The organism is Streptomyces sp. NPDC058145 (genome assembly GCF_042884245.1).
GTDB lineage: Bacteria > Actinomycetota > Actinomycetes > Streptomycetales > Streptomycetaceae > Streptomyces.
Genome location: NZ_JBHVUH010000008.1, coordinates 111,968 through 169,638, shown reverse-complemented (window position 1 = coordinate 169,638; position 57,671 = coordinate 111,968). Strand labels below are relative to the sequence as shown.

The 57,671-nt window shown below is 71.4% G+C and carries 50 protein-coding genes (2 of these 50 running past the window's edge); 13 read left to right on the top strand and 37 right to left on the bottom strand.

All coding sequences use genetic code 11. From position 1 onward, the window contains the following. Together ACFVVO_RS19705 and ACFVVO_RS19700 are read right to left on the bottom strand one after the other, a co-directional pair. Positions 1–340, bottom strand: the beginning of a protein-coding gene (locus ACFVVO_RS19705) for an aldehyde dehydrogenase family protein (protein WP_390056515.1). The gene continues 1,034 nt to the left of window position 1, outside the view; only the first 340 of its 1,374 coding nucleotides appear in the window; its start codon is at positions 338–340; its stop codon lies beyond the left edge, outside the window. Between the two features lie 11 nt (positions 341–351). Continuing rightward, on the bottom strand, positions 352–1,710 hold the full coding sequence (locus tag ACFVVO_RS19700; RefSeq protein ID WP_390056513.1) for a glutamine synthetase family protein: 1,359 nt from the start codon (positions 1,708–1,710) through the stop codon (positions 352–354). A 96-nt stretch (positions 1,711–1,806) separates the two neighbouring features. Between ACFVVO_RS19700 and ACFVVO_RS19695 the strand changes: the two genes are divergently transcribed. Both ACFVVO_RS19695 and ACFVVO_RS19690 read left to right on the top strand, forming a co-directional pair. Then, on the top strand, positions 1,807–2,559 hold the full coding sequence (locus ACFVVO_RS19695; RefSeq protein WP_390056512.1) for a FadR/GntR family transcriptional regulator: 753 nt from the start codon (positions 1,807–1,809) through the stop codon (positions 2,557–2,559). 67 nt (positions 2,560–2,626) lie between these two features. After that, complete coding sequence (locus ACFVVO_RS19690; protein WP_390056881.1) at positions 2,627–3,301, top strand: gamma-glutamyl-gamma-aminobutyrate hydrolase family protein; 675 nt, start codon at positions 2,627–2,629, stop codon at positions 3,299–3,301. Positions 3,302–3,331: 30 nt separating this feature from the next. On the opposite strand, the gene ACFVVO_RS19685 is transcribed toward ACFVVO_RS19690, so the two are convergent. Continuing rightward, on the bottom strand, positions 3,332–4,261 hold the full coding sequence (locus ACFVVO_RS19685; RefSeq protein WP_390056510.1) for a LysR family transcriptional regulator: 930 nt from the start codon (positions 4,259–4,261) through the stop codon (positions 3,332–3,334). A gap of 70 nt (positions 4,262–4,331) precedes the next feature. Between ACFVVO_RS19685 and ACFVVO_RS19680 the strand changes: the two genes are divergently transcribed. Continuing rightward, positions 4,332–5,489, top strand: a complete 1,158-nt coding sequence (locus ACFVVO_RS19680; RefSeq protein WP_390056508.1) for a TDT family transporter — start codon at positions 4,332–4,334, stop codon at positions 5,487–5,489. Here the strand turns inward: ACFVVO_RS19680 and ACFVVO_RS19675 are convergent. The 4 genes from ACFVVO_RS19675 to ACFVVO_RS19660 form a co-directional block, all read right to left on the bottom strand. Further along, positions 5,401–6,120, bottom strand: a complete 720-nt coding sequence (locus ACFVVO_RS19675) for a helical backbone metal receptor (protein WP_390056507.1) — start codon at positions 6,118–6,120, stop codon at positions 5,401–5,403. The genes ACFVVO_RS19680 and ACFVVO_RS19675 overlap by 89 nt on opposite strands. Before the next feature lie 8 nt (positions 6,121–6,128). Then, entirely contained in the window at positions 6,129–6,701 is a 573-nt protein-coding gene (locus ACFVVO_RS19670) for a helix-turn-helix domain-containing protein (protein WP_390056505.1), read from the bottom strand. A gap of 358 nt (positions 6,702–7,059) precedes the next feature. Then, the gene (locus ACFVVO_RS19665) at positions 7,060–8,871 is read right to left on the bottom strand and encodes an ABC transporter permease/substrate binding protein (protein ID WP_390056504.1); all 1,812 of its coding nucleotides are present in this window, start codon (positions 8,869–8,871) and stop codon (positions 7,060–7,062) included. Next, positions 8,864–9,943 carry a glycine betaine/L-proline ABC transporter ATP-binding protein gene (locus ACFVVO_RS19660; protein ID WP_390056502.1) on the bottom strand — a complete coding sequence of 360 codons (1,080 nt, stop codon included), beginning with the start codon at positions 9,941–9,943 and terminating at the stop codon, positions 8,864–8,866. Before ACFVVO_RS19660 ends, ACFVVO_RS19665 begins: the two co-directional genes overlap by 8 nt. 124 nt (positions 9,944–10,067) lie before the next feature. On the opposite strand from ACFVVO_RS19660, the gene ACFVVO_RS19655 reads away from it, so the two are divergent. The 3 genes from ACFVVO_RS19655 (at position 10,068) to ACFVVO_RS19645 (ending at position 12,928) form a co-directional block, all read left to right on the top strand. Beyond that, on the top strand, positions 10,068–10,988 hold the full coding sequence (locus ACFVVO_RS19655; protein WP_390056500.1) for a 5'-3' exonuclease H3TH domain-containing protein: 921 nt from the start codon (positions 10,068–10,070) through the stop codon (positions 10,986–10,988). A 42-nt stretch (positions 10,989–11,030) separates the two neighbouring features. Beyond that, a complete protein-coding gene (locus ACFVVO_RS19650; protein ID WP_390056498.1) occupies positions 11,031–11,879 on the top strand; it encodes a siderophore-interacting protein in 849 nt (282 codons plus the stop codon). Between the two features lie 95 nt (positions 11,880–11,974). Then, a complete protein-coding gene (locus ACFVVO_RS19645) occupies positions 11,975–12,928 on the top strand; it encodes an RluA family pseudouridine synthase (RefSeq protein ID WP_390056496.1) in 954 nt (317 codons plus the stop codon). Positions 12,929–12,960: 32 nt separating this feature from the next. On the opposite strand, the gene ACFVVO_RS19640 is transcribed toward ACFVVO_RS19645, so the two are convergent. The 16 genes from ACFVVO_RS19640 to ACFVVO_RS19565 all read right to left on the bottom strand — a co-directional run bounded on the left by ACFVVO_RS19640 (position 12,961) and on the right by ACFVVO_RS19565 (position 29,418). Beyond that, positions 12,961–14,457: a cytochrome P450 gene (locus tag ACFVVO_RS19640; RefSeq protein ID WP_390056494.1), complete on the bottom strand. Its 1,497-nt coding sequence runs from the start codon at positions 14,455–14,457 to the stop codon at positions 12,961–12,963. Positions 14,458–14,501: 44 nt separating this feature from the next. Next, a complete protein-coding gene (locus tag ACFVVO_RS19635) occupies positions 14,502–15,122 on the bottom strand; it encodes an ATP/GTP-binding protein (RefSeq protein WP_199209907.1) in 621 nt (206 codons plus the stop codon). Further along, positions 15,103–15,522 (bottom strand): DUF742 domain-containing protein, encoded by a 420-nt coding sequence (locus tag ACFVVO_RS19630; protein ID WP_390056492.1) that lies wholly within the window; start codon positions 15,520–15,522, stop codon positions 15,103–15,105. The genes ACFVVO_RS19635 and ACFVVO_RS19630 overlap by 20 nt, the downstream gene beginning before the upstream one ends. Continuing rightward, complete coding sequence (locus tag ACFVVO_RS19625) at positions 15,519–15,923, bottom strand: roadblock/LC7 domain-containing protein (protein WP_390056490.1); 405 nt, start codon at positions 15,921–15,923, stop codon at positions 15,519–15,521. The genes ACFVVO_RS19630 and ACFVVO_RS19625 overlap by 4 nt, the downstream gene beginning before the upstream one ends. Further along, entirely contained in the window at positions 15,920–17,578 is a 1,659-nt protein-coding gene (locus ACFVVO_RS19620) for an ATP-binding protein (protein ID WP_390056489.1), read from the bottom strand. The genes ACFVVO_RS19625 and ACFVVO_RS19620 overlap by 4 nt, the downstream gene beginning before the upstream one ends. A gap of 350 nt (positions 17,579–17,928) precedes the next feature. After that, positions 17,929–20,790 (bottom strand): DEAD/DEAH box helicase, encoded by a 2,862-nt coding sequence (locus tag ACFVVO_RS19615; RefSeq protein WP_390056487.1) that lies wholly within the window; start codon positions 20,788–20,790, stop codon positions 17,929–17,931. 104 nt (positions 20,791–20,894) lie between these two features. Next, positions 20,895–21,845 (bottom strand): twin-arginine translocase subunit TatC, encoded by a 951-nt coding sequence (gene tatC, locus ACFVVO_RS19610; RefSeq protein WP_390056485.1) that lies wholly within the window; start codon positions 21,843–21,845, stop codon positions 20,895–20,897. 47 nt (positions 21,846–21,892) lie between these two features. Next, a complete protein-coding gene (gene tatA, locus ACFVVO_RS19605) occupies positions 21,893–22,171 on the bottom strand; it encodes a Sec-independent protein translocase subunit TatA (protein ID WP_390056484.1) in 279 nt (92 codons plus the stop codon). 252 nt (positions 22,172–22,423) lie between these two features. Next, on the bottom strand, positions 22,424–22,618 hold the full coding sequence (locus tag ACFVVO_RS19600) for a hypothetical protein (RefSeq protein ID WP_390056483.1): 195 nt from the start codon (positions 22,616–22,618) through the stop codon (positions 22,424–22,426). A gap of 20 nt (positions 22,619–22,638) precedes the next feature. Next, positions 22,639–22,872 (bottom strand): hypothetical protein, encoded by a 234-nt coding sequence (locus ACFVVO_RS19595; RefSeq protein WP_390056879.1) that lies wholly within the window; start codon positions 22,870–22,872, stop codon positions 22,639–22,641. A gap of 80 nt (positions 22,873–22,952) precedes the next feature. Continuing rightward, positions 22,953–23,996, bottom strand: coding sequence for a helix-turn-helix transcriptional regulator (locus tag ACFVVO_RS19590; RefSeq protein WP_390056481.1), 1,044 nt, complete (start codon positions 23,994–23,996; stop codon positions 22,953–22,955). Between the two features lie 18 nt (positions 23,997–24,014). Beyond that, positions 24,015–24,992 carry a helix-turn-helix transcriptional regulator gene (locus ACFVVO_RS19585; RefSeq protein ID WP_390056479.1) on the bottom strand — a complete coding sequence of 326 codons (978 nt, stop codon included), beginning with the start codon at positions 24,990–24,992 and terminating at the stop codon, positions 24,015–24,017. Between the two features lie 161 nt (positions 24,993–25,153). Next, the gene (locus ACFVVO_RS19580; RefSeq protein ID WP_390056477.1) at positions 25,154–25,537 is read right to left on the bottom strand and encodes an FKBP-type peptidyl-prolyl cis-trans isomerase; all 384 of its coding nucleotides are present in this window, start codon (positions 25,535–25,537) and stop codon (positions 25,154–25,156) included. A 93-nt stretch (positions 25,538–25,630) separates the two neighbouring features. Next, positions 25,631–26,644 (bottom strand): FKBP-type peptidyl-prolyl cis-trans isomerase, encoded by a 1,014-nt coding sequence (locus tag ACFVVO_RS19575; protein ID WP_390056475.1) that lies wholly within the window; start codon positions 26,642–26,644, stop codon positions 25,631–25,633. Between the two features lie 143 nt (positions 26,645–26,787). After that, complete coding sequence (gene pafA / locus ACFVVO_RS19570; protein WP_020938995.1) at positions 26,788–28,149, bottom strand: Pup--protein ligase; 1,362 nt, start codon at positions 28,147–28,149, stop codon at positions 26,788–26,790. Between the two features lie 9 nt (positions 28,150–28,158). Further along, on the bottom strand, positions 28,159–29,418 hold the full coding sequence (locus ACFVVO_RS19565) for an MFS transporter (protein WP_390056474.1): 1,260 nt from the start codon (positions 29,416–29,418) through the stop codon (positions 28,159–28,161). A 140-nt stretch (positions 29,419–29,558) separates the two neighbouring features. On the opposite strand from ACFVVO_RS19565, the gene ACFVVO_RS19560 reads away from it, so the two are divergent. Beyond that, positions 29,559–30,581, top strand: a complete 1,023-nt coding sequence (locus ACFVVO_RS19560) for a LacI family DNA-binding transcriptional regulator (protein WP_390056472.1) — start codon at positions 29,559–29,561, stop codon at positions 30,579–30,581. Between the two features lie 396 nt (positions 30,582–30,977). On the opposite strand, the gene ACFVVO_RS19555 is transcribed toward ACFVVO_RS19560, so the two are convergent. From ACFVVO_RS19555 to arc, 8 genes are all read right to left on the bottom strand, one after another. Further along, a complete protein-coding gene (locus ACFVVO_RS19555; protein WP_390056470.1) occupies positions 30,978–35,285 on the bottom strand; it encodes an HAD-IC family P-type ATPase in 4,308 nt (1,435 codons plus the stop codon). 9 nt (positions 35,286–35,294) lie between these two features. After that, entirely contained in the window at positions 35,295–35,849 is a 555-nt protein-coding gene (locus ACFVVO_RS19550) for a hypothetical protein (RefSeq protein ID WP_390056468.1), read from the bottom strand. Positions 35,850–36,076: 227 nt separating this feature from the next. Beyond that, positions 36,077–36,820: a proteasome subunit alpha gene (gene prcA, locus ACFVVO_RS19545; protein WP_390056466.1), complete on the bottom strand. Its 744-nt coding sequence runs from the start codon at positions 36,818–36,820 to the stop codon at positions 36,077–36,079. A 60-nt stretch (positions 36,821–36,880) separates the two neighbouring features. Continuing rightward, positions 36,881–37,726 (bottom strand): proteasome subunit beta, encoded by an 846-nt coding sequence (gene prcB, locus ACFVVO_RS19540; RefSeq protein ID WP_390056464.1) that lies wholly within the window; start codon positions 37,724–37,726, stop codon positions 36,881–36,883. Beyond that, a complete protein-coding gene (locus tag ACFVVO_RS19535) occupies positions 37,678–38,271 on the bottom strand; it encodes an endonuclease VII domain-containing protein (protein ID WP_390056462.1) in 594 nt (197 codons plus the stop codon). The genes prcB and ACFVVO_RS19535 overlap by 49 nt, the downstream gene beginning before the upstream one ends. Positions 38,272–38,313: 42 nt before the next feature. Beyond that, entirely contained in the window at positions 38,314–38,532 is a 219-nt protein-coding gene (locus ACFVVO_RS19530; protein ID WP_058079921.1) for a ubiquitin-like protein Pup, read from the bottom strand. A gap of 199 nt (positions 38,533–38,731) precedes the next feature. Next, complete coding sequence (dop, locus tag ACFVVO_RS19525) at positions 38,732–40,243, bottom strand: depupylase/deamidase Dop (protein ID WP_390056460.1); 1,512 nt, start codon at positions 40,241–40,243, stop codon at positions 38,732–38,734. Positions 40,244–40,475: 232 nt separating this feature from the next. Next, on the bottom strand, positions 40,476–42,242 hold the full coding sequence (gene arc, locus ACFVVO_RS19520; protein ID WP_390056458.1) for a proteasome ATPase: 1,767 nt from the start codon (positions 42,240–42,242) through the stop codon (positions 40,476–40,478). 516 nt (positions 42,243–42,758) lie between these two features. On the opposite strand from arc, the gene ACFVVO_RS19515 reads away from it, so the two are divergent. Further along, positions 42,759–43,061 carry a ferredoxin gene (locus ACFVVO_RS19515; RefSeq protein WP_359547209.1) on the top strand — a complete coding sequence of 101 codons (303 nt, stop codon included), beginning with the start codon at positions 42,759–42,761 and terminating at the stop codon, positions 43,059–43,061. Between the two features lie 114 nt (positions 43,062–43,175). Here ACFVVO_RS19515 and ACFVVO_RS19510 read toward each other — a convergent pair whose 3' ends face one another. The 3 genes from ACFVVO_RS19510 to ACFVVO_RS19500 all read right to left on the bottom strand — a co-directional run bounded on the left by ACFVVO_RS19510 (position 43,176) and on the right by ACFVVO_RS19500 (position 46,528). Further along, positions 43,176–43,757, bottom strand: coding sequence for a hypothetical protein (locus ACFVVO_RS19510; protein WP_390056456.1), 582 nt, complete (start codon positions 43,755–43,757; stop codon positions 43,176–43,178). A 237-nt stretch (positions 43,758–43,994) separates the two neighbouring features. Further along, positions 43,995–44,897, bottom strand: a complete 903-nt coding sequence (locus ACFVVO_RS19505) for a tRNA (adenine-N1)-methyltransferase (RefSeq protein ID WP_189951268.1) — start codon at positions 44,895–44,897, stop codon at positions 43,995–43,997. A gap of 53 nt (positions 44,898–44,950) precedes the next feature. Continuing rightward, positions 44,951–46,528 carry a site-2 protease family protein gene (locus tag ACFVVO_RS19500; protein ID WP_390056454.1) on the bottom strand — a complete coding sequence of 526 codons (1,578 nt, stop codon included), beginning with the start codon at positions 46,526–46,528 and terminating at the stop codon, positions 44,951–44,953. A gap of 178 nt (positions 46,529–46,706) precedes the next feature. Here ACFVVO_RS19500 and ACFVVO_RS19495 point away from each other — a divergent pair, with 178 nt between their 5' ends. Both ACFVVO_RS19495 and ACFVVO_RS19490 read left to right on the top strand, forming a co-directional pair. Then, on the top strand, positions 46,707–47,702 hold the full coding sequence (locus tag ACFVVO_RS19495) for a RecB family exonuclease (protein ID WP_390056452.1): 996 nt from the start codon (positions 46,707–46,709) through the stop codon (positions 47,700–47,702). A gap of 83 nt (positions 47,703–47,785) precedes the next feature. Beyond that, complete coding sequence (locus ACFVVO_RS19490) at positions 47,786–48,457, top strand: response regulator (protein WP_390056450.1); 672 nt, start codon at positions 47,786–47,788, stop codon at positions 48,455–48,457. A gap of 79 nt (positions 48,458–48,536) precedes the next feature. Here the strand turns inward: ACFVVO_RS19490 and ACFVVO_RS19485 are convergent, their stop codons facing one another. The 3 genes from ACFVVO_RS19485 to metH form a co-directional block, all read right to left on the bottom strand. After that, positions 48,537–50,141, bottom strand: a complete 1,605-nt coding sequence (locus ACFVVO_RS19485; RefSeq protein WP_390056449.1) for an ABC transporter substrate-binding protein — start codon at positions 50,139–50,141, stop codon at positions 48,537–48,539. A gap of 460 nt (positions 50,142–50,601) precedes the next feature. Further along, positions 50,602–51,303, bottom strand: a complete 702-nt coding sequence (locus ACFVVO_RS19480; protein WP_390056448.1) for an HAD family hydrolase — start codon at positions 51,301–51,303, stop codon at positions 50,602–50,604. A gap of 193 nt (positions 51,304–51,496) precedes the next feature. After that, positions 51,497–55,012: a methionine synthase gene (gene metH, locus ACFVVO_RS19475; RefSeq protein WP_390056446.1), complete on the bottom strand. Its 3,516-nt coding sequence runs from the start codon at positions 55,010–55,012 to the stop codon at positions 51,497–51,499. Between the two features lie 294 nt (positions 55,013–55,306). Here metH and ACFVVO_RS19470 point away from each other — a divergent pair, with 294 nt between their 5' ends. From ACFVVO_RS19470 to glpK, 3 genes are all read left to right on the top strand, one after another. Then, positions 55,307–56,071 (top strand): IclR family transcriptional regulator, encoded by a 765-nt coding sequence (locus ACFVVO_RS19470; RefSeq protein WP_390056444.1) that lies wholly within the window; start codon positions 55,307–55,309, stop codon positions 56,069–56,071. Positions 56,072–56,456: 385 nt separating this feature from the next. Next, a complete protein-coding gene (locus ACFVVO_RS19465) occupies positions 56,457–57,251 on the top strand; it encodes an MIP/aquaporin family protein (protein ID WP_390056443.1) in 795 nt (264 codons plus the stop codon). 69 nt (positions 57,252–57,320) lie between these two features. Beyond that, positions 57,321–57,671: the 5' portion of a glycerol kinase GlpK gene (gene glpK, locus ACFVVO_RS19460; protein WP_390056441.1), read on the top strand. It continues 1,188 nt past the right edge of the window; only the first 351 of its 1,539 coding nucleotides appear in the window; the start codon lies at positions 57,321–57,323; the stop codon falls past the right edge of the window.

Here is a 57,671-nt window from a genome sequence, read left to right as displayed (position 1 = left end):
CGGGCGCCGGGATCTGGCTGCCGAGGAGGCGCTCGGTGCCGCCGGCCGCGTACAGCAGCAGGTCGCGGGCGTTGCCGGCCTCCCAGCGGGCATTTCCGATGGTGTGCCCGGCCTCGCGGACCTCCAGCCGGGCCAGTTCCTCGATGTGGCCGTCCACGGTGTCGGCGAAGCGGCGCAGCAGCCGGGCCCGGTCGGCGGGCGGGAGCGCGGCCCACTTCGGCTGGACGCGCGCGGCCCGTTCGACGGCGGCGTCCACGTCCGGCGCGCCGGCGGCGGGGACGGTGGCGACGACCTCTTCGGTGGCGGGGTTGAGGACCTTCAGCTCGTGCGGGTCGGACACGTGAGGACCTTTCACAGGCGTTCGAAGGAGCGGCGCAGTTCCCAGTCGGTGACCGCGGCGTCGAAGGCGGCCAGTTCGACGCGGGCCATGTTCAGGTAGTGAGCCACGACCTCGTCGCCGAAGGCGGCCTTGGCCACGGGGCTGTTCTCCCAGAGCTCGGCGGCCTCGCGCAGGGTGGTCGGCACGTGCTCGAAGTCCGCGGCGTAGGCGTTGCCGGGGCAGGGCTCGGGCAGTTCGAGACGCTGCTCGACGCCGTACAGGCCGGCCGCGACCAGTCCGGCGACGGCGAGGTAGGGGTTGACGTCGCCGCCGGGGAGGCGGTTCTCGAAGCGCAGGGAGCGGCCGTGGCCGACCACGCGCAGGGCGCAGGTGCGGTTGTCGTGACCCCAGGCGACGGCGGTCGGGGCGAAGGAGCCGGGCTGGAACCGCTTGTAGGAGTTGATGTTGGGGGCGTAGAGGAGGGAGAAGTCGCGCAGGGCGGCGAGTTGCCCGGCGAGGAAGTACCGCATCACGTCGGACATTCCGTCCGGGCCGGCCATGGCGTTGTTCCCGTCGGCGTCGGCGAGCGAGAGATGGATGTGGCAGGAGTTGCCCTCGCGCTCGTCGTACTTGGCCATGAAGGTGATCGAGACGCCTTCCTGGGCGGCGATCTCCTTGGCCCCGGTCTTGTACAGGGCGTGCTGGTCGCAGGTGACGAGGGCCTCGTCGTAGCGGAAGGCGATCTCGTGCTGGCCCGGGTTGCACTCGCCCTTGGCGGACTCCACGGTGAGGCCGGCGCCCGCCATGTCGTTGCGCAGGCGGCGCAGCAGGGGCTCGACGCGCCCGGTGCCGAGGATGGAGTAGTCGACGTTGTACTGGTTGGCCGGGGTGAGGCCCTGGTAGTTCGCGTCCCAGGCCTGTTCGTAGCTGTCCTTGAAGACGATGAACTCCAGCTCGGTGCCGACCTGGGCGGTGTGGCCGAGCTCGGCGAGCCGCTCGAGCTGGCGGCGCAGGACCTGGCGGGGCGCGGCGACGACCGGGGCGCCGTCGTTCCAGGCGAGGTCGGCGACGAGCAGGGCGGTGCCGGGGTGCCAGGGGACGCGGCGCAGGGTGGCGAGGTCCGGGTGCATGGCGAAGTCGCCGTAGCCGCGGTCCCAGGAGGACATCGCGTAGCCGTCGACCGTGTTCATCTCGGTGTCCACGGCGAGGAGGTAGTTGCAGCCCTCGGTGCCGTGGTGCAGGACCTCGTCGAGGAAGAAGCGGGCGGCGAACCGCTTGCCCTGCAGCCGCCCCTGCATGTCGGGGAAGGCCAGGACGACCGTGTCGATCTCACCGCCGGCGACGAGTGCGCGCAGCTCCTCGACGCTCAGTGGGGGTGTGCGGTCTGCCACGGGAGATCCTCCTTCGGCTGTTCGGCACTTTTTCGGCCGGACCGGGAGCCATAAGGTATTGCGCAGAACCATTGCCTGGGAAGGGGGCACGACCGGATGCCGCGGGAAACGGACGCACGGGGGGAACAGGCGCGGGCGGCGGACGACCTGCTCGCTCCGGTGCTGCGGCCGGTGCGGGCGGGCAACGGCTTCGAGGAGGCGCTGGAGCAGATCCTCCAGGTGGTACGGCTCGGCCTGGTGCCGGGCGGTGAGCGGCTGCCCGCCGAACGGGAGCTGGCGGAGCGGCTCGGCATCAGCCGGGTGACGCTGCGCGAGGTGCTGAAGGTGCTGCAGGACCAGGGACTCGTGGAGTCGCGGCGCGGACGGTACGGCGGGACGTTCGTGCTGCCGCGCGCGGACGCGGGCGGCGGGGACGAGCTGCGGCGGCGGATCGCCGAGGTGGACATCGAGGACGTGCTGCGCTTCCGCGAGGTGCTGGAGGTGGGCGCGGCGGGGCTGTGCGCGGCGCACGGACTGACCCCGGAGCAGGCCGGGCGGCTGCGCGAGGACCTGCACCGCACCCACGAGGCCCCGCTCGCCGACTACCGGCGGCGGGACACACTGCTGCACCTCACGCTGGCCGAGCTGTGCGGTTCCCCGTCGCTGGCCGCCCGGTACGCGGCGGTGCGGGCGAGCGTCAACGAACTGCTGGACTGCATCCCGCTGCTGGTGCGCAACCTGGAGCACTCGCAGCGGCAGCACACCGCGCTGGTCGAGGCGGTGCTGGACGGGGACGCGGACGGGGCGCGGGAGATGATGCGCGAGCACTGCGCGGGCACGGCGGCGCTGCTGCGGGGGTTTCTGGCATGACCGGGCTCTGCAAAGGTACGCGGGTGGACCTTTGCGCTTCGGGAAGGGCGGTGGGACGGTGCGGCCGCTGATCGGTGTGAGTACGTATCTGGAGCCGGGTGCGCGGTGGGGGGTGTGGGAACTGACGGCCGCGCTGCTGCCGGCCGCGTATCCGCGGCTGGTGCAGCGGGCCGGCGCTCTGGCCGCCATGCTGCCGCCGGACGAGCCCGCGCGGGCCGCCGGCCTGGTGGCCCGGCTGGACGGGCTGGTCGTCGCGGGCGGCCCGGACGTCGACCCGGCGTGCTACGGCGCCGAGCGGTCCCCCCGTACGGGGCCGCCCGCGCCGGAACGGGACGCCTGGGAACTGGCCCTGATCGAGGCGGCGTTGGCCGCCCGGGTGCCGCTGCTGGGGATCTGCCGGGGCATGCAGCTCCTGAACGTCGCCCGCGGCGGCACGCTCGTGCAGCACCTGGACGGGCACGCGGAGCTGGTCGGCGTCTTCGGGGGGCATCCGGTGAAGCCCGTGCCGGGGACCCTGTACGCCGGGATCGTCCCGGAGGAGGTGACCGTGCCGACGTACCACCATCAGGCGGTGGAGCGGCTCGGTGAGGGGTTGCTGCCCTCCGCGCACGCGGCGGACGGGACCGTGGAGGCGCTCGAGCTGCCGCCGCAGGAGGGGTGGGTGCTCGGGGTCCAGTGGCATCCGGAGATGGGGGACGACACCCGGGTCATGCGGGCGCTGGTACGGGCCGCCACGTCCTGAGCCCGCCCGGCCCGAGCCGAACGGAAGACCCTAGCCCCGCGTCAGCGACAGCAGTTCCCGTGCCGGTCCGGTGGGCCGGTGTCCCGTCGGCCATACCGCGCGCAGGTCGCGGCGCAGGGCGACGCCCTCGACCGGGATGCGCACCAGGCGCCGCATCGCCAGCTCCTCCCCCACCGCCAGTTCGCTCAGCACCGACGGGCCGGCGCCGCTCACCGCCGAGGCCTTCACCGCCGTGGTGGAGGAGAGCTCGATCAGCGGCCGGGCGAGGCCGCCGAGTGCCGTGTCCAGCACCTGACGGGTGCCGGAGCCGCGTTCGCGCAGGATCAGCGGGGTGGCCGCCAGTTCCGAGGGGGTGACCGGACGCCGGCGGCGGGCCCAGGGGTGGCCGGGTGCCGTGACGACGATCAGACGGTCCCGGGCGATCACCGCCGAGTCCAGGCCCGCGGGAATCGTCAGGCCCTCCACGAAGCCCAGGTCCGCCTCGCCGTCGAGGAGGAGTTCCGCGACCTTCGCCGAGTTGCCCGCGAGCAGGGACACCGCGGTGTCGGGCCGCTCGGCGTGCAGGGCGAGCAGCCAGCCCGGGAGCAGGTACTCGGCGATGGTCATGCTCGCCGCGACCCGCAGCCGGGAGTCCCGCCGGTCGCGCAGCGCCCGCGCGCCCGCGTCGAAGGCCGCCGCCGCCTCCACCACCCGCCGGGCCCAGTCCGTCACCAGGGCGCCCGCGTCCGTGAGCCGGGAACCGCGCGGTGAGCGGTCGACCAGGGCCACGCCGAGCTGCCGCTCCATGGAGCGCAGACGGCTGCTGGCGGCCGGCTGGGTGATGCCCACCTCCCGTGCCGCCGCGCCGAGGCTGCCCAGCCGCGCCACGGCCAGCAGCAGCTCCAGCGCGCCGAGGTCGGGCACCCGGTGCGCCAGCGAGCCGCCGGGCAGGCCGTCGTCCGTCGCGTTCCGCTCGCTCATAAGACCAGCTTATGCCCCCATACACCCGGACTCCCTGGTCGGCCGGGGCCGGCGGCGGGATCGTTCGGTCATGGTCATCGCAGCCCACCCCCTGCCCACCGCGCGTGCCGTCAGGGTCCGGCACCTCGGCCCCAACTGGTACTCCTCCGTCATGGGAACCTCGGTCGTCGGCACGGCCGGTGCCGCGCTCCCCGTGCACGTCCCCGGGCTGCGCGGCGTGTGCACCGCGTGGTGGGCGCTGTCCCTCGTCCTGCTGGTGGCCCTGCTGGCCGCCCGCGCCCGGCACTGGACGCACCACCGCGACCGGGCCCGCGCCCACCTCCTGGACCCGGCCGTGGCTCCGTTCTACGGGTGTCTGTCCATGGCCCTGCTGGCGGTGGGCGGCGGTGCGGCGACGGTCGGCCGGGACTGGATCGGCACCGGCCCCGCGCTCACGCTCGACGCGGTCCTGTTCACCACCGGTACGGCGGTGGGGCTCGCCGCCGCCGTCGCCGTGCCGTACCTGATGGCCGCGCACCACCGGGGCGATCCCCGCGAGGCCGGCCCGGTCTGGCTGCTGCCGCTCGTCGCGCCGATGGTCTCCGCCGCCGTCGGCCCGCGGCTCGTGCCGCTGCTGCCGCCGGGGCAGCCGCGGGAGACCCTGCTGCTGGGGTGCTTCGCGATGTTCGGGCTGAGCCTGCTGGCGACGCTGGCGACACTGCCGCTGGTCTTCGCCCGGCCGCTCGTCTCCGGCCCGCTGCCGCTCGCGCTCACCCCGGGCCTGTTCCTGGTCCTCGGCCCGCTCGGGCAGTCCACCACCGCCGTCGGCCTGATCGCGGACGCGGCCCCCGGGGTCGTACCGGCGCCCTACGACCGTGGCCTCGGTGTGTTCGCCGTGCTGTACGGGGTGCCGGTCATGGGGTTCGCGCTGCTGTGGCTGGCGCTCGCCTCGGCGCACGTGGTGCGGGCCCGGCGGCGGGGCATGGGCTTCTCGATGACCTGGTGGGCGTTCACCTTCCCGGTGGGCACCTGCGTCACCGGCGCCGCCTCCCTCGCGGGGCACACCGGGCTCGGGGTCTACGACGCGCTGGCCACCGGTCTTTACGGCCTGCTGGCCGTCGCGTGGCTGGCGGCCGCGTCGGGGACGGTACGGGGGCTGCTCAGCGGTGAGCTGCCCGAAGCGCCCCGCCCAGTACCCGCGGCGCCTCGGCCAGCGACGGCCCGTACCAGGTCAGATGGCGTCCGCTGACCAGTGCGCAGCGCAGGCCCGGAAAGGCCTCGGGGCCGTCCCCGGCGGTGAAGCGGTAGGGCTCGTCCGGCAGGACGACCAGGTCCGGGTCCGCCGCCAGCAGCTCCACCAGGGGAACCCGGGGGTAGCGGTCGGGGTGGCCGACGTACAGGTGGTGCACGCCGAGGCGGGCCAGCACGTCGCCCGCGAAGGTGTCCCGGCCCAGCACCATCCAGGGGCGGCGCCAGACGGGCACGACCGCCGTCGTCCGGGCCGGGGGTTCGGGCAGGTCCGCCCAGGCCGCCTCCGCCTCGTCCAGCCAGCCGGGCCGGGCCGGGGCGCCGCACGCCGTCAGCACCCGGTCCAGCTCGCGGAACGCCTGGGGCACCGTCCGCACCTCGGTGACCAGCACCTCGAGACCCGCCGTGCGCAGGGCGTCCAGGTCGGGGGCGCGGTTCTCCTCCTCGTTGGCGATCACCAGGTCGGGGGCGAGGGCGAGGATCCGCTCGACGGCCGGGTTCTTGGTGCCGCCGATCCGGACGGCGCCGAGATCCGGCGGGTGAGTGCACCAGTCGGTGACGCCGGCGAGCACCCCGGGCAGCGTCCCGGCCACCGCCTCGGTCAGCGAGGGCACCAGGGAGACCACGCGCACCACGGGTCCTAGCGCGCCCGGTCCTGCACGGCCTCGATGTGCTCGGCGACCGCCACCACGATCACCCGGGTGTCCGGGACCGTCGCGCGCCAGCGGTGGCGGACCCCACCGGTCAGGTACAGGGTGTCGCCGCGGCCCAGGCGGTAGGCGCGGCCCTCGGCCTCGATCTCGACGGCGCCGTCGGCGACGTACATCAACTCGTCGTTGCGGTGCTGGAACTCGCGCCCGGCTTCGTGGTCGCCGGTGAACTCCGAGGCGTGCAACTGGTGGTGGCCGCGCACCAGGGAGCGGGTACGGGGCAGGAGGTCCGACTCGGTGACGGGCTCGGCGCGTACGACGTCCACGCTGGCCGCCGGGTCGGCGGCGGCGAGGAGTTCCACCGCCGTGGTGCGCAGGGCGTCGGCCAGCTTCTCCAGGGAGCCGCGGCTCGGGCGGGCCTTGTCGTTCTCTACCTGGCTGAGGAAGGGCACCGAGAGGCCGGTGCGCTCGGCCACGACGGCGAGGGTGAGCTCCAGCGTGCGACGCCGCCGCCGTACGGCCGCGCCCACCCGCACGGGCTGCTGCTCTTTGTGGTCGCCCATCGCTCCGGCTCCCTCCTTCACTCGTCGTGCCGCCGGCCGGACGCCCGTCGCCGGGCGGTCCCCTGAGGAGTTGTCTGCACCCTACGCATGTTCGGCAAACCGTTTCACGCGCCTGTCACATCCCCGACACGCCGGTGGGCCCGCACCCCCACGGTTCACGCCAGTGCGACGGCTCGCGGTGCGGGAGGGGTCTCCCTTGTTGCAAGGCCCGGACGGCCCCCGATGTTCCGCCGGAGCGACCTTCGTGACTCTCCGTGGTTGGCCGGATCCTTACCGTGGATGATCCGGGGAGCGTCCGGGAAGCCACGAAGCCGCGCCGGACCCGGGAACGCCGCGAGGGGCGGTCGGGACGGTCAGGTCACCCGGCCGCCTGGCTCTCGTGGCCCTTGCGGTCGATCGGCGCCCACTTGTCGGCCTGGCCCGGGTGCTGCTTCAGCCAGGTGCGGACGGCGTCCTGCTCCTTGCCCTTGCCGGACTGCTGGATCTGCGCCTCCAGCCCGGTGAGCTGCTTCTCGGTCATCGAGAAGTTCTTGAGCCAGGCGCCGACCTCGGGGTTGTCGGCGGCGAAGCCCTTGCGGGCCAGAGTGTGCACCCCGTCGCCCTTGCCCCAGGCGCCCGCGGGGTCCTTGAGCTTCTTCAGGTCGTAGTCGCTGTACGCCCAGTGCGGCGACCACAGGGTGACGACGACCGGCTGCTTCTTGGCGTAGGCGCGCTTGAGCTCGGCGAGCATCGCGGGCGTGGAGCCGTCGATGACCTCGTACTCCCCCTGCAGGCCGTACTGCTTGAGGACCTTGTCCTTGAGCAGGCCCATCATGCCGGCGCTGGGCTCGATGCCGACGATCTTGCCGCCGAACTCGGAGGCGTGGTCCTTCAGGTCCGCCAGGGAGTTCACGCCCTTCACGTAGGACGGGACGGACAACTCGAGGGAGGTGGGGCCGTACCACTTGCCGAGGTCGTCCAGCTTGTCGCCGTACTTCTTCCAGTACTCGGCGTGCGTGGTGGGCAGCCAGGAGTCGGTCTCGAAGTCGAGCTGGCCGGTGGCGAGACCGGTGTAGAGGGGGCCGGCCGCGTACTGGGTGGTGTTCACCTTGAAGCCGCGCTGCTCCAGGAGCTCCTTCCACAGGAACGTGGAGGCGATGCCCTCGTCCCAGGGGATGTAGCCGATGGTGATCTCCTTGCCCCGGCCGATGTCGGTGCCGGAGGCCTCGGAGGTGCCGGAGGAGCCGAAGACGCCCAGACCGCCCGCGACGAGCGCGAGAGCGACCACACCGGCGACGGCGACCACCGGGCGCGGACGGTACGACCAGGTCGTCGTCCGGGTCTTGGCGGCGGCCCTGCGGCCGAGCGGGGAGAGCTGGGTGCCGAGGGCGCTGGTGACCCGGTCCAGGTAGATGGCGAGGACGACGATGCCGACGCCCGCCTCGAAGCCGTAGCCGATGTCGAGCTGGCCGATGGCCTCGTTGACCGCGCCGCCGAGGCCGCCGGTGCCGACCATGCCGGCGATGACGACCATGGACAGACCCAGCATGATCACCTGGTTGACGCCGGCCATGATGGTCGGCAGGGCCAGCGGCAGCTGCACGCGCCACAGGATGTCGCGCGGCGTGGTGCCGAACGCCTCCGCGGCCTCGACCAGTTCGGCGTCGACCTGCCGGATGCCCAGCTCGGTCATGCGGACGCCGGGGGCGAGCGCGAAGATCAGGGTGGCGACGACACCCGCGGCGGTGCCGAGGCCGAAGAAGAGCATCGCGGGGATCAGCAGGACCATCGACGGCATCGTCTGGAGCAGGTCCAGGACGGGCCGCACGGCCGCGCTGACCGCCTTGGAGCGGGCGGCCCAGATGCCCAGCGGGATGGAGATCACCAGGGCGATCACCGTCGCCACCAGGACGAGGGCCAGCGTGGACATGGCCCGGTCCCACAGGTCCAGCGAGTCGACCAGCGCGAACCCGGCGAAGGCGAGGACGCCGCCGAGCAGACCGCGCAGCCACCAGGCGATCACCCCGAGGATGCCGGCCATGAGCAGCGGCTCGGGGGCGGCGAGGACGGCGTCGATGCCGTCGTACATGCCCTCCATGACCGCGCGGATCGCGTCGAAGAGCCAGGACAGGTGGTCGACGAGCCAGTTGACACCGGAGTCGACCCAGTCGCCGAGAGGGATCCTAGGCACGGGCGATCACCTTTCCGCCGTTGTCGTTGTCGCAGGCGGTGGGGTCGCCCTGTTCGTCGCCGAGGAGGCCGACCAGGCGCTGCCGCGGCACGACGCCGACGAGCTCGCGGCCGGCGTCCAGGACGGCGACGGGGTGGCTGAGCCGGGCGCTGATCGCGCAGAGCTCGGTGAAGGGCGTGTCGGGGGCGGCCGTCTCGCAGCCGCAGTCGGCCTCGTCGCCGCGGACGTCGGTGTCCATCACCGCGGCGGCGGTCAGCACGCGGGAGCGGTCGACGTCCTTGATGAAGGAGGCGACGTAGTCGTCCGCCGGGCGCAGCAGGATGTCCTCGGCGGTGCCGGTCTGGACGATCCGGCCGTCGCGCATGACGGCGATGCGGTCGCCGAGGCGCATGGCCTCGTTGAGGTCGTGGGTGATGAAGACGATGGTCTTCTTCAGGGTCTTCTGCAGCTCCAGCAGCTGGTCCTGCATGTCGCGGCGGATCAGCGGGTCCAGGGCGCTGAAGGACTCGTCCATCAGCAGCAGGTCCGCGTCGGTGGCCAGGGCGCGGGCGAGGCCGACGCGCTGCTGCATGCCGCCGGACAGCTCGTCGGGCCAGGAGTCCTCCCAGCCGGCCAGACCGCACAGGGCGAGCGCCTCGTCGGCGCGACGCTCGCGCTCGGCGCGGGGCACGCCCTGCACGGACAGGCCGTAGGCGGCGTTGTCACGGACGCTGCGGTGCGGGAAGAGCGCGAAGTGCTGGAAGACCATGCTGATCTTCTTCGAGCGCAGTTCGCGCAGTTCACGGTCGCTGAGCCCGGTCAGGTCCTGGCCGTCGAAGCGGACGCGGCCGGCGGTCGGCTCGAGCAGGCCGTTGAGCATCCGCAGCAGGGTGGACTTGCCGGAGCCCGACAGACCCATGACGACGAATATCTCGCCCGCCTCGACCCGGAAGGAGGCGTCGATCACGGCGGCGGTGGTGCCGTCGGCGCGCAGTTCCTCCCGGTCGGTGCTCTTGCGCAGCTTCTCCACTGCCTGGTCCGGTCGTCTGCCGAACACCTTGAACAGGTGCTCGGCCTCAAGCCTTGGTTGCACGCGTGCCTCTCGTCTCGGCCGTACATGACAGAAGCCGCGCCTCCCCAGATCCTCATTGGTCAAACTTTTAAGTGTCTTACGTCACAACAAGGGCCGTGTCAGTGCCGTACGGCATGATGCGAGCGTGACCGGACGACTCATGCTTCTCGACACCGCCTCGCTCTACTTCCGTGCCTACTTCGGCGTGCCGGACTCCGTGAAGGCACCGGACGGCACCCCGGTGAACGCGGTGCGCGGGCTGCTGGACTTCATCGACCGGCTGGTGAAGGACCACCGGCCGGGGCGGCTGGTGGCCTGCATGGACGCCGACTGGCGGCCGCAGTGGCGGGTGGACCTGATCCCGACGTACAAGGCGCACCGGGTCGCCGCGGAGCACGAGGGCGCGCCGGACGAGGAGGAGGTGCCGGACACGCTCTCCCCGCAGGTGCCGGTCATCGAGGCGGTGCTGGACGCCATCGGCATCGCCCGGGTGGGGGTCGCGGGGTACGAGGCGGACGACGTGATCGGCACGTTCACCGCGCGGGCCGGCGGCTCCGTGGACATCGTCACCGGCGACCGCGACCTGTACCAGCTCGTCGACGACGAGCGCGGCATCCGGGTGCTCTACCCACTGAAGGGCGTCGGCACGCTGCAGCTGACCGACGAGGCGGTGCTGCGCGAGAAGTATGGGGTCGACGGGCGCGGGTACGCGGATCTGGCGCTGCTGCGCGGCGACCCGAGCGACGGCCTGCCGGGCGTGCCCGGGATCGGCGAGAAGACGGCCGCCAAACTGCTCGCCGAGTTCGGCGACCTGGCGGGGATCATGGCGGCGGTCGACGACCCGCGGGCGAGGCTCACGCCGTCGCAGCGCAAGCGGCTGACCGAGGCCCGGCCCTATGTCGCCGTCGCGCCGAAGGTGGTGCGGGTGGCCGGTGACGTCCCGCTGCCGGACGTCGAGACCGCCCTGCCGCGCACCCCGCGCGATCCGGCCGGTCTGGAGGCGCTGGCGGTGCGCTGGGGACTGGGCGGCTCCCTCGGGCGACTGCTGACGACGCTCGGTACGTGATGCTAACTTAGGTAAACCTAACCAATGCAGCAGGAGGCCGTGATGGCAGAGCGTCCGGGACGAAAGCCGCGCAAGCCCTATACCGCCCAGGTGGTGCGGACCGAGCGGCTGACCCCGCACATGCAGCGCGTGGTGCTCGGCGGCGAGGGCCTCGCCGGATTCGCCGCGGACACCTGCACCGACCACTATGTGAAGCTGCTGTTCGGCCCCGAGGGCGTCACCTATCCCGAGCCCTTCGACCTGGAGCGCGTCCGGGCGGAGTTCCCGCGTGAGCAGTGGCCGGTGACCCGGACGTACACCGTGCGCGCCTGGGATCCCGAACACCGGGAGCTGACACTGGACTTCGTGATCCACGGCGACGAGGGGCTGGCCGGACCCTGGGCCACGCGGACGCGCCCCGGTGAGACCGTGCGCTTCATCGGTCCCGGTGGCGCCTACGCCCCGGCCCCGAGTGCCGACTGGCATCTGCTCGCCGGCGACGAGAGCGCGCTGCCCGCGATCGCCCGTGCCCTGGAGACACTGCCGGCCGGCGCCCGGGCACACGCCTTCGTGGAGGTGTCGGGCCCCGAGGAGGAGCAGAAGATCGACTCCGACGTGGAGGTCGTCTGGCTGCACCGCGGGAACCGGCCGGTGGGCCAGGCACTGCTCGAGGCCGTACGGGCGCTGGAGTTCCCCGAGGGCCGGCCGCACGCGTTCGTGCACGGCGAGGCGGCGTTCGTGAAGGAACTGCGCCGGATGCTCCGGATCGAGCTGCGGATCCCGCGCGAGGATCTGTCGATCTCCGGCTACTGGCGCCTCGGCCACAACGAGGACGGCTGGCAGGCCGCCAAGCGGGAGTGGAACGCCCGGATCGAGGCCGAGCAGGAGAGCGGCGACGCGGCGGCCGCCTGAGCCCGGCCCCGCGGCGGCGGCCGGCCCCCGGCCCCAACTCCCCCGCCCATGGCCGGCCTCGCCGGGCCTTCCGGCGCGCTCGTACCCTTGACCTCGTGAGACGCCGTACCCCTCCCCCGCCCGCCCCGCTCCCCCAGCGCCACGGTGTCGACCCGGTGCGGGTGCGGTTGCCGTACGGCGGGGCGTGGGCGACCGTGCGGGAACATCTCGTGGCACGGCTGACGGGCGCCGGGCCCGGAGCGGTCGAGGCGATGTTCGACGCGGGGCTCTTCGTGGGCGCCGACGGGCGGGCGGTCGAGCCGGAAGCGCCCTACCGGCCGGGGATGTTCGTGTGGTTCCACCGCGAGCTGCCCGCCGAGGTGCCGGTGCCCTTCCCGCTGGAGGTGGTGCACCGGGACGAGCACATCGTCGTGGCCGACAAACCGCACTTCCTCGCGACGACCCCGCGCGGTTCGCACGTCACCCAGACCGCCCTGGCCCGGCTCCGCGACGAGCTGGGCGTGCCGGCGCTGACCGCCGCGCACCGGCTGGACCGGCTCACCGCCGGTCTGGTGCTGTTCACGGTGCGGCCCGAGGAGCGCGGCGCCTACCAGACGCTGTTCCGGGACCGGCGGGTGCGCAAGGAGTACGAGGCCGTGGCGCCGTACGATCCGGCGCTCGCCCTGCCCCGCACCGTGCGCAGCCGGATCGTGAAGGAGCGCGGGGTGCAGGCCGCGCGTGAGGTCGAGGGCGAGCCGAACGCGGTGACCCGGGTGGAGCTGGCCGAGCACCGGGACGGTCTTGGCCGGTACCGGCTCCTGCCGGAGACCGGGCAGACCCATCAGCTCCGGGTGCATCTGAACACGCTGGGCGTGCCCATCCTCGGCGACCCGCTGTACCCGGAGGTGACCGGCCCCGTAGCGCCCGGTGACTTCCGGCGCCCGCTGCAACTGCTGGCCCGGAGGCTGGAGTTCACCGACCCCGTCACCGGGGCGCGGCATGCCTTCGTCAGCGGGCGGACTCTGCGGGCCTGGTCCTGCCCGGCCGGATGGGCCGGGCAGGAGCTGTAGCCGTCTCGCTCACTCCCCGTGAGACCCGTCGCTCACTCCCCGCGCCACCAGCGCAGCAGCCGCTGCCACACGCTCTCGCGGCGGGACGGTTCCGGCGCCGCGGGGACGGAGACGGGAACGGGGGCGGAGACCGGGGCGGGAACCGGCGGCCGGGGTTTCGCGGCGGGGGCCGGTTCGACGTGCGCGGTGACGGCCGGCGGGCCGGAACGCTGCGGCGGGACGGTCGACGGGCTGGGCGGCAGGCTCGCGTCCTGCTGGGCCTTGGGCTCGAAGCGCACCGGCAGCGACACGAGGTGCCGGGAGGCGATCGACGAGCGCCAGCGCAGCTCCTCCTCGGCGCAGTCCAGCTGGATGTCGGGCAGCCGCATCAGCAGCGCGTCCACGCCGACGTCGGCGATGGCCCGGCCGATGTCCTGGCCGGGGCACTCGTGCGGGCCGCCGCCGAACGCCAGGTGGGACCGGTTGCCCTGCATGCCGGCGGAGAGGTCGGGGCGCACTCGGGGGTCGACGTTGCCCGGGGCGGGCGCGAAGAGCAGCCCGTCGCCCCGGCGGATGCGCCGCCCGCCCAGCTCCGTGTCCTGCTTGGCGAAGTAGCCGAGGACGGTGCTGAACGGCGGCTCGTCCCACAGCGACTGCTCGATGGCCTCCGGCACCGTCATCTGGCCACCGTTGAGCTGGGCGCGGAAGCCAGGCTCGGTCAGCACCATGCGCAGCGCGTTGGCGAGGAGGTTGACGGTGGCCTCGTAGGCCGCGAACAGGACGAGCCGCAGGTGCTCGCGGACCTCGTCGTCGGTCAGCCCCGCCGGGTGGCCGATGAGGTGACTGGTGAAGTCGTCCTCGGGGCGGGCCCGGCGGCGGGTGGTTAGCCGGCCGAGCGCCTCCATGACGTAGGCGTGGCTCCGGATGGCGGTCTCGGTGCCCTTGAGCGCGTCGCGGGCGGCCTGCACCATCCGGTCGTCGTACTCCTCGGGCATGCCGAGGATCTCGCACATCACGGCCATCGGCAGGTGCTCGGCGAACTGGGAGACCAGGTCGGCCCGGCCGCGCTCGCAGAAGTCGTTGACCAGGGCCTGGGTGGAGCGGCCGATGTGGCGGCGCAGGCCGCGGTGGTCGATGGGGGCCATGGCGCCGGTGACCGCCGCGCGCAGCCGCTGGTGCTCGTCGCCCTCGGCGTGCGAGCAGATGGGCTGCCAGGCGATGTGCGGCATGAGCGGGTGGTCGGGCTTGACCCGGTCCTGGAGCAGCGGGGACCAGATCCGGCTGTCGCGGGTGTACTGGGAGGGGCTGCGCACCAGTTGCAGGTTCTCGGCGTGGCCGAGGACCACCCACATCGGTACGTCGTCGTGGAGCAGTACGGGCGCCACGGCGCCGTGCCGCTCCCGCAGATGCTCGTAGAGGTGGCCCAGGTCCTCGGCGTCGGGGCCGTGGATCCGGTGCGCCTCGCCGGGGCCGAGGCCGTGCGCCGGGCAGCCGGGCGGCGGACCGGGGGTGGGTTCGGTGCCGGTAAGGGACTGGGGTTCAGACGTCACGGTGCAGCTCCGGAACGGATGGTGTGGAGTCGGTCGGACACGGGTCAGCGGAGGGCGCCGGACAGGGCCAGGGAGTGCAGGAAGCGCATCAGGGTCATCAGCACGTCCTTGCTGGAGGCCCGGCGGCGCACGTCGCAGTCGATGATCGGGATCTCCGGGGCCAGGTCCAGCGCGGTGCGCAGTTCCTCGATCGGGTAACGGGGCGCGTCCGGGAAGGTGTTGACGGCGACGACGAAGGGCACGCCGCGTTCCTCGAGCCGTCCCATGACGTCGAAGCTCACTTCCAGGCGCCGGGTGTCGACCAGGACGACGGCGCCGAGCGCGCCTTCGAACAGGCCGTTCCACAGGAACCAGAAGCGCTCCTGGCCGGGGGTGCCGAACAGGTACAGCACCAGCTTGTCGGTGATGCCGATGCGGCCGAAGTCCATCGCCACGGTGGTGGCCGTCTTGGTGTCGGAGCCGTAGTTGTCGTCGACCCCGATGCCGGCCTGGGTCATGGTCTCCTCGGTGGTCAGCGGCCTGATGTCGCTGACGGAGCCGACCATGGTGGTCTTGCCGACACCGAAACCGCCCACGATCACGATCTTCACCGCGGCCTGGGCCGTCTGCGGCAGATGGTCCTCGGTGCGCGGGCCGGGGATGGTGTCAGAGCCGTTGAAGTCCATGCATCACCGCTTCGAGGAGTGAACGGTCGGGGAGCGCCTGGCGGACGATCGGGGCGCGCGCCTGCACCAGTTCGGCCGTGATCAGCTCGGTGAGCAGGACGGTCGTCGCGCTGAACGGCAGGTTGAGGTAGGCCGAGAGTTCGGCCACGGACAGCGGCGCGGTGCAGAGCCGGAGCACCGCCGCCTGCTCGGGGGAGGCGGACGGTGTCGGCGCGGAGTGCGCCACGATCAGCGTCACCAGGTCGAGTTCGGCCCGGGCGCCGTCGGCGGAGCCGGCGATGGTGTACAGCCGCTCGGGGTTGCGGGGCCGCTCGGGGCCGTCCGCCGCCTTCGCGGGCGGCGGGGGCGGGGGTGTCGGCAGTTGCGGTGGCCGCCGGCGTTTGCGTCGCGGCGGAGTCATACGGTCTGCCCGTTCCGCCGGGGCGGGCTCGTCAGGTGGGTGCCGATCCGGACGACGAGGTCGCGCATCATGCCGCTCATCCGGCCCGGTTCGCAGGTCACGTCGGCGAGCACCGCGAGGAAGGCGTTGGCGCCGGCGTTCATGAGGTAGAAGTAGCCGCCGTCGATCTCGATGACGACGAGCTTCATGTCACCGCTGCCTTCGATCTCCTGGGTGATGGCACTGGCCAGGCTCTGCATGCCCGCGCAGGCGGCGGCCACCCGGTCGGCGGCGTCGGGGTCGCCGCCGTGGCGGGCGATGCGCAGTCCGTCGGCGGAGAGGACCACGATCATCTGGATGCCCGGGACGCCGTCGTTGAGCTGCTTGAGCATCCAGTCGATGTTGCCTCGCTGCTGGATCACTTGAGGTTCCCCTCGTCGTCGGCCTCGGTGGGGCCTGCCGAATCGTCGATCAGGTGCAGGTAAGCGGTCGGGTTCCGGGTGAAGTCGGTCAGCTCGGCCGCGGTGGCGCCCTCGGGCATGCCCTTCTTCAGGCCGTCCCAGAAGGCGTCGACCCACATGCCCGGTGGCCGGTCCTTCAGCTTCTGGAGCTCGGGGTCGATCTCGGGCTCGGGTTCCGGTTCGGGCGCCGGCTGGGACCAGACGGTGGGCCTGCCCTCGCGCTCGGCGCGCTCGATGGCGGCCTGCTCGGCGATCCGTTGGCTGAGCGGGGTCTTCACCCGGCTGCGGCGCTGCGGCAGGCCGCCCGCCGTCCACTCGGTGACCTCGGGGACGTCGTCCTCCATGGAGATCCCGGCGGGGATGCGGGGGCTGGTGGGGCGGCGTTTCTTGGGCGGGCGCTTGGGGCCCTCCACCGCGCCGAGTTCGGGCATGGGCACGGCGGTGGCACCGATGCCGTGGGCGGCACCGACCCCGGGCTCCGTGGTGGTCATCACGCGCGGCACGACGAGGATCGCGCGGACGCCGCCGTAGGCCGAGGCGCGCAACGAGACCTGCATGTCGAACGCCTTGCAGAGCCGGCCGACGACGGCGAGACCGAGGCGCGGGCTCTCGCCCAGGTTGTGGGCGTCGTCGGCCGCCATGGCGTCGGTGATCGCCTTCTCGATGCGGGCCCGGGACTCCTCGCTGAGGCTGACGCCGGCGTCCTCGATCTCGATGGCGAGGCCGGTCTGCACCTCGACGGCGGTGACGTGCACCTTGGTCGACGGCGGCGAGTAGCGGGTGGCGTTGTCGAGCAGTTCGGCGGCGGCGTGGATGATGGGCTCCACGGCGGTGCCCTTGATGTTGATGTTGACGATGGAGCTCAGGTCGATACGCCGGTACTCCAGGATCCGGGACATCGCGCCGCGCATGACGCTGTACAGCGACACGGGCAGGGGCCACTGGCGGCCGGGGCGGCCACCGCCGAGCACGGAGATGGAGTCGGCGAGACGGCCGATCAGCGCGGTGCCGTGGTCGATGCGCAGCAGGTCGTCGAAGACCTCGGGGTTGCGGCCGTGATCCTCCTCCATCTCGCGCAGTTCGCTGGCCTGCTGGTGGACGATGGCCTGGACGCGGCGGGCGATGCTGACGAAGGAGCGCTCGGTGGCGTCCCGCATCGAGATCTCGTGGTCGGCGCCGCGCAGCGCCGTGTGCAGCAGCATGCGCTGCGAGTCGGGCAGGTGGCGCAGTTCGGGGTCGTTGTCGACGACCTTGCGCATCACCTCCCGGAGCGGTTCTCCGGCGCGCAGGTGGAGCAGCGCGGTGGGCAGGACCTGGGTGCCGAGCCGGACGATCTCCGCGTCGTGGGTGGCGAGGCGGTGCTCCAGATACGCGGTGTGACGGGCGTGCTCGGCCCGTGTCTCGCGGAGCCCGCGGCTGCGGCGGACGATCTCCGCGGCCAGGGCGAGGATCAGCAGCAGGGCCACGGTCCCGCACCCGACGACGGCGATCCGGGCGGAGGCCGGGACCAGGGCGGCGGCGGCCCCGGTCGCCCCTGCCATCACTATGGCCGGCGGCAACAGCACGCGCGCGAAGGGAAGTTCATGGCCACCGGGAGGCTTTCGAACACTCACCATGGATGCCTTCTGAGACGAGTCGGCTGGGGTTCGGGGGAGCTTGCGCGGGGAAGATTCACGGAACTATGGGGATCTTCGGGATGTTTGGGGACATGCGCACGAATTGGCTCAACTTGGTGCGTCGCGGGCGAGCTTAGTCCGACCGGATCATCGCCGTGTCATATTCGGCAAGCACCTGAATTCACCCACGCCACAGGAGTACGCTCGGCTCCATTTACACGCTGTGCGTTTGTTCGAACACCATCCGTGACGGCGTACACGCATGCGAAACTCACTCACCGTGATGAGTGAATGGGGGGGGCGGCGCCGGACGCGACCGGCCGGGGCCGGTCGCGTCCGCGCGGGCGGGCTCAGCCCACCGACGAGTAGGCCACCACGCCTCGCAGCAGCTGGTCCACGGCCTTGCGCGCGGCCTTCGCCACGGTCGACCCCTCGGCGGAGGCGGCGGGCGCGGCGGCGGAGATCTGGCCGAGCACGTCGATCACCTGCTTGCACCAGCGCACGAAGTCGCCCGCCGGCATCTCCGCCTCGCGCAGCACCTCGTCGAGGCCCTTGCCGGAGGCCCACATGTACGCGGCCCAGGCGAAGCCGAGGTCCGGCTCGCGCTGGCCGACGCCCTCGGTCTGGCTGATCCGGAACTCCTCCTCGACGGCGTCCAGCCGGCCCCAGATCCGGACCATCTCGCCGAGGGCGGCCTTCGCCCTGCCCGAGGGCAGCTTGGGCGCCATCGCGTCGTCGCTGACCCGGGCCTCGTACACCAGCGCCGAGACGCAGGCTGCGAGTTCGGCCGGGGCGAGGTCCTCCCAGACGCCCTCGCGCAGGCATTCGCTGGCCAGCAGGTCCAGTTCGCCGTAGAGCCGGGCGAGTCGCCTGCCGTGCTCGGTGACCTCGTCGCCGCGCAGGTAGTCCAGCTCGGTGAGCAGCGCCACGATCCGGTCGAAGGTCCGCGCGATGGTGTTCGTACGGCCCTCGATCCGGCGCTCGAGCTGCGAGGTGTCGCGCAGCAGGCGGTGGTAGCGCTCGGCCCAGCGGGCGTGGTCCTCGCGGTCGTCGCAGCCGTGGCAGGGGTGGGCGCGGATCGCCGTGCGCAGCTGGGCGATCTCCCGGTCGTCGGCGGCCTGCGAACGCTTCTTGCGGGCCCGCTCCGGCGGGATGTGCCCGGCCTTGGTGCGCAGCGCCGAGGCGAGGTCCCGGCGGGACTGCGGGGAGCGCGGGTTGAAGGACTTGGGGATCCGCATCCGGTCCAGCGGCTCGACCGGCACCGGGAAGTCCATCGACGCCAGCCGCTTGACCTGCCGTTCGGCCGTCAGCACCAGTGGGCGCGGACCGTCGTAGTGGTCGAAGCCGCGATGGCCGTCGGAACGCCCGGCGGGCAGGCCCGGGTCCAGCACCAGGGCGAGGCCCGCGTACTTGCCGGTGGGCACGTGGATGACGTCACCCGGCTTGAGCCTCTCCAGGGCGACGGCGGCCTCGGCGCGCCGCTGGCTGGCGCCCTGCCGGGCCAGTTCGGTCTCCCGGTCCTTCAGCTCGCGGCGCAGCCGCGCGTACTCCTCGAAGTCTCCGAGGTGGCAGGTCATGGAGGCCTTGTAGCCGTCCAGGCCCTCCTCGTTGCGCTGCACCTGCCGGGAGATCCCGACGACCGACTTGTCGGCCTGGAACTGCGCGAAGGAGGTCTCCAGCAGCTCGCGGGAGCGGTGCCGGCCGAACTGCTCGACCAGGTTGACCGCCATGTTGTACGACGGCTTGAAGCTGGAGCGCAGCGGGTACGTACGCGTGCCGGCGAGACCGGCCAGGTGCTCGGGGCTCATCCCCCGCTGCCACAGCACGACCGCGTGGCCCTCGACGTCGATGCCCCGGCGGCCGGCCCGGCCGGTCAGCTGCGTGTACTCGCCGGGGGTGATGTCGGCGTGCTGCTCGCCGTTCCACTTGACGAGCTTCTCCAGCACCACCGAACGGGCGGGCATGTTGATGCCGAGCGCGAGCGTCTCGGTCGCGAACACGGCCTTGACCAGCCCGCGTACGAACAGCTCCTCCACGACCTCCTTGAAGGTCGGCAGCATGCCCGCGTGGTGGGCGGCGATACCGCGCTCAAGACCCTCCAGCCACTCGTAGTACCCGAGGACGTGGAGGTCCTCCGGCGGAATGGCGGCGGTGCGCTCCTCGACGAGGGCCCGCACCTGTTCCCGGGACTCGTCGTCGTTGAGCCTGAGGCCCGCGTACAGGCACTGCTGGACGGCGGCCTCGCAGCCGGCCCGGCTGAAGATGAAGGTGATGGCGGGCAGCAGGCCCTCGGCGTCGAGGCGCTCGATGACCTCGGGCCGGCCAGGCGTCCACACCCGGGAGCGCTGTCTGCGCTCCCGCTCCCGGTCGGCCTCGCGCATCGCGCGCCCGCGCCGCCGGTCCTGGTACGAGGGCCGGCTCGCCTCCATGCGGGCGAGCCGGGCGAGGTCGGGGTTGACGGCCTTCCTGTGGCCCTCGCCCTCCTCGAACAGGTCGTACATCCGGCGCCCGGCGAGTACGTGCTGGAACAGCGGCACGGGCCGGTGCTCGGAGACGATCACCTCGGTGTCGCCGCGGACGGTGTCCAGCCAGTCACCGAACTCCTCGGCGTTGGACACGGTCGCCGACAGCGACACCAGGGTCACCGACTCGGGCAGGTGGATGATCACTTCCTCCCAGACGGCGCCACGGAAGCGGTCGGAGAGGTAGTGCACCTCGTCCATGACCACGTAGCCGAGGCCGAGGAGGGTCTGCGAGCCGGCGTACAGCATGTTCCGCAGCACCTCGGTGGTCATCACGATCACCGGGGCGTCGGAGTTCACGCTGTTGTCGCCGGTGAGCAGGCCGACCTTGGCCGCGCCGTAGCGGCGGCACAGGTCGGCGTACTTCTGGTTGGACAGCGCCTTGATGGGGGTGGTGTAGAAGCACTTCTTGCCCTGCAGCAGGGCGAGGTGGACGGCGAACTCGCCCACGATCGTCTTGCCCGAGCCGGTGGGGGCGGCCACGAGCACGCCCTTCCCCGCCTCGAGCGCCTGGCAGGCCTCGATCTGGAAGGGGTCGAGGCCGAAGTCGTACATCTCGCGGAAGGCCGCGAGCGCGGTGGCCTGCTCGGCTGCCCGCAGGCGGGCGGCCGTGTACCGCTCGGCCGGTGAGAGGTCCTCTGTCATCGTGCTTTCGAGCGTACCGGGCCCCACTGACAACAGGACGATCATTATCCGGATCGTGGGCTGAGCGGCAGCGGATCCCGGGGCGAGCGCGAACGACGAGTGCCCCCGTCCTCGGGGACGGGGGCACCGGCGGCGCTGCGGCCGAGGGGTCAGGTCACGTCGTCGTAGCCGTTGACCCGCTCCGGGCTCGTCTGCTCGGGCACCGTGCGGGCGGCCGGGACGGGCTGGACCTCGCCGATGTCCTCGGGGGTCAGGTCCAGCTCGGAGGCCTCGTCGTCGGCGGGTCCCGCGGCCTCGCGGCGGCGCCTGCGCTTGTCGTTGAGCAGGGAGAAGCCGACCGCGCCGAAGTACAGCACGCAGATCGGTCCGGCGAGGGCCAGCATGGAGAGCGGGTCGGTACTCGGCGTGGCGACGGCCGCGAAGACCGTGATGCCGAGGATCATCGCGCGCCACCAGCCGAGCATCCGCCTGCCGCCCAGCACCCCGGTGAGGTTGAGCATGACCAGCAGCAGGGGCAGCTCGAAGGAGAGGCCGAAGACGATCACCATGCGGGTGACCAGCTGGAGCAGGTCGTCCAGCGGCAGGAGGTTCCTGATGGCGCCGTTCGGTGTGAAGTCGATCAGCACCTTGGCGGTGGTGGGCAGCACCTTGTACGCGAAGAACGCGCCGGCGAAGAACAGCGGGGCGCCGGTGAAGACGAACGCGTAGGCGTACTTCTTCTCGTGCCGGTGCAGACCGGGCGCGACGAAGGCCCACAGCTGGTAGAGCCAGACCGGCGAGGCGAGCACGACGCCCGCCATCAGCGAGACCTGCAGTGCCAAAGTGAACGGGGCGAGAAGCCCGTTGATGGTGATCTCCGCGCACTGGTGCCTGACCGGGGACTTCGCCAGTTGCTCGAAGCTCTCCTGACAGCCCACCGAGTCGAGGATCGGCTTGGTCAGGAAGTTGATGATGTCGTTGTAGAAGAAGGCGGCGACGATCGTCACGACGACGATGGCCAGCATGGCCTTCGCGAGCCGGTTGCGGAGCTCACGAAGATGATCCGCGAGAGGCATCCGCCCCTCGGGATCCGTCTCCTTCTTGCGGGCAGACTTGAGCAACCCACGTCCTCATCTCGTGCGGCGGGCCGGAGTGCTCCGGCCCTGCGTCAGCGCTGGGTGGTGTCCGACGGCTCGTTGACCGGCCGGGAGCTGGTCACGTCGCCGGGGGCCGCCTGGATGGTGCGCTGGGACGGAGGCTGCTCGTCGGAGCCGGGCGCCGGGGCGGAGGTGTTGCCCTCGTCCTTCATCGCCTTGGCCTCGCTCTTGAGGATGCGCGCGGACTTGCCGAGCGAGCGCGCCATGTCCGGAAGCTTCTTCGCGCCGAACAGCAGGACGATGACGACGAGGATGAGAATGATCTCGGGGGCTCCGAGCCTTCCGAACATAAGTCTTTACCTTCTCACCGAGGCGACTGGGTGGGTGCTGTCCGACCAGTCGGACACATGTCCGAGCGATCGTGCTGCCAGCGATCGTAACGCTCAGGGGTGAACGTGAGGCAATCCCCTTGCGTACGCCCGGTCCGCGGCACGCGCCTCGTTCTTCGCGCCGCGATCAGCAGCGTACCTGCCCCGCCACCCAGCATGACAGGGCGAAGTGCCCCAAACCGTGACCCTTACCGGACTCTCGGGGTCGTGACTTCACAGCGTGTCCACGGCGCGGGCCGCGCTCACCGCCGCCCGCTCCAGGTCCTCGGCGGCCCGGTTGATGCGGCGCGCGGAGTCGGCGACCTGCTGCCCCAGGCGGCGTGCCTCGAGGAACACCCGCACGGCGAGCACCCCCAGCACGGCGAGCGTCAGAAAACCCACGGCTACCGCGAACATCGGCCAGAACATGACGTCGACCTTAGACGGTCCTACACCGTGGAGTGCAGCCGCAGGGTGCGGACACCACCGCCGGTGAGCAGTTCGACGATCCGCTCCCCGGCGGGCTTGCGCACCGAGGAACCGCACTCGGGGCAGGTGAAGGAGTAGAACGTCGTCCGGCTCGTGGCGCCTATGGCCAGGCGCAGGGCGCCCGCGGCGAGTTCGAAGCGGCCCCGGCAGTCCGGGCAGCCGGCCCGGAACAGCACCGGGACCGCTCTTCTCATCCCGGCGAAGGCGGACGCCACCGTCAGCTGGCCGCCGGCCTCCCTCGTGGCTTGGTTCGCACCGGACACCGGAGACTCGCTCAACGCTCTCGCTCCTGCCTGTCGTCACGCCGGTCATCGGCACCACCGCGCACCGGCGGGGTGTCCGTGTCGTACGCCGCCAGTGCCTCGCGGGCCGCCGATCGGGCACTGTCGGCCAGCTCGGGCGGCGAGACGATCCGGCCGTCACGGCCGAGGCGCAGGGCCAGCCGTCTCAGCGAGGCCGGATCGGGGGTACGCAGAGAGATACGCAGCCCGCCGTCGGGAAGCTCATCGGCGCTGTCGTGCGGGTAGTACTCGGCCACCCAGCGGCCGCCGGGGCCGACCTCGATGACCACCTCCGGGTCCTCGGCGGCCGGCTGCACCAGGGCCTCGGACAGGTCCCGCAGCTCCATCTCGGGCGGCGCCGACGGCTCGTCCAGGACCCTGATCTCGGCGACCCGGTCCAGCCGGAAGGTGCGGCGCGCCTCGGAGCGGCGGCACCATGCCTCCACATAGGTGTGGCCGACGCTGACCAGGCGGATGGGGTCGATCTCCCGCTCGGTGATCTCGTCGCGCGCGGGTGAGTAGTAGCGGATCCACAGCCGGCGGCGCTCGGAGATCGCGCGGTCGACGTCGGCGAAGACCCCGCCCTCGGACTCGAAGGTCACCGAGAGCCGGGCGCTGGCGCCGGCCGCCTCACCGGCCGCCGTCTCCACCTTGGCCGTCGCCCGCAGCAGCGCCTGGCGGTCGCTCTCTCTGAGGCCCGGCAGGGTGGACACCGCGCGGGCGGCCACCAGCAGGGCCGTGGCCTCGTCGGCGGCGAGCCGGAGCGGCTCGGCCGCCTCCTCGCCGAGGGCTGCCGGGTTGTGCCACCAGATGCGCTCGCCGTCGGTGTCGATGTCCAGCAGGTCGCCGCCGCGGAAGCTGGTGCCGCACATGGGCAGCAGATCGAGGTCGGAGACCAGCTCGTCCTCGGTGATGCCGAAGGCGCGCGCCACGTCCGCGATCCTGGCGCCGGGACGCTCTCTCAGGTAGGTGACCAGGGAGAGCATCCGCCGGGTCTGGTCGATGGCGTTCACGGGCCTGACCGGTTTGCCTGCCATGGTTGTGCTCCGTCCCCCTCAGCCCTTGGCCACGGCACGCAGCCGGTCCACCACGTCCGTGCGCAGCTCGGCCGGCTCCACGACCACCACGTCCGGCCCGAACTCCACCAGCCAGGCGTCCAATCCGTGCCCGTACGGAATTTCCAACTCGTCCCAGCCGTCGCCGAGTTCCCGGACCGCGGTGGCCTTCGCCCGAAGGGGGTAACCGGAGCCGGAGCGCAGCCGGATCAGCGCCGAGCGGTCGGCGATCTCGCCGGCCCAGCTCGCGACGGTCTCGCGCACGGTGACCACGTCGGGCACGGGCGCGGTCAAGCCGGTACCGCGGGAGCGCACCCGGCCGGTGATCCGGGAGAGCCGGAAGACGCGTTCGGCGCCCCGGTCCCGGTCGAAGCCCGCCAGGTACCAGTGGCCGCGCCAGCACTCCAGCGCCCAGGGCTCGACGTGCCTGGGCTCGGGACGGGCGGCGGAGGCCTTGCGGTAGTCGAAGACCACGGGGCGGCGGTCGCGGCAGGCCAGCATCAGCGGTTCGAAGGCGGCCTCGTGCACCGGGATGCGCGGCTCCAGGGCGCCGTGCGCCTCGTAGGGGTCGACGTCCTCCGGAAGGCCGGCGGCGCGCAGCTTCTGCAGGGCACCGCTGGCCGCGCCGGCCAGGCGGGCCTGCTGCCAGACCTTGGCCGCGAGGCCCAGGGCGGCGGCCTCCTCGGCGTCCAGGGTGATGGCGGGCAGGCGGTTGCTGTCGCGGCGGGCGAGGTAGCCGACCTCGCCGTCGATGTTCTCCACGGTCTCGATGACCAGGCCCAGCTCGCGCAGGTCGTCCTTGTCCCGCTCGAACATGCGGTTGAAGGAGTCGTCGCTGCCCGCCGCGCCCCGCTCCGGCCTGGACGCCTCGACGTACGCCTCGATGGAGTCGCGCAGCTCGCGCTTGCTGAGCGGCCGGCGGGTGCCGAGCAGGCACAGCGCGAGGTTCATCAGCCGCTCGGCCTTGGCAATGGCCATCGACGCCCTTCGCCTTTCCTATGGTGCTTCCGACCGATGACCGTACCGCCCCGGGGTGTCGGGGCAAAGCCGGAGCGGGGAAGCGGAGACGTCCTGAACAGCGGCGGTCACGCGAGGAGGGCCCGTGCGGACAGCACGGGCCCTCCTTCGACCAGGTTCGGTCAGCGCTTGGCAACGCCCACGAGGTCGCAGACGAAGATCAGCGTCTCGCCCGGGGCGATCCGGCCGCCACCGGCGCCGCGGTCGCCGTACGCGAGGTGCGCGGGGATGGTCAGCTGGCGGCGGCCGCCGGCCTTCATGCCCTGGACGCCCTTGTCCCAGCCCTGGATGACCTGGCCGACGCCGAGCTGGAAGTCCAGCGGGGTGCCGCGGTTCCAGGAGGCGTCGAACTCCTCGCCGGAGGAGAAGGCGACGCCCACGTAGTGGACCTTGACGATGTCGCCCGCTTCCGCGACCTCGCCGTCCCCTTCCCAGATGTCCTTGATCTCGAGGTCCGCCGGCGGCTCGCCGCCCGGGAAGTCGATCTCGGGCTTCTCGATGCTCACGTCAAAAGCTCCTGCTTGTGTACGACACGAAACACGGACAGTCTGTCATCCCCGCTGGTCTGCCGCCTGCCACGGCGCCACGGCGGGGCCTGGTCACATCGCGGCGAGGATGTCCACCGAGAACACCAGCGTGGCGCCCTTCTTGATGCCGCTGCCGCTCGGCGGGGTGTCGCCGTAGCCCAGGTCAGGCGGTACGACGATCAGGACCCTGCTGCCCACCTTCTTGCCGGTCAGTCCCTGCGCCAGCCCCTTGACGACCTGCTGCATCTGCTCCAGCGAGAACTGGCTGAGCCGCCCGGAGTCGTACGTCTGCTGGAACGCCTTGTCGGTGCCCCAGACCACGCCCTTGAACTGGCACAGCACCGCCTGGTTCGCCTGGACCTCGGGGCCCTCTCCCTCCAGGACGTAGGCGGAGGCCAGCTTCTTCGGCGGGGTGCTCTGCTTGGCCGGCTTGATCTCGGGCGCCTTGCCGTCGGTGTTGGTGCCGACCGTCGGCAGCGCGGGGTCGTCCTGCGGGACCGGCTTGCCGTGGGCGGAGCTCTTGGAGTTGAAGGAGTCGACCACGTCGATGACGAAGACCAGGGTGTCGGTGCCCTTGATGCCCGCCTGCGCGTTGCCCGACTTGCCGTAGCCCCAGGTGGGCGGGACGGCGATGAGCACGCGGCTGCCGGTCTTCTTGCCCTGCAGGGCATACCGCCAGCCGTCGATGAGGTTGCCCTGGGCGAGCTGCATGACCAGCGGGCGGTGGCGGTCGTAGGAGTTGTCGAAGACCTTCGCGGTGCTCCAGATCTGGCCCAGGTAGTTCGCCTCGATGAAGTCGTTCTCCGCGACCGTGCGTCCGCTGCCCGCGATGACCGTCTTGACCGCGAGATCCTCCGACGGGTCGCCCGGCCCCTTGGCGACGGTCGGCTTCTCGCCGAACTTCGTGCCCGCCGTGATCGCCGGCAGCGGCCCGTCCACGATCTTGGGCGGGGGTACGGAGGACGCCGAGCCCGACGGTGTCGGTGACGCGCCGGCCTTGCTGGACTTGGACTTGTCGTCGCCGCATCCGGCGAGCGTGACCAGTCCTGCGGGTACGGCTGCGAGGAGGAGTGAGCGTCGGCGCACGGGAAGGGCCTCGTAATCGGTCGATCTTGCGGATTGGCGTGCGCGCAACTCTACGACGCGAGGCGGGCGCCGTACGGAAAACGTACGGCGCCCGTGTGGCGTTCCGGCACTTGGGCTCGGTGACGCTCGACTCGCGTGCGGTGTCACATTCCGGCGATGAGCTTCTCCACGCGGTCGTCCACCGAACGGAACGGGTCCTTGCACAACACCGTGCGCTGTGCCTGGTCGTTGAGCTTGAGGTGCACCCAGTCGACGGTGAAGTCGCGACGCTGTTCCTGTGCCCGGCGGATGAAGTCGCCGCGCAGCCGGGCCCGAGTGGTCTGCGGGGGGACCGATTTGCCCTCGAAGATCTTCAAGTCGTTGCAGATCCGGGTGGCTTGGCCCTTCTTCTCCAGCAGGTAGTAAAGACCCCGGCGACGGTGGATGTCGTGGTAGGCGAGGTCTATCTGGGCGACCCGCGGGTGCGACATGGTCATGTTGTGCTTGGCCCGGTACCGCTCGATGAGCTTGTACTTCATGACCCAGTCGATCTCGGTGCCGATGCGGTCCAGTTCCTCGGTCTCGATGGCGTCGAGAGTGCGGCCCCACAGCTCCAGGACCTGCGCGACCGTGCCGGTGCGGATGCCGCGGCGGTCGCAGAAGTCGACGGCCTTGTCGAAGTACTCGCGCTGCACCTCCAGCGCGGAGGCCTCCCGGCCGCTGGCCAGGCGCACCTTGCGCCGGCCGGTGATGTCGTGGCTGACCTCGCGGATCGCCCGGATCGGGTTCTCCAGGGTGAGGTCGCGCATCACGGTGCCCGCCTCGATCATGCGCAGCACCAGGTCGGTCGCGCCGACCTTGAGCAGCATGGTCGTCTCGGACATGTTCGAGTCGCCGACGATGACGTGCAGCCGGCGGTAGCGCTCGGCGTCCGCGTGCGGTTCGTCGCGGGTGTTGATGATGGGCCTGGAGCGGGTCGTCGCCGAGGAGACTCCCTCCCAGATGTGCTCGGCACGCTGGCTGACGCAGTACACCGCTCCGCGCGGGGTCTGCAAAACCTTGCCCGCGCCGCACAGCAGCTGCCTGGTCACCAGGAACGGGATGAGGATGTCCGCGAGCCGGGAGAACTCCCCGTGCCGGGCCACCAGATAGTTCTCGTGGCAGCCGTAGGAGTTGCCCGCCGAGTCGGTGTTGTTCTTGAAGAGGTAGACGTCGCCCGCGATTCCCTCCTCGTGCAGGCGTCGTTCCGCGTCCACCAGGAGTCCTTCGAGAATGCGCTCGCCGGCTTTGTCGTGGGTGACCAGTTCGGTCACGTTGTCACATTCGGGTGTGGCGTATTCCGGATGTGACCCCACGTCCAGATAGAGCCGGGCGCCGTTTCGCAGAAAGACATTGCTGCTGCGGCCCCATGACACGACACGGCGGAAGAGGTACCGCGCCACCTCGTCAGGAGACAGGCGGCGCTGTCCCCTGAACGTGCACGTGACGCCGTACTCGTTCTCCAGCCCGAAAATGCGGCGGTCCATGACTGAACATTACGCCCGATCCCCCGAGCTGAAACGGGGTTCGGCAGCACGATTTGGATCATTTTCCGATGAAGCCGCAACAACCCCGCTCCGCGCGGGAGCTGCGAGGACCCGCCCGGTGGCGAGCAGGACCAGCAGGGACACGGCTCCCGCGGCGCCGGGGACGGCGTATCCCCACAGCGGGCCGCCGGCCTGGACCACCGGGCCCGCCAGGCCCGTTCCCACCGAGGCTCCCACGGTGAACGTCGTCACCAGCCAGGAGAACGCCTCGGTGACGGTGCCGCTCGGCGCGTGCCGGTCGACGATGATGAACGCGCAGGCGATGCAGGGGGCGAGGAACACCCCGGAGACCAGGCTGAGCAGCACCATGGCGGCCGCGCCCGGCATCAGCATCAGCGGCAGGTAACAGACCGCCAGAAGGGCTACGAGAACCCGCAGTCGCCGCTCGGGCGCGCCGCTCCAGGCGCGCGCGCCGTACACGGTGCCGCCGATGAGCGCCCCGAGGCCGAGAGCGGCCATCAGCCAGCCGTAGACCGCGTCGCCGCCGTGCTCGTCGGCGTACGGCACCGAGGCCACGGTGATGGAGCCGAGCGCGATGCCGACGAACAGGAAGGCGCCGAGCAGCACGAGCAGGCCGGGCGAGCGCAGGGCGCCCAGCCAGTGCGCGTCGCGCGGCGCCGAGCGCCACGCGCGCGAGGGCGGCGAGAGGACCACCGAGAGCGCGCCGAGGACACCGACGGCGTTCAGCACCAGCAGCGCCGCCCGCTCCGACCAGAGCGACACGCACAGCGTCACCAGCAACGGGCCCACGGTGAACATGACTTCCTGGGCGACGGCGTCCATGGCGTACGCGGTGTGCACCTGCTCCTCGCGGCGCAGCACGGAGGGCCACAGGGCCCGCAGACCGCCCTCGAGCGGCGGGGTGAACAGGCCGGCGGCGGCCACGGCGGCGCAGGCGAGGAGCAGCGGGTCGGTGCCGGAGAACGCGAAGACGGCCATCGCCAGCGCCGACAGGACGGCCGCGGGCAACTGGACGCGCGGCTGGCCGTGCAGGTCCACCAGGCGGCCCAGCACGGGCTGGCCGACGGCGTTGGCGACGCCGTACACGGCCGCGAGGGCGCCCGCCAGGCCGTACGTGCCGCCCTCGGCGCGGACGAACAGCACCAGCGCGATCGCGGCGGTCGCGTTGGGCAGCCGGCCCACCAGGGTGCCGGTCAGCAGCCGGGCCGCGTGTCTCGCCCTGAGGATCTCCAGGTATCCCGCGGCCATGTCCCGCCTCCAAGTGTTACGTATAACCCCGCCTGTCATACGTACCATGTGCGCTGTTCACCCGTCCAGACGACCGGACGTGAGCCGGCGGGCCGCGGAGCCCGGAGGCGAACGACCGCCAGAACAGGAGCAGCCCCGCGGTGGCACCCAGCAGCGCCCGCCCGACCAGCCGTGACGTCGCACAGGCGGCCGGGGTCTCCCAGGCGGCCGTCTCCCTCGTGCTCGGCGACAAATGGCGCGGCCGGGTCTCCGCGGCCACCGCCGACCGGGTCCGGGAAGCCGCCCGCGACCTCGGCTACCGGCCCAACCTCGCCGCCCGAAACCTGCGCCTCGGCCGCACCCGTACCGTCCTGCTCGTCGTCCCCGCGCTCACCACCGAGTTCTTCGCGGGCGTCTACACCGGCGCCGCGCGCGTCGCCGCCCGGCACGGCTTGGGCGTCGTGCTGTACCCCTCCCCCGAGGGCATCGGCCCCGCCCGCGACCCCTTCGCCTCCGCACAGTCCGCCCTGGACGGCGTCATCGCCTCCTCCATGGCCGCCGACGCCCTCACCGCCATCCGCGGCGACCAGCTCCCCCTCGTCATGCTCGACAGCGACCCGGACGGCAGCCTCGGCGCCGCCACCGTGAACCTCGACATCGCCGACGGCGTACGGCAGGTCGCCGAACACCTGCTGGCCCTCGGCCACCGCCACTTCCTGCACCTCGCCGCCGACGTGCCTTCCTGGACCTTCGAGATGCGCGCCCGGGAACTCGCCGCCCGCCTCGCCGCCGTACCCGGCACGGAGATCCGGACCGCCCCCGCACCGATCTCCATCGACGGCGCCCGCACCGCCACCGAGGCCGCGCTGGCCGCCTCCGGCCCCCGTCCGACCGCCGTGGTGTGCGACGACGACAAACTGGCCGCCGGGGCCTACAAGGCCCTGCGCCGCCTGGGCCTGCGCGTCCCCGACGACGTGTCCGTCACCGGCCTGGACGACCTGGCCCTCGCCACCGCGCTCGACCCCGAACTCACCACCGTCCGGCTCGACGCCGAACTGTTCGGGCAACGCGGCATGGAAGCCCTGCTCGCCGTCCTGGACGGCCGGGAACCGCCCGGCGGGGACATCCCCGTCGAACTCGTCGTACGCGGCTCCACGGCCCCGGCAGCACCCCACCGGGCCTAGGGCCTGTCGTCAAATTCCCGTCTGCCCCGCGACGCCTGGCACGCTCCCCCAGAGGGGGCACCCCCACTCGCCGCGCCGGGCGAAAGCCCAAGTACGTCCAGTACGAGGACTTCCGCCCGGCACGCCGAGAGCACGCACCAGACGCCGCAGGGCCGCCCTTCGGGCGACGACGGGAATTTGACGACAGGCCCTAGCGCGGCTCCACGGCCCCCGGCAACACCCCACCCGGCCCTGGCACGCCTGCACGGCCCGCCGTACCGCCCTGCCGACCCCAACGCGGCCTCACGAGCCCCGCACCGCCCCGCCGACCCGAGCGTGGGTTCGCCACCCCGCACCCACCCCGCCGATCCCAACGCGTGCCCCACAGCCCCGCACCACCCACCGCCCCGCCAGGCCCTAGCCGGCGGTGGGCAGCAGACGGGTCACCGTCTCCTCCAGCCGTGGCAGCACCCGCTGCCCCGCCAGCGCCACCGCGATGCCCGCCACCACTCCGGCCCAGCCCACCGGCCCCAGCGGGGTGCAGCCGACCGCCCGGCTCACCACCGGCACCTGGATCAGGGCGACCAGGGCCGCCGCCGAACCCAGCGACGTCACCCGCACCAGCGGGCTGTCCCGGCGGTCCAGCAACGTCTGCGCCAGCTGGGTGCCGACCACCCCGCAGAGCGCCATCGTGCTCGAACGGCGTGCCGTACCCGGCGTGAAACGGCCGATCAGCCACGCCGTCATCGCCCCCAGGCACGTGGTCAGCGCCCGATGCCGGATCAGACGGATCAACGGCTCCCCCAGCACGCCGCCCGCCGCGTCCTCCGGCGACCGCGGCCCCGACCGCTCCGCGGCCTCCGCCCCGGCCTTCGGCGTCACCGCCACCGCCATCGCCGGGAACAGATCCGTGAACAGGTTCACCAGCAGCATCTGCCGCGTCGACAACGGCGCCCGGCCCGACACCAGCGTGCCCAGCAGACCGAAACCCACCTCACCGGCGTTGCCGCCGATCAGGATCGCGATCGCGTCGGCCACGCTGTGCCACAGCGCACGCCCCTCGACGACCGCGTCGATCAGCACCGTCAGATCGTCGTCCGTCAGCACGATGTCCGCGGCGTTGCGCGCCGCCGCCGAACCCCGGGTGTTGATCCCCACACCGATGTCGGCCGCCCGGATCGCCGCCGCGTCGTTGGCACCGTCACCCACCATCCCCACCACCCGGCCCGCATCCCGCAACGCCTCCACCACCTGGAGCTTCTGCTCCGGAGCCACCCGTGCCACCACACCCGCGTCCCGCAGCATCCGGGCCCGCCCCGAACGGTCCGCCGCACCCAGCTCGTCCCCCGTCACCACCACCGGTTCCTCCGGCCACCCCAGCTCCCGGGCGATCGCCCGGGCCGTCTGCGGATGGTCCCCGGTCAGCATCACCGGCCGCACCCCGGCCTCGTACAGACCCCGCACCAACGCCGTCGACGTCCCCCGCGGCACATCCGAGAGCGCCAGCAGACCCGTGAAACCCAGCTCCCGCAGCGGCTCCTCGAGCACCCCGGCCGCCTCCTCGCCCTCCGCCAGCCGGCGTTCGGCCACCGCCAGCACCCGCAGCCCGTCACCCGCCAGCACATGCGCACCCTCCCAGGCGTGCGACGGCAGATCCCGGCAGGCCGGGAGCACCGTCTCCGGAGCCCCCTTCACCACCAGCACCCGCGCCCCGTCGCCCGTCCGGCCGACCGCCGCCGCATACCCGCGAGCGGCCTCGAACAGCCGCCCCTCCAACTGGGTCCACCCCGGATCGTCCCCGGCCGCGTCCAGCACCGCCTCGTCCGTCGCGTGCACCGGCCGCTCCGACCCCCCGTTCAGCCGCGGACACGCACGCGCCGCCGACCGCACCGTCTCCGCCGCCGCCACCTCGTCCGCGGCGCACACCCGACCCCCGGCGTCCCACACCCGCACCAGCCGCAGCCGGTTCTCCGTCAGCGTGCCCGTCTTGTCGAAACAGACGGTGTCCATCCGCCCCAGCGCCTCCAGCGTGCGCGGCGTACGCACCAGCACCCCGTCACGGCTCAGCCGCCGCGCCGCCGCCAACTGCGCCACCGTCGCCACCAGCGGCAACCCCTCCGGCACCGCCGCCACGGCGACCGCCACCCCGCCACTGACCGCATCCCGGACCGGCGTCCCCCGCAGCAACGCCAGACCCGTCACCGCCGCCCCGCCCCCCAGCGTCCAGGGCAGCGCCTGGCGCGTCAGCGCCTGCAGCCTCGCCTGCACCCCGCCCGCCGGCGGCGTACGAGCGGCCAGATGAACCGCCCGCGCCGCCTCCGTACGGTCACCGGTGTCCACCACCACGGCCCGGGCCGTCCCCGCCACCACCGTCGTCCCCTCGAACACCATGCACCGCCGGTCGGCCACCACCGCGTGCGGCGTCCGGTCCGTCTGCTTCTGGACCGGCAGCGACTCCCCCGTCAACGCCGACTCGTCGACCTCCAGACCCTCCTCCCACAACAACCGGGCATCCGCCGGCACCACGTCGTCCCCGGCCAGTTCGATCACATCCCCGGGCCGCAGCCCACCCGCGTCCACCGTGCGCGTACCACCCGCCGGCGCCTCCTCGTCCGACGGCGCCACCCGCGCCTTCCGCTGCTGATCCGCCAGCAGCCCCGACAACGCCCGCTCCGCACGCAACCGCTGCACACCACCCACCAGCGCGTTCAGATCCAGCGCCCCCACCACCAGCAGCGCGTCCACCACCGAACCCAAAATCGCCGACGCCGCCGAACCCACCGCCAGCACCGGGGTCAGCGGATCATGCAGCTCACCGCTGACCGCCCGGCCCAGCCGCACACTCCAGCGCACCGGACCCACCGCCGGATGCCCGGCCACCGCACCCGCGGCCCCACGCACCCCGGCCGTCACCCGGCCCAGCCCGCTCACCTCGGCAGCCGGCTCCCGGCCCAGCCGCTCCCGCGCCTCCTCCGCGTCCAGCTCATGCCAGTGCACCCGCGGACGCGGACGCGGAGCCGAAGCCGCCGCCACCGCCAGCCCAGCCCGCACCCCCGAGAACAGCGCACCCGCCGCCGCCACGTCCACCGGCACATGCCGCATCCCCGGCAGCACCGCCAGCCGCCCACGCCCACCCCTGGACTCCCCCACCGCCACCAACAGCCCCGAAAGCGCGGCACCCGACCGCGCCAGCGTCTGCGACCGACCACTCACCGCACGCGCCGCCGGAACCGCCGTCAGCACCCGCCACACATCCGGCAGACCACGCCGGGCCAGCACATCCGCACCCCACACCACCGCGCCGTCCCCGTCCACCAGGGCCACCGCCAGATCACCGGCCCGCAACCCCGCAAGCACCTCACCGTCGTCCGCCGAACCCAGCCGGGCGACCGTGATCACGGTCCCCCCGTCACCGCGCATCTCGCACACCACGTCGTCCAGCGGCCGCCGCGCGTCCACCACCACATCCGCCAGACCCGCGAAATCCTCCAGCACCGGGTCGTCCACCACCACGACCCGCAGCCCCGCCCGCCGCGCCGCGTCCAGCACCGGCTCCGTCCACGGATCCACCGAGCCGTCCGCCGCACGCAGCGCACTCGGATGCAGCACCACCGTCCCTGCCAGCTCCAGCTGCCACAACCGCTCCGGCGCCCGCACCAGCGCCCCCACCCGCGCCAGCGCACCACCCAGCACGGCATGGAAAACCGCCGGACCGTACCGCGCCGCCTTCGGCGAACCGGCGAGCACCGCCTCCGCCGCCTCCGCACCGTCATGCTTCACCAGCAACGTCGCCAGCGCGCCGATCACACTTCCCGCCGCCGCATGGGCCGCGTACTCCTGCGCCGGAGTCGCCCGCAACGGCGGCCGCTCCCACCCCCGGCCACCCACACTCACCCGCTCCGGAGCACACAACTCGTCATGCACCGTGTCGAACGCGGCAGCCTGCGCCACCGCCTCCGCCAGCTGACACCCCCGCAACGCCCCGTCCAGCACCAGCGAAGCCGGACTCTGCCCCGCCCCGTGCGCCACCGCGTTCGCACCCGCCAGCACCAGATCCATGCCCGGCCCGCCCAGCCGCCGGCGCAACACCGCACGCACCCGAGGGTTCTCCCGCAGAAGCGTGACCGCCGCCGTCACCGTCCGGGGCGACGGCGGCAACCGCCACGCATACGCCGCCAACGCCGCACCCGCACCCACCACGTCGGCCGCGAGCGCCGCCGCCGCGACCCGCACCGCCACCGGATCCGCCGGATGCGACAACTCCTCCGGATCGCCACCCAGCTCCAGACCATGGCGCGCCGCCACATCCGCCACATGGTCAAGCACCCGGTCCGTCAGCCCGTCCTCGACCGCCGTCACCACCAACCGGGCCAACCCCCCGTCCCAGTAGGCCAGCAGCACATCAGGGTGCTCCGCCACCGCGGCGGCCACCCGACGCCCCAGACGCTCCGTGCCGTGCCGTGCCGCCTCCTCATCCGCCGGCCGCAACGCCACATGCTGCCGGGCACCCGCACGCCACCGTCCCGCACCACCCGGCAGCGCGTTACCCGCGACCCGGGCCACCCGCACCGCGGCGTCCGCGCCACGCACCCCGGCACGCGCCGTACCCGCCACCGCCCCCGCCGCCGCACCCACCACCGGAACGGCCACCCGCGCCAGCAACCGCGGCGCCGCCGGCACCAGCCGGGCGGCGGCCGACGGAACCGTCAGCAAGGAGAACACCATCGGACGTCCTCAGCGCGTCGTACGGCCCGGCCGCGCCGTGGGCCCAAGACGCCCACCATGCGCGCCATGCCCACTGTGCGCGGCAGAGCCGCCGTGCTCACCGGACCCACCGTGCCGCTGCCCCGGCCGCTCCACGGCCGGCGCCGTCCGATGCGTCGCCGCCCACGCCATCGCCTCGTCGTCCGGCTCGGCCCCCACCGGCTCGTCCGGCACGTCCACCACGTCCGCACGCTCCACCGGCTCACCGTCCTCCACCGGCGCACCGAGTCGCCCCACCCCGGCCTCCGCCCGGCCAGCGGCCCCGACGCCGGGCCGCGGCTGGGTCAGCCACGCCACCGCCGCGCCCGTCAACGCCACCGGCCACTCCACCACCCCCGCCACCCCCAGCACCCCGGCCCCCGTGTACACCGCCAGCCGCCGGCTCCTCGGCGACACCGCGCCCACCTTGTTCAGCGTGCCCTCCGCGACCCTGCTCACCATCCCGGCACCGGGCAACCGCCCCAGCACCGAGGCCGCGCCCCGCACCGGTGCGGTGAGCACCGAGGACGACCTCTGCTCCGCCATGACTCCTCCACCTCCGCACAGTCCTGCCGTGCCCCTCCGAGTTCCCCGACACGGCCGGTCATCCCACAGGTCAGCGGCGAACACCGCCCACACCTCCAGGTTCCGGTTCCCCGGCGCGAGCCGCACGCGGAACAGCCCCCGGCCGACCGCGGAACGCACCGTGCCCCGGCCGAAACGGCCGGGGCACGACAGGGGTGAAGGTCGCGGCGAAGCCGCCGCGGACGGGCCTACTCCTCTTCCTCCTCGGAGCTCTCCGCCTCCGTGGCCGCACCGTCCGCCTCCAGAAGGCGCGACAGCTGACGGCCCACGATCCGCCTGAACTTGCGCGCCTGCGGACGCGTACGATCCAGCAGCGCGACCTCCAGACGCTCCGCCGGAATCTCCCGCTCACTGCCATTGGTGTCACGGGACAGCGCCTGCACGGCCAGCTTCAACGCCTCGGCCAACGACATGCCGTCACGATGACGCTGATCCAGGAAACCGCTGATCTGCTCCGCGTTGCCACCCACCGCCACCGAGCCGTGCTCGTCCACGATGGAACCGTCATGCGGCAGCCGGTAGATCTGGTCACCCTCGGGCGTCGCCCCGACCTCGGCCACGACCAGCTCCACCTCGTACGGCTTCTCCGCCGCCGAAGAGAAGATCGTGCCCAGCGTCTGCGCGTACACGTTCGCCAGACCCCGGGCCGTCACATCGTCACGGTCATAGGTGTAGCCACGAAGATCCGCGTACCGCACACCACCGATCCGCAGATTCTCGTACTCGTTGTACTTGCCGGCGGCCGCGAAACCGATCCGGTCATAGATCTCGCTGAACTTGTGCAGCGCACGGGACGGATTCTCGCCGACGAACACGATGCCATCGGCATACTGCATGACCACCAGGCTGCGGCCACGCGCGATGCCCTTCCGGGCGTACTCCGCCCGGTCGGCCATCGCCTGCTGGGGTGAGACATAGAACGGCGTCGACACCGGTTATCCGTCCCTTTCTGTCATGGTCACTGGATCACCTCGAAAACAGCCGGCCCACACTCAGAGCAGAGCGGCCTTCGGACCGTCCGGCTCCTCCAGACGCCGCTGGAGCACCGCACGGGACAGCCCCGAGGCCTCGTCCTCGGTGAGCCGACGGAAACCGTCCTCGGTGATCACGGTGATGATCGGATAGATCCGGCGGGCGACATCGGGACCACCGGTCGCCGAGTCGTCGTCAGCCGCGTCGTACAGAGCCTGGACCACCAGCGTCGTGGCCTGCTCCTCGGACAGGTCCTCCCGGTACAGCTTCTTCATCGCACCACGCGCGAAGATCGAACCCGAACCCGTCGCCGCGAAGTTGTGCTCCTCGGAACGGCCGCCCGTCACGTCGTACGAGAAGATCCGCCCCCGCTCCCGGTCCACGTCGTACCCGGCGAACAGCGGCACCACGGCCAGCCCCTGCATCGCCATACCGAGGTTGGACCGGATCATCGTCGACAGCCGGTTCGCCTTGCCCTCCAGCGAGAGCTGCGCACCCTCGACCTTCTCGAAGTGCTCCAGCTCCAGCTGGAAGAGCTTCACCATCTCCACGGCGAGACCGGCGGTGCCGGCGATGCCGACGGCCGAGTACTCGTCCGCCGGGAACACCTTCTCGATGTCGCGCTGGGCGATCATGTTGCCCATGGTGGCCCGGCGGTCACCGGCGAGCACGACGCCTCCGGGGAACGTGACGGCGACGATCGTCGTCCCGTGCGGTGCCTCGATCACACCCTGGGTGGGCGGCAGCTGCCGCTTGCCGGGCAGCAGCTCCGGCTGGTGCTCGGAGAGGAAGTCCATGAAGGAGGAGGACCCAGGCGTCAGGAAGGCAGCTGGTAGACGCCCGGTGCTACGAGTGTTGGCTTCCACACGTTTCCTTCCACGTATGCTGCAGCCCGCCTTATGACCTCGGGCTGATCCTTGAACTGCCCCAGTGCGGCATTGCAGCTGAAGCACAGTACGCCACGGACCCTACCCGTCCCATGGCAGTGATCCACATGCATGGCCGGAGCGTCCAAACAGATCGCACAGAGCCCTCGCTGGGTGGCGACCATCGCATCACGCTCGGCCTCTGTGAGGCCATAGTTGCGCTTCAGGTGCTGTGCTCGTCCCTGCGCCGCCTTGCAGGCCTTGCAGAGGGTTGCCAAGCCGTCCGAGGCGCTGCGATTCCGCGTCCAGTCGCTGTGAGGCTTGATCTCACCGCACGTACGGCAGAACTTGTGCCCTGCCGGCACAGCGACCCTCGGCCGAACACCGCGCCCTTTGGCCACCTGACGCTGTTGGTGATACTCGGCGGCGCACTCTCTGCAGTAGGCCTGCAGCCCGTCACGCATCGCCTTGTTCTGCGCGAACGCTGCCCGCGGCTTGTGCTCCTTACACCGCGAGCAGCGCTTTACGCTTTCTTCGCTCCCCAACCTCGGCTCCCCCGCTACCTTCAATTCGAAGGAAAAATGGGGCTACTGTCCACCCTTTTGAACGAAGGACCGAACGAAATCCTCTGCGTTCTCCTCCAAGACATCGTCGATCTCGTCCAGGACGGAGTCCACGTCGTCGCTCAGCTTCTCGTGCCGCTCCTTGAGGTCCTCGGAGCCCTGCGCGTCCTGCGCCTGCTCCTCGACCTCCTCGGTGGAGCGCGTGGCCTTCTGCTGGCCGCCGCCGGTGTCCTTGGTTGCCATATCCCTCACCCCGCTCTGTTCGCCCGACATGGTCGACGGGTCGGCATTCCTGCCGATCGGTGATGATCAGACCCTACAAGCCCGGTCCGACATCGGCCCCGCAGTTTCGGCAACGTACGGGGGCCATCTCGATGATTCCCGGACGGTGGGGTTTCCACCCCGGCCGCCCGGGCGGGTCCGCGTACCCCGCGGATCCCGCTCAGCCGCCGGACAGGACCCTGACCAGGTCTTCCGCCGTGCGGCAACGGTCCAGCAGCTCCTTGACGTGATTTCGCGTTCCGCGAAGCGGTTCGAGGGTTGGAACGCGCTGCAGCGAATCCCGGCCCGGCAGGTCGAAGATGACCGAGTCCCAGCTCGCCGCGGCCACGTCGTCGGCGTACTGCTCGAGGCAGCGGCCGCGGAAGTAGGCGCGGGTGTCCTCCGGCGGCGTCGTGCGGGCCTTGTCGACCTCGGTCTCGTCCAGGAGGCGCTTCATGCGTCCGCGGGCCGCGAGACGGTTGTAGAGGCCCTTCTCGGCGCGTACGTCGGCGTACTGGAGGTCGAGGAGGTGGAGCTTGGCGGCGTCCCAGTCGAGGCCGTCGCGGCGGCGGTAGCCCTCCATGAGTTCGCGCTTGGCGACCCAGTCGAGTTCGCCGGCCAGGCTCATCGGGTCGTTCTCGAGCCGGTTGAGGGTGTCCTCCCAGCGGGAGAGGACGTCCATGGTCTGGTCGTCGGCGTCGGCTCCGAAGCGTTCCTCGACGTACTTGCGGGACAGCTCGTAGTACTCCATCTGCAGTTGGACCGCGGTGAGCGTGCGGCCGCTGCGGAGGGTGACGAGGCGCTTGAGGCCGGGGTCGTGGGAGACCTGGTGGAGGGTCCGTACGGGCTGGTCGACGGCCAGGTCGACCGCGATGAAGCCGTCCTCGATCATGGACAGGACCAGGGAGGTCGTGCCCAGCTTGAGGTAGGTGGAGATCTCGGAGAGGTTGGCGTCGCCGATGATGACGTGCAGGCGGCGGTACTTCTCCGCGTCGGCGTGCGGTTCGTCGCGGGTGTTGATGATGGGCCGCTTCAGCGTGGTCTCCAGGCCGACCTCGACCTCGAAGTAGTCGGCGCGTTGGCTGAGCTGGAAGCCGTGTTCGTGGCCGTCCTGGCCGATGCCGACGCGGCCGGCTCCGGTGAAGACCTGGCGGGAGACGAAGAAGGGCGTGAGGTGGCGCACGATGTCCGAGAACGGGGTTTCCCGCTTCATCAGGTAGTTCTCGTGCGTGCCGTAGGAGGCGCCCTTGTTGTCGGTGTTGTTCTTGTAGAGGTGGATGGGCTGGGCGCCGGGGAGCTGTGCGGCCCGTTCGGCCGCCTCGGCCATGATGCGTTCGCCGGCCTTGTCCCAGAGGACGGCGTCGCGTGGGTTGGTGACTTCGGGGGCGCTGTATTCGGGGTGGGCGTGGTCGACGTAGAGGCGCGCACCGTTGGTGAGGATGACGTTGGCGAGGCCGATGTCCTCGTCGGTGAGCTGGCTGGAGTCGGCGGCATCGCGGGCGAGGTCGAAGCCCCGGGCGTCCCGCAGCGGGTTTTCCTCCTCGAAGTCCCAGCGGGCCCGGCGGGCCCGGTGCATCGCCGCGGCGTACGCGTTGACGATCTGGGATGAGGTGAGCATGGCATTGGCGTTGGGGTGGCCGGGGACGGAGATCCCGTACTCCGTCTCGATGCCCATTACTCGCCGTACGGTCATGCGGCCCTCCTTGCCCGGCGGCACCCTCGGTCGTGGGTGCCGCTCGCGTACCGCCGGCGCTCCGGTGCGTGTGCGGTGCCCGTCCCAGCACTGTGCGACTCGGCGGTAGGAAAGAGCCTAGAACGCCTTTGCGCTGGTGGGGAGATCATTTGCGTCATTGGCTGCTCCGGTCGTGGCCTGAAAAGCAGTCGGCTGCGGGTACCCGTGGTGGGCACCCGCAGCCGCCCTGGTTTTACAGGTACTGACCGGTGTTCGCCACCGTGTCGATGGAGCGTCCGGTGTCGGCGCCCTGCTTTCCGGTGATGAGGGTGCGGATGTAGACGATCCGTTCGCCCTTCTTTCCGGAGATGCGGGCCCAGTCGTCCGGGTTGGTGGTGTTGGGCAGGTCCTCGTTCTCCTTGAACTCGTCCACGCAGGCCTGGAGGATGTGGGAGACGCGGAGGCCCTTCTGGCTCTTCTCGAGGAAGTCCTTGATCGCCATTTTCTTGGCGCGGCCGACGATGTTCTCGATCATGGCGCCGGAGTTGAAGTCCTTGAAATAGAGGACTTCCTTGTCGCCGTTGGCGTAGGTGACTTCCAGGAAGCGGTTCTCCTCGGTTTCGGCGTACATGTGCTCGACCGCCGTCTGGATCATGCTCTGGACGGTGGTGACCTTGTCGCCCTCGTGCTCTCCGAGGTCGTCCGCGTGGAGCGGGAGGCGCTCGGTGAGGTACTTGCCGAAGATGTCCTTGGCGGCCTCGGCGTCGGGCCGCTCGATCTTGATCTTCACGTCCAGGCGGCCGGGGCGCAGGATGGCGGGGTCGATCATGTCCTCGCGGTTGGAGGCGCCGATGACGACCACGTTCTGCAGGCCTTCCACGCCGTCGATCTCGGCGAGGAGCTGCGGGACGATGGTGTTCTCCACGTCGGAGCTGACGCCGGAGCCGCGGGTGCGGAAGAGGGATTCCATCTCGTCGAAGAAGACGATGACGGGGGTGCCCTCGCTGGCCTTCTCGCGGGCTCGCTGGAAGACGAGGCGGATCTGCCGCTCGGTTTCGCCGACGTACTTGTTGAGGAGCTCGGGGCCCTTGATGTTGAGGAAGAAGCTCTTGCCGGCGGCCTGTCCGGTGACCTCGGCCACCTTCTTGGCGAGCGAGTTGGCGACGGCCTTGGCGATGAGCGTCTTGCCGCATCCGGGCGGCCCGTAGAGCAGGACGCCCTTGGGCGGGCGCAGCTCGTGCTCCTTGAAGAGGTCGGGGTAGAGGTAGGGCAACTCGACGGCGTCGCGGATCGCCTCGATCTGGTTGCCGAGGCCGCCGATCTGTTCGTAGCCGATGTCGGGGACTTCTTCGAGGACGAGCTCCTCGACCTCGCTCTTGGGGACGACCTCGTAGACGTAGCCGGAGCGGGGTTCGAGCAGGAGGGCGTCGCCCGGGCGGATGGTGACGTCGAGGAGGGGTTCGGCGAGCCGTACCACTCGTTCTTCGTCGGTGTGCCCGAGGACGAGGGCGCGCTCGCCGTCCTCGAGGATCTCCTTGAGGGTGACGATGTCGCCGACGCGCTCGAACTCCATGACGTCGACCACGTTGAGCGCCTCGTTGAGCATGACCTCCTGGCCGCGCCTGAGGTCGTCGAGTTCGACGCTCGGGCTGACGTTCACGCGGAGCTTGCGGCCGCCGGTGAAGATGTCCGCGGTGCCGTCCTCGTTGGCCTGCAGGAAGACGCCGAAGCCGGCGGGCGGCTGGGCGAGCCGGTCGACCTCTTCCTTGAGGGCCACGATCTGGTCGCGGGCTTCGCGGAGTGTGTTGGCCAGGCGCTCGTTCTGGGCGGAGACGCCGGCCAGGTTGGTCTGCAACTCGACGATCCGCTCTTCGAGAATCCTCGTGTGCCGCGGAGAGTCGGCGAGCTTGCGTCGCAGGACGGCGATCTCCTGCTCAAGGTAGGCGATCTGCCCGGCGGGGTCGTCGGACCCTCGTCCCGGGCGGATGCCGCGGTTCATGTCGTCGTCGTGGGCTGCCACGGTCCTCACCTCCTCCAAGGGGAGCTGGACGCTTCCAGACCCTACCTGGGTGGGTGTCGATTGAAACCCCTAGATCACAAAGACTGTCAAGGTGTGTCGTCGGTCACCCGGTGCGCTCCCTCTCGCACGGAGGGGATACCCACTCAACGTGATTCGGAAGCCGCTTGTTCCTGGTCCGTGGTGGTCAATACCCGGCGTGAGTGGCCGGAGTTGTCCGTTCCGGGCCGGTCGGCCGGTTCCGGGGCATGCTTCGGTGCGCTCGTGCGGTCATCACGCAGAGCGACGGTTGGGTCGGTCGTGGTCATCGTCGGGGCGGCTGGAAGTGTTCGCCCGGTTCCGGGGCTCCCTTTCCCGGTCGGGCGCTCGTACCCGAGGGCCCGTCGAGGGAAACCCGATACCCGTGGAATCGGGAGGGTATGCGGGCGGGGGTAGGGTCGGGGTGTTCAACAGCCGCTGGTGCGGACCTCGCTGGCCGTCGGGCCGGGGGTGCCGTCCGGCGATTCGACGGCAGGAGAGGTGACCGTGCAGCAGGAGGCCCCGGACGGCGAGGCGCTGGAGGTCTGGATCGACCAGGCTCTGTGTACCGGCGACGGGATCTGCGCCCAGTACGCGCCCGAGGTGTTCGAGCTGGACATCGACGGGCTGGCCTACGTGAAGGGCGCGGACGACGAGCTGCTGCAGGCCGAGGGCGCCACGGTGCCGGTGCCGCTGCCGCTGCTCACGGATGTGGTGGACTCGGCGAAGGAGTGTCCCGGGGAGTGCATCCATGTGCGCCGGGTTCTGGACAAGGTCGAGGTCCACGGTCCGGACGCGGAGTGAGGCCCGGCCGGTGACCGGCTTTGGCGTGCGCGCGCGTGAGTCGTCTTCGGGCGGGTCGCGCGCGTGCGGCGTGTTCGGGTCAGGTGTGCGCGTGGGGGGTGCGGCCGGGGTGTGTCACACGCTGTGGGCCGCGGTGGGTGTGGAGCGGATGAACGCCTTTCCGTTCCAGTGCCAACTGGTGGGGGTTTTCAGGTCGGGGCAGCAACTGGGTATGTCGGCCGAGGAGTAGCCGAGCAGGGTGGCGGTGACGGTGCCGGCGTCGAAGGCGAAGTCGGTGACGGTGCGCCGGTCCTTGGGGTCGACGAGGGTGGCGACCACGCGGGCGGTGCCGCCGGCGGTGCCCCGGGTGAGGACGTAGACGCCGTCGGGCGGGGTGCCCATGGGGGCGTCGCAGTGCACGACCGCGACGGTTTCCGGTGCGCCGTCGCCGTCCAGGTCGCCGGTGACCTTCTTGACCACGACCGCTTTCACGGGCCCGCAGGTGAGCGGGAAGTGCACGCCGCTGGTGCCGGGTGGTGCGGCGGCCGCGGGGGCGGTCTTGGCCTCGGTGCTCGTGGTGGACTGGGCGGCCGTGGCCGATCCGGGCTGTACGGCGGAGGACAGGGCGACGACGCCGGCTATCGCGGTGGCGGTGGCGACCCAGTGGATGGGCCGGGTGTGCGTGTGGGCGAGCTCCGGAACGGCGGATGGCTGCACTAGGAGTGTCTCCTGTGAGGGCTGTGCCGGTGGGGGGGTGGCCAGCATGGTGCCACACGTCACAGTGCGTGGGAACGGCGGGGTCGGTACGGGATTCTCGCGGGCGAGGTGTACGCGCGCGGGGGGTCGTGCGCGACCTGGTGCCGTGTCAACGCGTGGGCGCCGTGGCCGGGTTCCCGGGTGTGGTGGGGAACTCGGCCACGGCGCCTTCGCGTTGTGCCCGTCGGGAGGGGCCGGTCAGCGGCCGGTGCCGCCGTCGGCGTTGGGGCCGGCGTAGTCCTCGCCGTAGGCGCCCTTGGCGGGGCGGCGGCGGCGCATGGGCGGCTCGACGCCGTCGGCGAGCCGGCGGGCGGTGAGCAGGAAGCCGGTGTGGCCGATCATCCGGTGGTCGGGCCGGACGGCGAGGCCTTCGATGTGCCAGTTGCGGATCATGGTCTCCCAGGCGGTCGGCTCGTTGAAGCAGCCGATCTCCCGGATGGACTCCACGGTCCGGGCGAGCTGGGTGGTGGTGGCCACGTAGCAGCACAGGATGCCGCCGGGGACGAGTGCCTTGGAGACGGCCTCCAGGCATTCCCACGGGGCGAGCATGTCGAGGATGACGCGGTCGACGTCGGTGTCGGACAGGTTGTCCTGGAGGTCGCCGACGGTGAGCTGCCAGGCGGGGTGGGAGCCGCCGAAGTAGCGCTCGACGTTCGCCTGCGCGATCTCGGCGAAGTCCTCGCGGCGCTCGTAGGAGTGCAGCATGCCCTGGTCGCCGATGGCGCGCAGCAGGAAGCTGCTGAGCGAGCCGGAGCCGACCCCGGCCTCGACGACGCGGGCGCCGGGGAAGATGTCGGCGAAGGCGAGGATCTGCCCCGCGTCCTTGGGGTAGACGACGGCTGCCCCGCGGGGCATGGACAGGACGTAGTCGGGGAGCAGGGGGCGCAGCGCGAGGTAGGCGACGTTGCCGGTGGTGCGGACAACACTGCCTTCGGGAGCGCCGATCAGTTCGTCGTGCGGGAAGGAGCCCTTGTGGGTGTGGAAGTTCTTCCCGGCTTCGAGCGTGAACGTGTAGTGGCGGCCCTTGGGGTCGGTCAGCTGAACCTGGTCCCCGACCTTGAAGGGCCCGCGCCTGCGGGCGGCACCGGTCGGTTCGGACATGTGACCAGCCTACCGGCGTTTGCGGGGGCCGCCGACCACGGGCGGGCGGGCTGTCAGGGGCGGGCCATGGCCTTGACGAAGGCGCGCTCGACGTCGGCGGCGGAGAGGACGCCGTAGATCTCGCCGGTCTCCTCGACGACGAGGTATTCGGTGGCGGGGGTGGCCCGGAGGGTGTCGAGGAGTTCCTCTCCGGCCAGTTCGGCGGAGACCCGCATGCCGTCGGTGAGGTCCTGGGCGAGGCCGCTGACGGCTACCCAGGGGCGGCGGTGTTCGGGTACGCCGACGATGGCGGCCTCACGGACCAGGGAGAGGGGGTTGCCTTCGGGGTCGACGACGACGAGGGCGCGGGCGCCCGCGGCGTTGGCGCGGCGGAGGGCTTCGGACAGGGGGGTGTCGCTCTCGACGGGGACGGCTCGCCGGGTGAGGGCGCGGGCCTTGAGCTCGGGGAGGTGTTCGCGCAGGCGGGCCATGCGCAGGCTGTTGCCGGCGCCGGTCCAGATGATCGCGGCGAGGATGGCGGCGAGCAGGGCGTCGGTGACGGTGTCCATGCCGCCCATGTCCTGGTTGCCGCCGCCGAAGGCGCCGGACTGGTTGAGCAGCGGCAGGCCGACGAGGACGGAGATGGCGAGGGCGCGGCCGACCCAGGCGGCGGCGACGGTGCCGCTCATGGGTTTGCCGGTGATCTTCCAGACGACGGCGCGGAGCATGCGGCCGCCGTCGAGGGGCAGGCCGGGCAGCAGGTTGAAGGCGGCGACGATGAGGTTGGAGATCATCAGGCCGGCGAGCAGGACGCCCGGGACGCTGTCCGGCTGTACGGGCTTCATGGCCAGGTAGAACAGGCCGGCCAGGACCAGGGAGAGCAGGGGTCCGACGAAGGCGAGGACGAACTCGCGCCCCGGGGTCTCGGCCTCCTTCTCGATCTCGGAGACGCCGCCGAAGAACTGGAGCTGGATGCGGCGGACGGGGAGTTTGAAGCGGATCGCGGCGACCGTGTGGGCCAGTTCGTGGACGAGGACGGAGGCGTAGAAGGCGACGGCGAAGAAGAGGGAGACCAGGTAGCGGGCGGCTCCGAGTTCGGGCAGCACCCGGTCGAGCTGGCCGCCGAAGACCCAGGTGATCAGGGCGGCCACGAGGAACCAGCTGGGGGCCACGTAGACGGGGACGCCGAAGGGGCGGCCCATGAGCAGTCCGCCGCCGGGTTCCTTGGGCCGCGGCTGCGGGGGTTCGCCCTTGGCGATGCCGGAGTGGGCGAGGGAGCGGTGTTCGGCGGGGTGGGTGCCGGTGTCGGCCGCGGGGGTTTCGTCGCCGGTGCCGGGGCCGGTGGTCTCGCCGGTTTCGGGGCTCGCGCTCGGGCTCGGGCTCACGGCCCGGGTTTCCTTCGGGGTGTCCGCGTCGGGGTGCTCGTCCCGGCCGGGGCGGTCCTGGCGGTCGCCCGGGTCATGGGAGCCTCCGGGGCCCTCGCGCTCCTCCCGGTCGGGGCGCGGGGTGCCGGCGGGCTCGGGGGCGTCGTCGGGCTCCGGGCCGGGGTGGTGACCGCTGGGTCCGGTAGCCGGGACCGTAGGGCCCGCGGGGTGCTCGGCCGGCTCGTCGTTGCCGGACCGCGGCTGCCCGCTCCCGCCGCTCACGTCCACGCTGTCCCCTCGTTCGAAGCGTCTTCCGCGCCATGCGGGCGGAAGGTCTCGGGTCGATGGTATGCGGCCGTGGTGGTCCGTTCCGCCCCGGCACCCCTTGTGTTTGCCCCGCTGTCGCGCGGCCTAACGCGGCCCGCAGCCGGGTCGCTGTCAGTGCCGGCCCGTATGGTCTGGGGTCATGGACAGCAGCATCGAGGACGCGGGGGCCCTGCCGGGTCCGGCCGGGGAGAACGTACCGGCGGCGGGAGCGGCGGAACCCTCGCCGGACGCGGCGGCGGAGCCGGTGGCGTCCGGTGGGGAGCCGGTGGCGTCCGGTAACGGTGCGGCCGGACCGGCGCAGGAGCGTGTGGCCGTCGCGCCGTCCTCGTTGTCGCCGTCCCGGGCCGGTGACTTCATGCAGTGTCCGCTGCTGTACCGGTTCCGGGTGATCGACCGGTTGCCGGAGAAGCCGAGTGAGGCCGCGACGCGGGGAACGCTCGTGCACGCCGTGCTGGAGCGGCTGTTCGACGCGCCCGCCGCGGAGCGGACGGCGCCGCGGGCGAAGGCACTGATCCCCGGGCAGTGGGACCGGTTGCGGGAGAGCCGGCCGGAGGTCGGGGAGCTGTTCGCCGAGGATCCGGAGGGCGAGCGGCTGGCCCGCTGGCTGGGTGAGGCCGAGCGGCTGGTGGAGCGGTGGTTCACGCTGGAGGACCCCGCCCGGCTGGAGCCGGCCGAGCGGGAGCTGTTCGTGGAGGCCGAGCTGGAGTCGGGGCTGCGGCTGCGCGGGATCATCGACCGTGTCGACGTGGCGCCCACCGGCGAGGTGCGGATCGTGGACTACAAGACGGGGAAGGCGCCACGGCCGGAGTACGCCGAGAGCGCGCTGTTCCAGATGAAGTTCTACGCGCTGGTGGTGTGGCGGCTGAAGAGGGTCGTCCCACGCCGGTTGCAGCTGGTGTATCTCGGCAGCGGTGACGTGCTGACCTACGATCCCGTCCTGGCCGACCTGGAGCGGGTGGAGCGCAAGCTGCTGGCGCTGTGGGAGGCGATCAGGCAGGCCACGGAGACCGGCGAGTGGCGTGCCCGGCCGACGAAGCTGTGCGGCTGGTGCGATCACCGGTCGCACTGCCCGGAGTTCGGCGGTACTCCCCCGCCCTATCCCCTGCAGGTGCGGTCCGCCGCGGCCGGCGAGTAGCGGCCGGCGGCTGCCTCGAGGGTGCCGACGGTGGCTTGCCGGGGGCAGGGCAGAATGGGTGCGGACTAGCGAAGGAGTGTCACGTGGCCATCCGCGTCCTACTGGTCGACGACCAGCCCCTGCTGCGTACCGGTTTCCGGATGATCCTGGAGGCCGAGCAGGACATCGCGGTCGTGGGCGAGGCCGGTGACGGCCTGCAGGCCCTCGATCAGGTACGGGCCCTGCAGCCGGATGTCGTGCTGATGGACATCCGGATGCCGCGGATGGACGGTGTGGAGGCCACCCGGCAGATCACCGGTCCGGGGCGGGACGGCCCGGCGAAGGTGCTGGTGCTGACCACGTTCGATCTGGACGAGTACGTGGTGGAGGCGCTGCGCGCCGGGGCGAGCGGGTTCCTGCTGAAGGACGCGCCCGCCAACGAGCTGGTGCAGGCGATCCGGGTGGTGGCCGCGGGGGAGGCGATGCTGGCGCCGAGCATCACGCGCCGCCTGCTGGACAAGTACGCCACGCATCTGCCGTCCGGTGAGGAGTCCGTGCCGGACACCCTGCACACGCTCACCGACCGTGAGATGGAGGTGCTGAAGCTGGTGGCGCGCGGACTGTCCAACGCGGAGATCGCCGCGGATCTGTTCGTCAGCGAGACGACGGTCAAGACGCACGTGGGGCATGTGCTGACCAAGCTGGGGCTGCGGGACCGGGTGCAGGCCGCGGTGTACGCGTACGAGAGCGGACTGGTGCGGCCCGGCGCGAACTGAGCCGGGCCCCCGGAGCGACGACGAGGGCGCCCCTTCCCGTGCGGGAAGGGGCGCCCTCGGTGTTGCTCCGGGGGGCGGCTCAGCCGCTCACACCGCGGCCGAGCTCCCAGAGCTGGAGCGACGCGACGGAGTTGAGGGCGTAGGAGACGCCCGTGACGGTGTCGCGTGCGGCGACGTACTGCTTGCCCTGCCACAGCGGCAGCACGGGGACGTCCTCGGCGACCGTGTCCTGGATCGCGGTGAGGGTCTTGACCGCGTTGAGGCGGTCGGCCTCACGCCGGGACTCGGGGATCAGCGTGCGCTGGATGGTGCCGTTGGAGTAGGGCGAGCCGAGGAAGTTGCCCTTGTCGAGGAAGGGCGCGACGAAGTTGTCGGCGTCGGGGAAGTCGGGGAACCAGCCCATGCCGTAGACGTCGTACTGACCCTTCTGCTCGGCGGGCCGGAAGGTCGCCCAGGGGTGGCCCTGGATGCTGACGTCGAACAGCCCGCTGCCGTTGAGCTGCTTCTGCAGGATCTGGAACTCCTGCTTGGTGGCCGAGCCGTAGTGGTCGGTGGTGTAGTGCAGCGTCAGCTTCACCGGGGTGGTGATGCCGGCCTTCTCGAGCAGGCTCTTGGCCTTGGTGACGCTGGGGTCGCCGTACTTGTTGAAGAACGAGTTCGAGTGGCCGGTGAGGGTGGCCGGGACCAGCGAGTACAGCGGCTCGGCCTGGGTGCCGTAGACCTTGGAGACGAGCTCGCCGCGGTTGATGACCTGGGCCATGGCCTGGCGGACGGCCTTGGTCTTCACGGTGGGCGCGTCGGTGTTGAAGGCCAGGTAGCGGATCTCGAGGCCCGGCATGTCGACGAGGTCGACGTTGGCCTGGGAGCCGGCGTCCAGCTTGTCGATCTGGGACGGCGACATGGTGCGCGTCATCATGTCGATGTCGCCCTTTTGGATGGCCTGGCCCATGGCGTCGGCGTCGTCGAAGGAGCGCATCTCGACCTCGTCGTTGTTCACCGTCACGCTGCCCTTGTAGGAGGGGTTCTTGGTGAAGGTGGCCGTGACGATCGCGTTGTCCTTGACGTCGGCCTTGAGGGTGTAGGGGCCGGAGCCGTCGACGTCGAAGCCGTCGCGCAGCTTGCCCTTGGCGTAGTCCTTCGGGTTGACGATGCCCGCGACCGGGGTCGACAGCTTGTACGGGAACGTGGCGTCGGCCGTCTTGAGGTGGAAGATCACCTCGCGGTCGCCCTGGGTCTCGATCGTGTCGACCGTGTTGAGCAGGGTGGCGACACCGCTGTCCGCGTTGATGCGCAGGGCACGCTCGATGGAGTACTTCACGTCGGCGGCCGTGATCTTGTCGCCGTCGGAGAACTGCAGGCCCTCGCGCAGCTTGCAGGCGTAGCGCTCGTTGCCGCTGTCGGTGAAGGAGCAGCTCTCGGCGGCCTCCGGGACGGGGTTGCCCTCGCCCTTGGGCTGGGTCATCAGGGTCTGAACCGTCTGGCGCAGGATGTTCCAGGTGCCGACGTCGTAGGCGTAGGCGGGGTCGAGAGGCGCCGGGGCGTCGCTGGTGGCCTCGAACCGGTCCGTGGTGCCGACCACGATGGCGTCCCCGCTCTTGCTCCCGCTGTCGGATCCGCCGCACGCGGCGAGAACCGGCGTCAGCAGGCCGGCCACCGCCGGCAGCACCAAAATCTTGCGGTTCATGCGGGAGTTTCTCCAGAGCTGTTCGAGTCCATGTACTCGGCATGCATGGGTGGTGCGGCGAGCCACGGGGGTTGCTTCGATGTTCTCGCGATGAGATTAGTCCGCGCCCGCACGGGGGTTCACTGGCGCGCGAGTTGAGCGTCCATCACGGAGTGAAACCGGGTGTGGACACACCGAAAACCCGACAGCGGCAGGATTAGTGCAGCGTCTCCCCAATCGGGACACAAGGGCACGCCGTCACGTCCCGGATCGGGACGGTCTGCACACTTGGGCAACGTTGTCGAGGACTCGACGCGTGGGGAACGTCACATGCGCGACCCAGGGTTGCCGGTTACCGGAATTCGACCGGCGGCCCGCCCGGAATTCAGCCCTCGGTGTACTTCCCCGGAAATTTGTCCAACACGCCCATCGGACTTGGCACTCGGCCGGCTCCGGGCCCGGGAGTACCCCGAGTGAACGGCTAGCGCATGTGCGTCATCAGGCCGCGCAGGAATGGCAGGTCGACCTCTTCCAGGGAGGACACGACGGTGCGCCGTTCGGCCGGGGCGATGGGGGCGATGGAGGGGACGGCAACCACCTGGCAGCCGGCGGCCTCCGCGGCGGCGACGCCGGTGGCGGTGTCCTCGACGACGGCGCACCGGGCCGGGTCGACGCCGAGTCCGGCGGCGGCGAGCAGATAGGGGTCGGGGTAGGGCTTGGTGCGCGAGACCTCGTCGCCGGCGATGGAGAGGCCGAAGTGGTGGGGGCCCAGCACGCTCAGCACACGGTCGATGATGCGCCGGTGGGAGGCGGATACCAGGGCGGTGGGGATGCCGTGCTCGTGGAGTTCGGCGAGCAGCCGGGCGGCGCCGGGCATCAGCGGCAGGGATCGGCCGATGCGGGTCTCGAAACCGTCGTTGAGCAGCACCGCGACTTCGGCGAAGGTGATGGCCGCACCGGTGGCCTCGATGAGGAAGCCGGCGCTGCGGGCCATGGGACCGCCGACGACGACGTGCCGCCAGGACTCGTCGAGGACGTGGCCGAGGGCGGCGAAGACCTCCACCTCGACGTCCCACCAGAAGCCCTCGGTGTCCACCAGGGTGCCGTCCATGTCGAGGAGGACCGCCTGCAGGGCGGAGCCTTCGGCCGTACGGGTTCCGAGCGCTGGGACAGTGCTGGTCATCCGGGCGCACCTCCTTGAGGGACGACCAGGCCGGTTCCCATGCGGGGAACCGGCCTGCGGTGGACCGACCAGTGTACGACTCCGGCGCCCGAAGCGCCTCGTTTATCACTCCGGGTCCGGGGTAGCTCTGAAACACCCCCGTGCAGGCCAGGAGGCCCTTCGGGATGCCCGGACGCGGGGGCCGGCGGGTGCGTCAGCGGGCGTTGAAGTACTTGGCCTCCGGGTGGTGGATCACGATCGCGTCGGTGGACTGCTCGGGGTGCAGCTGGAACTCCTCGGACAGCTGGACGCCGATCCGCTCGGGCCGCAGCAGCTCGGCGATCTTGGCGCGGTCCTCCAGGTCGGGGCAGGCACCGTAGCCGAGGGAGAAGCGGGCGCCCCGGTACCTCAGGGCGAACATGTCCTCCATGGCGGCGGGGTCCTCGCCGCCGAAGCCGAGTTCGGCGCGCACCCGCGCGTGCCAGTACTCGGCGAGCGCCTCGGCCAGCTGTACGGACAGGCCGTGCAGTTCGAGGTAGTCGCGGTAGGCGTTGGACTCGAAGAGCCTCGCGGTCTGCTCGCCGATCCGGGAGCCGACGGTGACGACCTGGAATCCGACGACGTCGGTCTCGCCGGACTCCTCCGGGCGGAAGAAGTCGGCGAGGCACAGGCGGCGGCCGCGGCGCTGGCGCGGGAAGGTGAACCGGGTGCGTTCGTTGCCCCGCTCGTCCAGGATGATCAGGTCGTCGTCCTTGGAGACGCACGGGAAGTAGCCGTAGACGACGGCCGCCTCCAGCAGGTTCTCCGTCTGGAGCTGGTCCAGGAGGCCGCGCAGGCGGGGGCGGCCCTCGGTCTCCACCAGCTCCTCGTAGGTCGGGCCGTCGCCGGCGCGGGCCTGCTTCAGACCCCACTGGCCCTTGAAGAGCGCGCCCTCGTCCAGCCAGCTCGCGTACTCCTTGAGCTGGATGCCCTTGATGACGCGGGTGTCCCAGAACGGCGGGGCGGGCACGGGGTTGTCGGTGGCGACGTCGGAGCGGACGTGCCCCGCCTCCGGGCGCTCCTCGATCTCCACGGCGGCCGTGGCGCGGACCCGGCGCTGCCTCAGCTCGGGCAGCTTGGCGCCGGGCACGCCCCGCTTGACGCCGATGAGGGCGTCCATCAGGCGCAGGCCCTCGAAGGCGTCGCGGGCGTAGCGGACCTCGCCGTCGTAGATCTCGTGCAGGTCCTGCTCGACGTAGGCGCGGGTGAGGGCGGCGCCGCCGAGGATGACCGGGAAGCGGGCGCCGAGGCCGCGCTGGTTCAGCTCCTCCAGGTTCTCCTTCATGATCACGGTGGACTTCACCAGGAGGCCGGACATGCCGATGACGTCGGCGCGGTGCTCCTCGGCGGCGTCCAGGATCGCGGAGACGGGCTGCTTGATGCCCAGGTTGACGACGTTGTAGCCGTTGTTGGAGAGGATGATGTCGACGAGGTTCTTGCCGATGTCGTGGACGTCGCCGCGCACGGTGGCCAGCACGATGGTGCCCTTGCCCTCGGCGTCCGACTTCTCCATGTGCGGTTCGAGGTGGGCGACGGCCGTCTTCATGACCTCGGCGGACTGGAGCACGAACGGCAGTTGCATCTGGCCGGAGCCGAACAGTTCGCCGACGACCTTCATGCCGTCCAGCAGGGTGTCGTTGACGATCTCCAGGGCGGGCCGGTCCTGGAGGGCCTCGTCGAGGTCGGCCTCAAGGCCGTTGCGCTCGCCGTCGATGATGCGCCGCTTGAGCCGCTCCTCCAGAGGCAGTGCGGCCAGTTCCTCGGCCTTGCCGGCCTTCAGGGACTTGGCGGTGGCGCCCTCGAAGAGCCGCATCAGCTTCTGCAGCGGGTCGTAGCCCTCGGCGCGGCGGTCGTGGATGAGGTCGAGGGCCGTCCGGACCTCTTCCTCGCTGAACCTGGCGATCGGGAGGATCTTGGAGGCGTGCACGATCGCCGAGTCCAGGCCCGCCTTGACGCACTCGTCGAGGAAGACGGAGTTCAGCAGGATGCGGGCGGCCGGGTTCAGGCCGAAGGAGATGTTGGACAGGCCCAGGGTGGTCTGGACGGCCGGGTGGCGGCGCTTGAGCTCGCGGATCGCCTCGATGGTGGCGAGGCCGTCCTTGCGGGACTCCTCCTGACCGGTGCAGATGGTGAAGGTCAGGGTGTCGATGAGGATGTCGTCCTCACGGATGCCCCAGTTCCCGGTCAGGTCGTCGATGAGCCGTTCGGCGATCTCGACCTTCTTCTCCGGGGTGCGGGCCTGGCCCTCCTCGTCGATGGTCAGCGCGATCAGCGCGGCGCCGTGCTCCCGGGCCAGCTCGGTGACCTTCGCGAAGCGGGAACCGGGTCCGGCGCCGTCCTCGTAGTTCACGGAGTTGATCACGGCGCGGCCGCCGAGCTTCTCCAGGCCCGCCTCGATGACGTCGACCTCGGTGGAGTCGAGGACGATCGGCAGGGTGGAGGCGGTGGCGAAGCGGCCGGCGAGTTCCTCCATGTCGGCGACGCCGTCGCGGCCGACGTAGTCGACGCACAGGTCGAGCATGTGCGCGCCCTCGCGGATCTGGTCGCGGGCCATCTCCACGCAGTCGTCCCAGCGGCCCCCGAGCATGGCCTCGCGGAACTTCTTGGACCCGTTGGCGTTGGTGCGCTCGCCGATGGCGAGGTAGGAGGTGTCCTGGCGGAAGGGCACGCTCTGGTAGAGGGAGGCGGCGCCGGGCTCGGGGCGCGGGTCGCGGGTGCGCGGGGTGAGGCCCTCGACGCGTTCGACGACCTGACGCAGGTGCTCGGGGGTGGTGCCGCAGCAGCCGCCGACGAGCGAGAGGCCGTACTCGCGGACGAAGGTCTCCTGGGCGTCGGCCAGCTCCGGCGCGCTCAGCGGGTAGTGGGCGCCGTCCTTGCCGAGCACCGGCAGGCCCGCGTTGGGCATGCAGGACAGCGGGATGCGGGCGTTGCGGGCGAGATAGCGCAGGTGCTCGCTCATCTCGGCCGGGCCGGTGGCGCAGTTCAGGCCGATCATGTCGATGCCGAGCGGTTCGAGCGCGGTGAGGGCGGCGCCGATCTCGGAGCCGAGCAGCATGGTGCCGGTGGTCTCGACGGTCACGGACACGATCACCGGCAGGTCGAGGCCGAGGGCGTCGAGGCCGCGGCGGGCGCCGAGCACGGCGGCCTTGGTCTGCAGCAGGTCCTGGGTGGTCTCCACGAGCAGCGCGTCGGCGCCGCCGGTGACCAGGCCCTCGGCGTTGCGCTGGTAGGCGTCGCGCAGCGTGGCGTAGGGGGCGTGGCCGAGGGTGGGCAGCTTGGTGCCGGGGCCCATGGAGCCGAGGACCCAGCGGGGCCGGCCGTCCTTCGCGGTGAACTCGTCGGCGACCTCGCGGGCGACTCGGGCGCCCGACTCGGACAGTTCGTGCACGCGCTCGGGGATGTCGTACTCGCCGAGGGCGGAGTGGTTGGCCCCGAAGGTGTTGGTCTCGACGCAGTCGACGCCCACGGCGAAGTACGCCTCGTGGACGGAGCGGACGATGTCGGGGCGGGTGAGGTTGAGAATCTCGTTGCAGCCCTCGAGCTGCTGGAAGTCCTCGAGCGTCGGCTCCTGGGCCTGGAGCATCGTGCCCATCGCTCCGTCGGCGACCACCACACGGGTGGCGAGTGCCTCTCGGAGCGCGGACGCACGGGCCCGGCTGTCGGCGGAAGGGGTCGTTGGCAACGAGGCCATGAAGGGGCTCCCTGGAATGCGACGGCTGTCGGCTATGCGCCTTCCCCGGCGGGAACCGGGGCAGGGCACGGCGTCAGGGTAACCGGGAGTGGGCTTGGATGGGCACCGGCGTCCACGAGGCGGACGCGGGGCGCGCCGAGTGGCCGGATCGCCACCGGCGCGCCGCACGGGATGTAACAGGTGTCGACCGACCATTGGCGGGAGGTCGACATGGACCGGTAGTGTTCGACATTGCCGAACAGGGTGTTGCGCGCTGTTCGGCAATGGTCGAAGGGGACGGAGGGCAGGACGGCGATGGCACGGAACATCCAGTCGCTCGAACGGGCGGCGGCGATGCTGCGGCTGCTCGCGGGCGGCGAGCGGCGGCTCGGCCTCTCGGACATCGCCTCGTCACTGGGCCTCGCCAAGGGCACCGCCCACGGCATCCTGCGGACCCTGCAGCAGGAGGGGTTCGTCGAGCAGGACGGCGTCTCCGGCCGCTACCAGCTGGGCGCCGAGCTGCTGCGCCTTGGCACCACCTATCTGGACGTGCACGAGTTGCGGGCGCGGGCCCTGGTGTGGACCGACGACCTGGCCCGGTCCAGTGGGGAGAGCGTCTATCTGGGCGTCCTGCACCAGCAGGGCGTCCTGATCGTGCACCACGTCTTCCGGCCGGACGACAGCCGGCAGGTGCTGGAGATAGGGGCGATGCAGCCACTGCACTCCACGGCGCTGGGCAAGGTGCTCTCCGCCTGCGACCCGGTGGCGCACAGCGAGGCCATGGAGGCCGACCGCAAGCCGTTCACGGACCGCACGGTGTGCGAGCCGGAGGACTTCGAGCACCTGCTGGACCTCACACGCGCGCGTGGTTACGCGGCGGACGTGGAGGAGACCTGGGAGGGCGTGGCGTCGATCGCCGCGCCCATCCACGACCGGCGCCGGATGCCGGTGGGCGCGGTCGGCATCGCGGGCGCGGTGGAGCGGCTGTGCCGGGACGGCGAGGTGCGCCCCGAGCTGATCGCCGCGGTACGGGACTGTGCCCGCGCGGTGTCGCGGGACCTGGGCGCGGGGCGTTTCTGACCGGCGGCGATCCACTGCCGGGCGACGGCTGAACAAGGCCGGCCCGACGGACCAACCCGAGGACGACCGGGACGCGAGGCGGCGTTCCGGTTCTCGCCATACCCTGAAATGGACATATCGGGCGAGTAGGTACGTAAGGACAGGAAGAGCGATAACCGGCGGCGATCAATAACGATCCTGTTTTCGATAACAGAACCCTTGACGCATGCGTGGCGCCAAAGCAAGACTCCCGTCCACCGGTCGGCATTGTCGAACACCTAACGGCAATACGCGCTAGAGTGTGACAACGCCAAGGGCCGGCATCGCTCTCACCCCCGAGGGCGCCAGAACCCCCGGAGGGACCCGGGGTTCGGTTTCCCTGGAACGAAGGACAAAGGAGTCGCGGGTGTCCAGCTCCGACATCTTCATCGGCGAGACCATCGGTACCGCCATACTCATCCTGCTCGGCGGCGGCGTCTGCGCCGCTGTGACCCTGAAGGCCTCCAAGGCCCGTAACGCCGGCTGGCTCGCCATCACCTTCGGGTGGGGTTTCGCCGTACTGACGGCCGTCTACACCTCGGCGCCGCTCTCCGGCGCCCATCTGAACCCGGCCGTGACGCTCGCGCTCGCGATCAAGGACAAGGACTTCAGCAACCTGCCCGTCTACTGGGGCGGTCAGCTGCTCGGCGCCATGATCGGCGCGGCCCTGGTCTGGGCGGCCTACTACGGCCAGTTCCACGCGCACCTCACCGACAAGGAGATCGTCGGCGGTCCGGGCGCGCAGGCCACGACGGCCAAGGCCGTCGAGGCCCAGGAGAAGGGTGCCGGCCCGGTCCTGGGCGTCTTCTCCACCGGTCCGGAGATCCGGAACGCGGTGCAGAACCTCCTCACGGAGATCATCGGCACCATCGTGCTGGTGCTCGCCGTCCTCACACAGGGCCTGAACGACAAGGGCAACGGCCTGGGCCCCCTGGGCGCCCTGATCACCGCGCTCGTGGTCGTCTCCATCGGCCTCTCCCTCGGCGGCCCCACGGGTTACGCGATCAACCCGGCCCGTGACCTCGGCCCCCGCATCGTCCACGCCCTGCTGCCCCTGCCCAACAAGGGCGGTTCCGATTGGAGCTACGCCTGGGTCCCGGTGGTCGGTCCGCTGATCGGCGGCGCGATCGCCGCAGGCATCTACAACGTCGCCTTCGTCTAGGAAGCACCGAGCTTCCGCGCACGCGCCGTACGTAAAGCCCCATCACCACGGATCTTTCAGGAGCACACAGTGACCGACGCCCACACCACAGGCCCGTTCATCGCCGCGATCGACCAGGGCACCACCTCCTCGCGCTGCATCGTCTTCGACAAGGACGGCCGGATCGTCTCCGTCGACCAGAAGGAGCACGAGCAGATCTTCCCGAAGCCGGGCTGGGTCGAGCACAACGCCAACGAGATCTGGACCAACGTCCAGGAAGTCGTCGCCGGGGCCATCGAGAAGGCCGGCATCACCCGTGACGACATCAAGGCCATCGGCATCACCAACCAGCGCGAGACCACCGTGCTGTGGGACAAGAACACCGGTGAGCCCGTCCACAACGCCATCGTCTGGCAGGACACCCGCACCGACGCCCTCTGC

Coding starts and splice junctions, on each gene's coding strand:
- ACFVVO_RS19695 (WP_390056512.1), top strand. CDS start 1,807: ATGCCGCGGGAAACGGACGCACGGGGGGAACAGGCGCGGGCGGCGGAC.
- ACFVVO_RS19685 (WP_390056510.1), bottom strand. CDS start 4,261: ATGAGCGAGCGGAACGCGACGGACGACGGCCTGCCCGGCGGCTCGCTG.
- ACFVVO_RS19680 (WP_390056508.1), top strand. CDS start 4,332: ATGGTCATCGCAGCCCACCCCCTGCCCACCGCGCGTGCCGTCAGGGTC.
- ACFVVO_RS19670 (WP_390056505.1), bottom strand. CDS start 6,701: ATGGGCGACCACAAAGAGCAGCAGCCCGTGCGGGTGGGCGCGGCCGTA.
- ACFVVO_RS19650 (WP_390056498.1), top strand. CDS start 11,031: ATGGCAGAGCGTCCGGGACGAAAGCCGCGCAAGCCCTATACCGCCCAG.
- ACFVVO_RS19635 (WP_199209907.1), bottom strand. CDS start 15,122: ATGGACTTCAACGGCTCTGACACCATCCCCGGCCCGCGCACCGAGGAC.
- ACFVVO_RS19630 (WP_390056492.1), bottom strand. CDS start 15,522: ATGACTCCGCCGCGACGCAAACGCCGGCGGCCACCGCAACTGCCGACA.
- ACFVVO_RS19620 (WP_390056489.1), bottom strand. CDS start 17,578: ATGGTGAGTGTTCGAAAGCCTCCCGGTGGCCATGAACTTCCCTTCGCG.
- ACFVVO_RS19615 (WP_390056487.1), bottom strand. CDS start 20,790: ATGATCGTCCTGTTGTCAGTGGGGCCCGGTACGCTCGAAAGCACGATG.
- tatA (WP_390056484.1), bottom strand. CDS start 22,171: ATGTTCGGAAGGCTCGGAGCCCCCGAGATCATTCTCATCCTCGTCGTC.
- ACFVVO_RS19600 (WP_390056483.1), bottom strand. CDS start 22,618: ATGTTCTGGCCGATGTTCGCGGTAGCCGTGGGTTTTCTGACGCTCGCC.
- ACFVVO_RS19595 (WP_390056879.1), bottom strand. CDS start 22,872: ATGAGAAGAGCGGTCCCGGTGCTGTTCCGGGCCGGCTGCCCGGACTGC.
- ACFVVO_RS19590 (WP_390056481.1), bottom strand. CDS start 23,996: ATGGCAGGCAAACCGGTCAGGCCCGTGAACGCCATCGACCAGACCCGG.
- ACFVVO_RS19585 (WP_390056479.1), bottom strand. CDS start 24,992: ATGGCCATTGCCAAGGCCGAGCGGCTGATGAACCTCGCGCTGTGCCTG.
- pafA (WP_020938995.1), bottom strand. CDS start 28,149: ATGGACCGCCGCATTTTCGGGCTGGAGAACGAGTACGGCGTCACGTGC.
- ACFVVO_RS19565 (WP_390056474.1), bottom strand. CDS start 29,418: ATGGCCGCGGGATACCTGGAGATCCTCAGGGCGAGACACGCGGCCCGG.
- ACFVVO_RS19555 (WP_390056470.1), bottom strand. CDS start 35,285: ATGGTGTTCTCCTTGCTGACGGTTCCGTCGGCCGCCGCCCGGCTGGTG.
- ACFVVO_RS19550 (WP_390056468.1), bottom strand. CDS start 35,849: ATGGCGGAGCAGAGGTCGTCCTCGGTGCTCACCGCACCGGTGCGGGGC.
- ACFVVO_RS19530 (WP_058079921.1), bottom strand. CDS start 38,532: ATGGCAACCAAGGACACCGGCGGCGGCCAGCAGAAGGCCACGCGCTCC.
- dop (WP_390056460.1), bottom strand. CDS start 40,243: ATGACCGTACGGCGAGTAATGGGCATCGAGACGGAGTACGGGATCTCC.
- ACFVVO_RS19505 (WP_189951268.1), bottom strand. CDS start 44,897: ATGTCCGAACCGACCGGTGCCGCCCGCAGGCGCGGGCCCTTCAAGGTC.
- ACFVVO_RS19495 (WP_390056452.1), top strand. CDS start 46,707: ATGGACAGCAGCATCGAGGACGCGGGGGCCCTGCCGGGTCCGGCCGGG.
- ACFVVO_RS19485 (WP_390056449.1), bottom strand. CDS start 50,141: ATGAACCGCAAGATTTTGGTGCTGCCGGCGGTGGCCGGCCTGCTGACG.
- ACFVVO_RS19480 (WP_390056448.1), bottom strand. CDS start 51,303: ATGACCAGCACTGTCCCAGCGCTCGGAACCCGTACGGCCGAAGGCTCC.
- metH (WP_390056446.1), bottom strand. CDS start 55,012: ATGGCCTCGTTGCCAACGACCCCTTCCGCCGACAGCCGGGCCCGTGCG.
- ACFVVO_RS19470 (WP_390056444.1), top strand. CDS start 55,307: ATGGCACGGAACATCCAGTCGCTCGAACGGGCGGCGGCGATGCTGCGG.